The 57,671-nt window shown below is 57.8% G+C and carries 49 protein-coding genes and 1 other RNA gene (2 of these 50 only partly in view); 27 read left to right on the top strand and 23 right to left on the bottom strand.

The genetic code is table 11. The features are described 5' to 3' along the window. The 8 genes from ccoG to ORL50_RS14875 all read left to right on the top strand — a co-directional run. A protein-coding gene (gene ccoG / locus ORL50_RS14910) for a cytochrome c oxidase accessory protein CcoG (protein ID WP_266016179.1) crosses the window boundary here: on the top strand, positions 1-890 show its 3' portion. 526 nt of this gene lie to the left of the window's left edge; only the last 890 of its 1,416 coding nucleotides appear in the window; its start codon lies beyond the left edge, outside the window; the stop codon is at positions 888-890. 11 nt (positions 891-901) lie between these two features. Next, positions 902-1,441, top strand: a complete 540-nt coding sequence (locus ORL50_RS14905; RefSeq protein ID WP_247293905.1) for a FixH family protein — start codon at positions 902-904, stop codon at positions 1,439-1,441. A gap of 200 nt (positions 1,442-1,641) precedes the next feature. Then, positions 1,642-4,092, top strand: a complete 2,451-nt coding sequence (locus ORL50_RS14900; protein ID WP_266016178.1) for a heavy metal translocating P-type ATPase — start codon at positions 1,642-1,644, stop codon at positions 4,090-4,092. A 25-nt stretch (positions 4,093-4,117) separates the two neighbouring features. After that, a complete protein-coding gene (gene ccoS, locus ORL50_RS14895; protein ID WP_266016177.1) occupies positions 4,118-4,336 on the top strand; it encodes a cbb3-type cytochrome oxidase assembly protein CcoS in 219 nt (72 codons plus the stop codon). Beyond that, positions 4,329-5,012, top strand: coding sequence for a sulfite exporter TauE/SafE family protein (locus ORL50_RS14890; protein ID WP_266016176.1), 684 nt, complete (start codon positions 4,329-4,331; stop codon positions 5,010-5,012). Before ccoS ends, ORL50_RS14890 begins: the two co-directional genes overlap by 8 nt. 191 nt (positions 5,013-5,203) lie before the next feature. Further along, positions 5,204-6,586, top strand: coding sequence for an oxygen-independent coproporphyrinogen III oxidase (gene hemN / locus ORL50_RS14885; RefSeq protein ID WP_266016228.1), 1,383 nt, complete (start codon positions 5,204-5,206; stop codon positions 6,584-6,586). Between the two features lie 93 nt (positions 6,587-6,679). Continuing rightward, the gene (gene fnr / locus ORL50_RS14880) at positions 6,680-7,414 is read left to right on the top strand and encodes a fumarate/nitrate reduction transcriptional regulator Fnr (protein WP_266016175.1); all 735 of its coding nucleotides are present in this window, start codon (positions 6,680-6,682) and stop codon (positions 7,412-7,414) included. An 84-nt stretch (positions 7,415-7,498) separates the two neighbouring features. Next, entirely contained in the window at positions 7,499-8,047 is a 549-nt protein-coding gene (locus ORL50_RS14875; protein ID WP_266016174.1) for an adenine phosphoribosyltransferase, read from the top strand. A 138-nt stretch (positions 8,048-8,185) separates the two neighbouring features. Here ORL50_RS14875 and ORL50_RS14870 read toward each other — a convergent pair whose 3' ends face one another. The 5 genes from ORL50_RS14870 to dnaX all read right to left on the bottom strand — a co-directional run bounded on the left by ORL50_RS14870 (position 8,186) and on the right by dnaX (position 13,892). Continuing rightward, positions 8,186-9,334 (bottom strand): acyl-CoA dehydrogenase family protein, encoded by a 1,149-nt coding sequence (locus tag ORL50_RS14870; RefSeq protein WP_266016173.1) that lies wholly within the window; start codon positions 9,332-9,334, stop codon positions 8,186-8,188. Between the two features lie 178 nt (positions 9,335-9,512). Next, a complete protein-coding gene (gene recR / locus ORL50_RS14865; RefSeq protein WP_045060282.1) occupies positions 9,513-10,115 on the bottom strand; it encodes a recombination mediator RecR in 603 nt (200 codons plus the stop codon). Positions 10,116-10,180: 65 nt separating this feature from the next. Further along, a complete protein-coding gene (locus ORL50_RS14860) occupies positions 10,181-11,215 on the bottom strand; it encodes an NADPH-dependent curcumin/dihydrocurcumin reductase (RefSeq protein ID WP_266016172.1) in 1,035 nt (344 codons plus the stop codon). 196 nt (positions 11,216-11,411) lie between these two features. Beyond that, on the bottom strand, positions 11,412-11,750 hold the full coding sequence (locus tag ORL50_RS14855; RefSeq protein WP_028621409.1) for a YbaB/EbfC family nucleoid-associated protein: 339 nt from the start codon (positions 11,748-11,750) through the stop codon (positions 11,412-11,414). A gap of 66 nt (positions 11,751-11,816) precedes the next feature. Next, positions 11,817-13,892 carry a DNA polymerase III subunit gamma/tau gene (gene dnaX / locus ORL50_RS14850; RefSeq protein ID WP_266016170.1) on the bottom strand — a complete coding sequence of 692 codons (2,076 nt, stop codon included), beginning with the start codon at positions 13,890-13,892 and terminating at the stop codon, positions 11,817-11,819. Positions 13,893-14,034: 142 nt separating this feature from the next. Between dnaX and ORL50_RS14845 the strand changes: the two genes are divergently transcribed. Then, on the top strand, positions 14,035-14,772 hold the full coding sequence (locus ORL50_RS14845) for a substrate-binding periplasmic protein (RefSeq protein ID WP_266016169.1): 738 nt from the start codon (positions 14,035-14,037) through the stop codon (positions 14,770-14,772). Positions 14,773-14,783: 11 nt separating this feature from the next. Here the strand turns inward: ORL50_RS14845 and ORL50_RS14840 are convergent, their stop codons facing one another. Then, the gene (locus tag ORL50_RS14840) at positions 14,784-15,653 is read right to left on the bottom strand and encodes a LysR family transcriptional regulator (RefSeq protein ID WP_266016167.1); all 870 of its coding nucleotides are present in this window, start codon (positions 15,651-15,653) and stop codon (positions 14,784-14,786) included. 193 nt (positions 15,654-15,846) lie between these two features. Between ORL50_RS14840 and ORL50_RS14835 the strand changes: the two genes are divergently transcribed. From ORL50_RS14835 to ORL50_RS14820, 4 genes are all read left to right on the top strand, one after another. Beyond that, a complete protein-coding gene (locus ORL50_RS14835; protein ID WP_266016165.1) occupies positions 15,847-16,614 on the top strand; it encodes a sulfite exporter TauE/SafE family protein in 768 nt (255 codons plus the stop codon). A gap of 441 nt (positions 16,615-17,055) precedes the next feature. Then, complete coding sequence (locus ORL50_RS14830; protein ID WP_266016163.1) at positions 17,056-18,351, top strand: site-specific integrase; 1,296 nt, start codon at positions 17,056-17,058, stop codon at positions 18,349-18,351. A 211-nt stretch (positions 18,352-18,562) separates the two neighbouring features. Continuing rightward, positions 18,563-19,549 carry a phage antirepressor KilAC domain-containing protein gene (locus ORL50_RS14825; RefSeq protein WP_266016161.1) on the top strand — a complete coding sequence of 329 codons (987 nt, stop codon included), beginning with the start codon at positions 18,563-18,565 and terminating at the stop codon, positions 19,547-19,549. A 582-nt stretch (positions 19,550-20,131) separates the two neighbouring features. Then, a complete protein-coding gene (locus tag ORL50_RS14820; RefSeq protein WP_266016159.1) occupies positions 20,132-20,965 on the top strand; it encodes a hypothetical protein in 834 nt (277 codons plus the stop codon). Between the two features lie 863 nt (positions 20,966-21,828). Here ORL50_RS14820 and ORL50_RS14815 read toward each other — a convergent pair. After that, entirely contained in the window at positions 21,829-22,185 is a 357-nt protein-coding gene (locus ORL50_RS14815; RefSeq protein WP_266016157.1) for a helix-turn-helix domain-containing protein, read from the bottom strand. Between the two features lie 195 nt (positions 22,186-22,380). Between ORL50_RS14815 and ORL50_RS14810 the strand changes: the two genes are divergently transcribed. Further along, positions 22,381-22,611 carry a helix-turn-helix domain-containing protein gene (locus ORL50_RS14810; protein WP_266016155.1) on the top strand — a complete coding sequence of 77 codons (231 nt, stop codon included), beginning with the start codon at positions 22,381-22,383 and terminating at the stop codon, positions 22,609-22,611. Positions 22,612-23,208: 597 nt separating this feature from the next. Next, positions 23,209-23,829: a recombinase family protein gene (locus ORL50_RS14805; RefSeq protein ID WP_266016153.1), complete on the top strand. Its 621-nt coding sequence runs from the start codon at positions 23,209-23,211 to the stop codon at positions 23,827-23,829. Positions 23,830-24,219: 390 nt separating this feature from the next. Here ORL50_RS14805 and ORL50_RS14800 read toward each other — a convergent pair whose 3' ends face one another. Genes ORL50_RS14800 through ORL50_RS14790 form a run of 3 tightly spaced genes read right to left on the bottom strand, consistent with a single transcriptional unit; the run spans position 24,220 to position 25,374 of the window. Next, entirely contained in the window at positions 24,220-24,498 is a 279-nt protein-coding gene (locus ORL50_RS14800) for a hypothetical protein (RefSeq protein WP_266016151.1), read from the bottom strand. A gap of 45 nt (positions 24,499-24,543) precedes the next feature. Next, entirely contained in the window at positions 24,544-24,975 is a 432-nt protein-coding gene (locus ORL50_RS14795) for a response regulator (protein ID WP_266016149.1), read from the bottom strand. 60 nt (positions 24,976-25,035) lie between these two features. Continuing rightward, positions 25,036-25,374: a hypothetical protein gene (locus tag ORL50_RS14790; protein WP_266016146.1), complete on the bottom strand. Its 339-nt coding sequence runs from the start codon at positions 25,372-25,374 to the stop codon at positions 25,036-25,038. Between the two features lie 162 nt (positions 25,375-25,536). Here ORL50_RS14790 and ORL50_RS14785 point away from each other — a divergent pair, with 162 nt between their 5' ends. The 6 genes from ORL50_RS14785 (at position 25,537) to ORL50_RS14760 (ending at position 31,430) form a co-directional block, all read left to right on the top strand. Beyond that, positions 25,537-25,791, top strand: coding sequence for a helix-turn-helix domain-containing protein (locus ORL50_RS14785; RefSeq protein WP_323055236.1), 255 nt, complete (start codon positions 25,537-25,539; stop codon positions 25,789-25,791). A gap of 405 nt (positions 25,792-26,196) precedes the next feature. After that, a complete protein-coding gene (locus tag ORL50_RS14780) occupies positions 26,197-27,456 on the top strand; it encodes a hypothetical protein (RefSeq protein WP_266016144.1) in 1,260 nt (419 codons plus the stop codon). Continuing rightward, positions 27,456-28,604, top strand: a complete 1,149-nt coding sequence (locus tag ORL50_RS14775) for a hypothetical protein (RefSeq protein ID WP_266016143.1) — start codon at positions 27,456-27,458, stop codon at positions 28,602-28,604. Before ORL50_RS14780 ends, ORL50_RS14775 begins: the two co-directional genes overlap by 1 nt. A 303-nt stretch (positions 28,605-28,907) precedes the next feature. Beyond that, positions 28,908-29,675: a DUF3800 domain-containing protein gene (locus tag ORL50_RS14770; RefSeq protein ID WP_266016141.1), complete on the top strand. Its 768-nt coding sequence runs from the start codon at positions 28,908-28,910 to the stop codon at positions 29,673-29,675. A gap of 257 nt (positions 29,676-29,932) precedes the next feature. Then, positions 29,933-30,151, top strand: coding sequence for a hypothetical protein (locus tag ORL50_RS14765; RefSeq protein ID WP_266016140.1), 219 nt, complete (start codon positions 29,933-29,935; stop codon positions 30,149-30,151). A gap of 229 nt (positions 30,152-30,380) precedes the next feature. Further along, positions 30,381-31,430, top strand: a complete 1,050-nt coding sequence (locus ORL50_RS14760) for a ParA family protein (RefSeq protein WP_266016138.1) — start codon at positions 30,381-30,383, stop codon at positions 31,428-31,430. A 129-nt stretch (positions 31,431-31,559) separates the two neighbouring features. On the opposite strand, the gene ORL50_RS14755 is transcribed toward ORL50_RS14760, so the two are convergent. From ORL50_RS14755 to ORL50_RS14710, 10 genes are all read right to left on the bottom strand, one after another. Continuing rightward, entirely contained in the window at positions 31,560-33,521 is a 1,962-nt protein-coding gene (locus ORL50_RS14755) for a P-loop NTPase family protein (RefSeq protein WP_266016136.1), read from the bottom strand. Positions 33,522-33,556: 35 nt separating this feature from the next. Continuing rightward, the gene (locus tag ORL50_RS14750) at positions 33,557-33,907 is read right to left on the bottom strand and encodes a hypothetical protein (protein ID WP_266016134.1); all 351 of its coding nucleotides are present in this window, start codon (positions 33,905-33,907) and stop codon (positions 33,557-33,559) included. A gap of 102 nt (positions 33,908-34,009) precedes the next feature. Beyond that, positions 34,010-34,444 carry a hypothetical protein gene (locus ORL50_RS14745; protein ID WP_266016133.1) on the bottom strand — a complete coding sequence of 145 codons (435 nt, stop codon included), beginning with the start codon at positions 34,442-34,444 and terminating at the stop codon, positions 34,010-34,012. A 151-nt stretch (positions 34,445-34,595) separates the two neighbouring features. Further along, positions 34,596-35,678 (bottom strand): type I restriction endonuclease, encoded by a 1,083-nt coding sequence (locus ORL50_RS14740; RefSeq protein WP_266016131.1) that lies wholly within the window; start codon positions 35,676-35,678, stop codon positions 34,596-34,598. 272 nt (positions 35,679-35,950) lie between these two features. Beyond that, positions 35,951-36,047: signal recognition particle sRNA small type (ffs, locus tag ORL50_RS14735), an RNA gene on the bottom strand. A gap of 373 nt (positions 36,048-36,420) precedes the next feature. Then, complete coding sequence (locus tag ORL50_RS14730; protein ID WP_266016129.1) at positions 36,421-37,587, bottom strand: zinc-binding metallopeptidase family protein; 1,167 nt, start codon at positions 37,585-37,587, stop codon at positions 36,421-36,423. Between the two features lie 166 nt (positions 37,588-37,753). Next, on the bottom strand, positions 37,754-40,111 hold the full coding sequence (gene ligA / locus ORL50_RS14725; RefSeq protein WP_266016127.1) for an NAD-dependent DNA ligase LigA: 2,358 nt from the start codon (positions 40,109-40,111) through the stop codon (positions 37,754-37,756). Positions 40,112-40,175: 64 nt separating this feature from the next. After that, positions 40,176-41,030 carry a cell division protein ZipA gene (gene zipA, locus ORL50_RS14720; protein ID WP_266016125.1) on the bottom strand — a complete coding sequence of 285 codons (855 nt, stop codon included), beginning with the start codon at positions 41,028-41,030 and terminating at the stop codon, positions 40,176-40,178. Positions 41,031-41,287: 257 nt separating this feature from the next. Continuing rightward, the gene (gene smc, locus ORL50_RS14715; protein ID WP_266016123.1) at positions 41,288-44,776 is read right to left on the bottom strand and encodes a chromosome segregation protein SMC; all 3,489 of its coding nucleotides are present in this window, start codon (positions 44,774-44,776) and stop codon (positions 41,288-41,290) included. A gap of 2 nt (positions 44,777-44,778) precedes the next feature. Beyond that, complete coding sequence (locus ORL50_RS14710) at positions 44,779-45,438, bottom strand: GntR family transcriptional regulator (RefSeq protein WP_266016121.1); 660 nt, start codon at positions 45,436-45,438, stop codon at positions 44,779-44,781. A gap of 303 nt (positions 45,439-45,741) precedes the next feature. Here ORL50_RS14710 and xdhA point away from each other — a divergent pair, with 303 nt between their 5' ends. The 4 genes from xdhA to guaD all read left to right on the top strand — a co-directional run bounded on the left by xdhA (position 45,742) and on the right by guaD (position 51,864). Then, positions 45,742-47,196 carry a xanthine dehydrogenase small subunit gene (gene xdhA, locus ORL50_RS14705; RefSeq protein ID WP_266016119.1) on the top strand — a complete coding sequence of 485 codons (1,455 nt, stop codon included), beginning with the start codon at positions 45,742-45,744 and terminating at the stop codon, positions 47,194-47,196. Continuing rightward, positions 47,189-49,588 carry a xanthine dehydrogenase molybdopterin binding subunit gene (gene xdhB, locus ORL50_RS14700; protein WP_266016117.1) on the top strand — a complete coding sequence of 800 codons (2,400 nt, stop codon included), beginning with the start codon at positions 47,189-47,191 and terminating at the stop codon, positions 49,586-49,588. Before xdhA ends, xdhB begins: the two co-directional genes overlap by 8 nt. A gap of 117 nt (positions 49,589-49,705) precedes the next feature. Next, the gene (gene xdhC, locus ORL50_RS14695) at positions 49,706-50,551 is read left to right on the top strand and encodes a xanthine dehydrogenase accessory protein XdhC (protein WP_266016114.1); all 846 of its coding nucleotides are present in this window, start codon (positions 49,706-49,708) and stop codon (positions 50,549-50,551) included. Positions 50,552-50,559: 8 nt separating this feature from the next. Next, a complete protein-coding gene (gene guaD / locus ORL50_RS14690; RefSeq protein ID WP_266016112.1) occupies positions 50,560-51,864 on the top strand; it encodes a guanine deaminase in 1,305 nt (434 codons plus the stop codon). 154 nt (positions 51,865-52,018) lie between these two features. On the opposite strand, the gene ORL50_RS14685 is transcribed toward guaD, so the two are convergent. Continuing rightward, positions 52,019-52,783: a GntR family transcriptional regulator gene (locus ORL50_RS14685; protein WP_266016110.1), complete on the bottom strand. Its 765-nt coding sequence runs from the start codon at positions 52,781-52,783 to the stop codon at positions 52,019-52,021. 366 nt (positions 52,784-53,149) lie between these two features. On the opposite strand from ORL50_RS14685, the gene ORL50_RS14680 reads away from it, so the two are divergent. After that, positions 53,150-54,340 carry a benzoate/H(+) symporter BenE family transporter gene (locus ORL50_RS14680; protein WP_266016108.1) on the top strand — a complete coding sequence of 397 codons (1,191 nt, stop codon included), beginning with the start codon at positions 53,150-53,152 and terminating at the stop codon, positions 54,338-54,340. Positions 54,341-54,387: 47 nt separating this feature from the next. Here ORL50_RS14680 and ORL50_RS14675 read toward each other — a convergent pair whose 3' ends face one another. Further along, on the bottom strand, positions 54,388-54,732 hold the full coding sequence (locus ORL50_RS14675; protein WP_007896965.1) for a YggL family protein: 345 nt from the start codon (positions 54,730-54,732) through the stop codon (positions 54,388-54,390). A gap of 233 nt (positions 54,733-54,965) precedes the next feature. On the opposite strand from ORL50_RS14675, the gene dacB reads away from it, so the two are divergent. Then, positions 54,966-56,426 (top strand): D-alanyl-D-alanine carboxypeptidase/D-alanyl-D-alanine endopeptidase, encoded by a 1,461-nt coding sequence (gene dacB, locus ORL50_RS14670; RefSeq protein WP_266016093.1) that lies wholly within the window; start codon positions 54,966-54,968, stop codon positions 56,424-56,426. A gap of 158 nt (positions 56,427-56,584) precedes the next feature. Here the strand turns inward: dacB and ORL50_RS14665 are convergent, their stop codons facing one another. Continuing rightward, positions 56,585-57,671, bottom strand: partial view of a sensor domain-containing diguanylate cyclase gene (locus ORL50_RS14665; protein WP_266016091.1) — the final stretch only. It continues 1,304 nt past the right edge of the window; the window shows 1,087 of its 2,391 coding nt (coding positions 1,305-2,391); the start codon falls outside the window, past its right edge — the gene reads right to left on this strand; the stop codon is at positions 56,585-56,587.

Raw genomic sequence — 57,671 nt, 5'->3', positions numbered from 1 at the left:
TTGTCGGGTACTTCTCACCGATCCGCGAGCTGACCATCGACTTCTTCACCGGCCAGGCCGATGGCTGGTCGTATTTCTGGGTTGGTTTTTTCACCCTGGCTACCTACGGCAATGCTGGCTGGTTGCGCGAGCAGGTGTGCATCTACATGTGCCCCTATGCGCGCTTCCAGAGCGTGATGTTCGACAAGGACACCTTGATCGTCTCCTACGACCCGCGCCGGGGTGAGAGCCGTGGCCCGCGCAAGAAAGGCATCGACTACAAGGCCCAGGGCCTGGGCGATTGCATTGACTGCACCATGTGCGTCCAGGTGTGCCCTACCGGTATCGACATCCGCGACGGCCTGCAGATCGAATGCATCGGCTGCGCGGCCTGCATCGATGCCTGCGACAGCATCATGGACAAGATGGACTACCCGCGCGGCCTGATCAGCTACACCACCGAGCACAACCTGTCCGGCCAGAAAACCCACAAGCTGCGCCCGCGCCTGATCGGCTATGCCGTGGTGCTGCTGGCGATGATCGGCCTGCTGATGACGGCCTTTTTCATGCGCTCGCTGGTGGGTTTCGACGTCAGCAAGGACCGCGTGCTGTACCGCGAAAACGCCGAAGGCCGGATCGAGAACGTCTACAGCCTGAAGATCATGAACAAGGACCAGCGCGACCACACCTACGTGCTCGAAGCCACCGGCCTGCCGGACCTCAGGCTGCAAGGCAAGCGCGAGATCAAGGTCGCCGCCGGGGAAATATTCAGCCAGCCGGTGGAGCTGTCCAGCGCGCCGGAGCAACTGCCATCGAGCACCAACGAGGTGAAATTCATCCTCAAGGATGCCGATGACGACAGCGTCCACGTTGAAGCCAAGAGCCGATTCATCGGCCCACAAATTCGTTGAGAGAAGTGAATATGCCTGCAGCAAACACGACGAGCCCCTGGTACAAGCACCTCTGGCCGTGGATCATCATCGCCATCCTGGCCTGCTCGGTCACCCTGACCCTGTCGATGGTGACCATTGCGGTCAACAACCCGGACAACCTGGTCAACGACAACTATTACGAGGCCGGCAAGGGCATCAACCGTTCGCTCGACCGTGAACTGCTGGCGCAGACCCTGAAATTGCGCGCCAGTGTGCACCTGGACGGCATGACCGGCGAAGTCGACTTGCACCTGACCGGGGACAGCCAGCCGAAAACCCTGGAACTGAACCTGATCTCGCCGACCCAGCCGGAAAAGGATCGCAAGATTGTCCTGACCCATAGCGACACCGAAGCCGGCCGCTACATTGGCCAGGTCAACGACAAGGTTGAAGGGCGCCGGTTTGTCGAGCTGTTGGGCGTGGAGAACGACAAGACCTGGCGCATGTTCGAAGAAGAACAGGTGAGCCATGACAAGGACCTGCTGCTGGGCGATGAGCCGTTGCAGGGCGCGGAAGACCTGAAGAAGTAAAACCCTGCGCAGGCGCCTTGTAGGAGCTGCCGAGTGAAACGAGGCTGCGATCTTTTGATGTTGTTTTTTCGAGCAAGATCAAAGGATCGCAGCCTCGTTTCACTCGGCAGCTCCTACAGGCTCAGCAGGTTCAGCAAATTCAACAGCTTCACCGCATTTTCACCGGCATCTGTTCGGCCCAGACGATTTAGACTTTCCTCATGACCACACCAACCCCCTGCTACCACTGCGCCCTGCCCGTCCCGGCCGGCAGCCGCTTCACCGCCGCCGTGCTCGGGCAACCCCGCGAGTTCTGCTGCCCGGGGTGTCAGGCTGTGGCCGAAGCCATTGTGGCTGGGGGTCTGGAAAGCTATTACCAGCATCGCAGCGAAGCATCGGCCAACCCTGAAGCCTTGCCGGTGCAACTGGTGGACGAACTGGCGCTCTACGACCGCGCCGACGTGCAGGCCCCGTTCGTTCGTCACGAGGGCGAGCTGGCCGAAACTACCCTGCTGATGGAAGGCATCAGTTGCGCCGCCTGTGGCTGGCTGATCGAAAAACACCTGCGCACCCTGCCGGGTGTCGCCGAGGCCCGCCTCAATCTGTCAAACCACCGCCTGCATGTGCGCTGGGCCGACGCGCAGTTGCCGCTGAGCCAGGTACTGAGCGAACTGCGCCATATCGGTTACGCCGCCCACCCCTATCAGGCCGACCGCGCCAGCGAACAACTGGCCAGCGAGAATCGCCTGGCACTGCGCCAGCTCGGCGTCGCGGGCCTGCTGTGGTTCCAGGCCATGATGGCGACCATGGCCACCTGGCCGGAATTCAACATCGACCTCAGCCCCGAATTGCACACCATCCTGCGCTGGGTCGCGCTGTTTCTCACCACGCCGATCGTGTTCTACAGCTGTGCGCCGTTCTTCAAGGGCGCCATGCGCGACCTGCGCACTCGCCACCTGACCATGGACGTATCGGTCTCGCTGGCCATCGGCAGCGCCTACATCGCCGGGATCTGGACTTCGATCACCGGGGTCGGCGAACTGTATTTCGATGCGGTGGGCATGTTTGCCCTGTTCCTGCTGGCCGGACGCTACCTGGAGCGTCGCGCCCGGGAACGCACGGCCGCTGCCACCGCGCAACTGGTCAACCTGTTGCCCGCCTCGTGCCTGCGCCTGGGGGCCGACGGCCAGAGCGAGCGCATCCTGCTCAGTGAGTTGCGGGTCGGCGATCAGGTGCTGGTGCATCCCGGCGCGATCCTGCCGGCCGATGGCAGGATTCTCGATGGCCAGTCCAGCGTCGACGAGTCCCTGCTCACCGGTGAATATCTGCCGCAACCGCGCACGCTGGGGGATGCGGTGACGGCGGGGACGCTGAACGTCGAGGGCGCGCTGACTGTTGAAGTGCTGGCGCTGGGCCAGGACACGCGCCTGTCGGCGATCGTCCGTCTGCTGGATCGTGCCCAGGCGGAAAAACCGCGCCTGGCGGAAATCGCCGATCGCGCCGCCCAATGGTTTTTACTGCTGTCGCTGATCGCCGCCGCCGTTATCGGCCTGGTGTGGTGGCAGCTGGACTCGTCGCGGGCGTTCTGGATCGTGCTGGCGATGCTGGTGGCGACTTGCCCGTGCGCCTTGTCCCTGGCAACGCCGACCGCACTCACTGCGGCGACCGGCACCTTGCACAAGCTCGGCCTGCTGCTGACTCGCGGCCATGTGCTGGAAGGCCTGAACCAGATCGACACGGTGATTTTCGACAAAACCGGCACGCTTACCGAGGGGCGCCTGGCCTTGCGGTCGATTCGCCCCTTGGGCTTGCTCGACAGTGACCAGTGCCTGGGCCTGGCTGCCGCACTGGAAAACCGCTCCGAACATCCGATTGCCCGGGCATTTGGCCGGGCACCACTGGCCGCCGAAGAAGTGCACAGTACGCCGGGCCTGGGGCTGGAAGGCCGGGTGGGCGAGCAGCGGCTGCGCATTGGCCAGCCGGGTTTTGTCTGTGAGTTGAGTGGCGCCGCCGTGCCGCTCATGCCCGATGAAGCCGGCCAATGGCTGCTACTTGGCGACAGTCACGGCCCGCTGGCGTGGTTTGTCCTCGACGATCGCTTGCGTGCCGATGCGCCAGCGCTGCTGGCGGCCTGCAAAGCCCGTGGCTGGCGCACGTTGCTGCTGTCCGGCGACAGTTCGCCGATGGTTGCCAGCGTTGCCGCCGAGTTGGGCATCGACGAAGCCCGGGGCGGCCTGCGCCCGGATGACAAACTGCAGGTGCTTCAACAGCTGCACCGGGAAGGTCGCAAGGTGTTGATGCTCGGCGACGGGGTCAACGATGTGCCCGTGCTGGCCGCCGCCGACATCAGCGTCGCCATGGGCTCGGCCACTGACCTGGCGAAGACCAGTGCCGATGCCGTGCTGCTGTCGAACCGCCTGGACGCGTTGGTACAGGCTTTCAGCCTGGCACGCCGAACCCGTCGGGTGATCATTGAGAATCTATTGTGGGCCGGGCTGTACAATGGCCTCATGTTGCCGTTCGCTGCCCTCGGCTGGATAACCCCGGTGTGGGCGGCGGTTGGCATGTCCATCAGTTCGTTGACCGTGGTGCTGAACGCCCTGCGCCTGACTCGCCTGCCGAGCACGCCCGCCATCAGCGCCACGCCAGAAACCCGCCCGCTGCCGGCCTGAGCCGCGCGGGCATGGAGTTAACCCCATGCCAGCCTTATACGTGATGATCCCGGCCGCGCTGCTGATCGTCGGCATCGCGATCTACATTTTCTTCTGGGCGGTCGACAGCGGCCAGTACGACGACCTCGACGGCCCGGCCCATAGCATCCTGTTCGACGACCAGGACCCCAAGCATACGGCGGCAGTGGACGAAGCCAGCGGTCACCCGGACAAACCCGACGACAAGGCCCCGCCCCATGCTTGAATTGGCACCCCTGCTGGTGTCTGCGGTGATCCTCGGCCTGCTCGGCGGTGGCCATTGCCTGGGCATGTGCGGCGGCCTGATGGGCGCCCTGACCCTGGCGATCCCCAAGGAGCAACGCAGCCGGCGTTTTCGGTTGCTGCTGGCGTACAACCTGGGGCGAATTCTCAGCTATGCAACCGCAGGCCTGTTGATCGGCCTGGCGGGCTGGGCGGTGGCCAGCAGTCCGGCGGCGATGTTCCTGCGGGTGCTGGCCGGGTTGTTGCTGATTGCCATGGGCCTGTACCTGGCCGGCTGGTGGAGCGGCCTGACCCGCATCGAAAGCCTCGGTCGCGGCCTGTGGCGGCATATCCAGCCGGTTGCCAACAAACTCCTGCCCGTATCAAGCCTGCCCCGCGCCTTGCTGCTGGGCGCGCTGTGGGGCTGGTTGCCCTGTGGCCTGGTTTACAGCACGTTGCTGTGGGCGGCGAGCCAGGGCAATGCGCTGGACAGTGCCTTGTTGATGCTCGCGTTCGGCCTGGGTACCTGGCCAGTGCTGCTCGCCACCGGGCTGGCGGCGGAGCGTGTGACGGCGTTGCTGCGCAAGCGCAGCGTGCGCATGGCTGGAGGGTTGCTGGTGATGCTGTTCGGCCTGTGGACCCTGCCGGGGCCGCATCAGCATTGGTTGATGGGCCATTAAATGAATCCCTGTAGCAGCTGCCGAAGGCTGCGTCCGAGGACGAAGTCCTCGCCATCGCGGTGAATACGGTGTGCGCGCTGAATGGTTTACGACGGCTGCTCCCTTGAACTTTGATGCAAATCAAGATACCCCATTGCCCCACCCCCTAGACTCGCCAACACTGCCAGCCTATCCGGGGGAATGCCCGCATGATGCTCGACGACATTCGTTGGGACACCGATCTGATCCGCCGTTATGACCTGGCGGGACCGCGCTACACCTCCTATCCGACCGCTGTGCAATTTGACGGACATGTCGGCAGCTTCGACCTGTTCCACGCCCTGCGCGAAAGTCGCAAGGCGCTGCGACCGTTGTCGCTGTATGTGCATGTGCCGTTCTGCGCGAACATTTGTTACTACTGCGCCTGCAACAAGGTCATCACCAAGGATCGCGGGCGCGCTCAGCCTTATCTGCAACGCCTGGAGCAGGAGATCCAGTTGATCGCCTGCCATCTCGACCCGGCACAAAAGGTCGAGCAGCTGCACTTTGGAGGCGGCACCCCGACTTTTCTCAGCCACGACGAACTGCGCCAACTCATGGCGCAATTGCGCAAGCACTTCAATTTGCTCGACGATGACTCCGGCGACTACGGCATCGAGATCGACCCTCGCGAAGCCGACTGGTCGACCATGGGCCTATTGCGTGAACTGGGATTCAATCGGGTCAGCATCGGCCTGCAGGACCTGGACCCCGCGGTGCAGCGAGCAGTCAATCGCCTGCAGAGCCTGGAAGAAACCCGCGCCGTGATCGACGCCGCACGCACCCTGCAATTTCGCTCGATCAATATCGACCTGATCTACGGCCTGCCCAAACAGACACCGGACAACTTTGCCCGCACTGTCGAGGAAGTCATCGCGCTGCAACCGGATCGGCTGTCGGTATTCAACTATGCGCACTTGCCAGAACGCTTCATGCCGCAGCGGCGGATCAACAGCAACGAGCTGCCGACTCCGGCGCAGAAGCTCGAAATGCTGCAGCGCACCATCGAACAACTGACCGCCGCCGGTTACCGCTACATCGGCATGGATCACTTTGCCCTTCCCGATGATGAGCTGGCGATTGCCCAGGAAGAGTCGACCCTGCAGCGTAATTTCCAGGGCTACACCACTCACGGTCACTGCGATCTGATCGGCCTGGGCGTGTCTGCCATCAGCCAGATCGGCGACCTGTACTGCCAGAACAGCAGCGACCTGAATCTGTACCAGAACGCCCTCGCCACCTCGCAACTGGCGACCAATCGCGGTTTGTTGTGCAACGCCGATGACCGGGTGCGCCGCGCAGTAATTCAGCAGCTCATCTGCAGCTTCAACCTGGAGTTCGAACAGATAGAACAGGCATTCAACATCGATTTTCGCGGCTATTTCGCCGAACTTTGGCCGCAATTGCAAACCATGGCCAAGGACGGCCTGATCGAGCTCGATAGCGAGCGCATCACCGTACTGCCCGCCGGGCGCTTGCTGGTGCGCTCGGTGTGTATGGTGTTCGACCGCTACCTCGAACAACAAAATCGCGAGCGGTATTCCAAGGTGATCTAGCGCTTGGGACAAATCGCCGCGTGCTGGCCGGATAGTCCTCTGGTAGGTTACCCTTACGTCTTATGTGTGTTTTTTCCCACAAGGATTGAAGAAATGTCCGAGCCAGTAAAACTGCGCGCTCATAACCAGGCCCATTGCAAGGATTGCAGCCTGGCCCCGCTGTGCCTTCCACTTTCGCTGAATTTGGAAGACATGGATGCGCTGGACGAGATCGTCAAACGTGGCCGCCCGCTGAAAAAAGGCGAGTTCCTGTTCCGCCAGGGCGACACCTTTGATTCCGTTTATGCAGTACGCTCCGGCGCCCTGAAGACTTTCAGCCTCAGCGATGGTGGCGAAGAGCAGCTCACCGGCTTCCACCTGCCGAGCGAACTGGTCGGCCTGTCGGGCATGGACACGGAAAAACACCCGGTTTCCGCGCAAGCCATGGAAACCACCTCGGTGTGCGAGATTCCCTTCGAGCGCCTCGACGAACTGGCGCTGCAATTGCCGCAACTGCGCCGCCAGCTGATGCGCGTGATGAGCCGCGAGATTCGCGACGACCAGCAGATGATGTTGCTGTTGTCGAAGAAAACCGCCGACGAGCGCATCGCCACGTTCCTCGTCAACCTCTCGGCCCGCTTCCGCGCCCGCGGGTTCTCGGCCAACCAGTTCCGCCTGAGCATGTCGCGCAACGAAATCGGCAACTACCTGGGCCTGGCGGTGGAAACCGTGTCCCGGGTGTTCACGCGTTTCCAGCAGAACGAACTGATTGCCGCTGAAGGCAAGGAAATCCATATCCTTGACCCGATTCAGCTGTGCGCCCTGGCCGGCGGCTCGCTCGACGGCTGATCGCTGACAGGCGACGGCGGTTGAGCGAAACGGTTCAGCCGCCGTTATACTGTGACGTTTGCAGCCTGCCAGGACACCTCGACGATGGTCTTCGACTCCTTCGACATCAAATCCCTGATCCGCCCCGTGATCGACTTTCCAAAGCCGGGCGTGATCTTTCGCGACATCACGCCTCTGTTCCAGTCGCCGACGGCCCTGCGCCTGGTGATGGACAGCTTTGCCCACCGTTATGTCGAGGCCGACTTCACGCACATTGGTGCGATGGACGCTCGTGGCTTCCTGATTGGTTCGGTGTTGGCCTATCAATTGAACAAGCCGTTGGTGCTGTTCCGCAAGCAGGGCAAATTGCCGGCGGATGTGCTGGCCGAGGGTTATGCGACCGAGTACGGCGAAGCGTTCCTCGAAGTGCACGCCGACAGCCTGTGTGAGGGTGACTCGGTGGTGATGTTTGATGATTTGATTGCGACTGGCGGGACCTTGATTGCGGCGGCGAACCTGATCCGGCGCATGGCCGCGCGGGTGCATGAGGCGGCGGCGATTATTGATTTGCCGGAGCTGGGTGGGTCGCAGAAGTTGGAAGATATGGGCATACCGACTTTCTGCCTTACGCAGTTTGCCCTTACCGATAAGTAATTTATTGCCTGTTCCGACGCCATCGCGAGCAGGCTCACTCCTACAGGGTTCTATAGTGGACAGGCGTTTTATGTCCGACGCCGAGTTACTGTAGGAGTGAGCCTGCTCGCGATGGCGTCAGCCCTTACACCCAAAATCTCAAAGCCCCATCTGCTTGCTGATAATCTCATTCATCACCTCCCGAGTCCCCCCGCCGATCGAGAGGATTCGGTTATCCCGGTACAACCGCTCCACCAGGCTCTCACGCATATACCCCAGCCCACCGAGAATCTGCACCGCATCGCTGGTAATGCGATCCGCCGTGTCAGTGGCGAAATTCTTCGCCATGGAAATCTCCTTGATCACGCTCTGCCCCGCCGCCATTTTCGCCGCTTGGCGGTAGGTGAATTCCCTAGACACTTCCAGCGCAGTGGCCATCTCGGCCAGACGGTGCTTGAGTACCTGGAACTTGCCGATGGGCTTGCCGAATGCCTCACGCTGACGTGCCCACTTCAAGGCTTCTTCCAATGCCAGCTGGGCGGTCATGTTGGCCATCAGCGCCAGCGCCAGGCGCTCGCTCTGGAAATTACCCATGATGCAGGCGAAGCCCATGTTCTCGGCGCCGATCAGATTTCCTACGGGTACACGGCAATCGTCGAAGAACAATTCGGCGGTGTCTGACGCCCACCAGCCCATTTTCTTCAATTGGCGGCCGACAGTGAAACCGGGAGTGCCCTTCTCGATCAGCAACAGGCTGATGCCACCGAAGCCGGGCTCACCGGTGCGCACTGCGACAGTGTAGAAGTCTGCCCGAACGCCGCTGGTGATGAAGGTTTTGCTGCCGTTGACCCGATAAACATCGCCCTCGCGTATGGCGCGGGTTTGCAGGTTGGCCACATCGGAACCGCCGCTCGGTTCGGTGATGGCTAGGGCGCTGATTTTTTCCCCGCTGAGGACCTGGGGTACGACGCGCTCGCGTACTTCGGGTGTGGCCCATTTGAGAATCGGCGGCAGGCCGATGTCCAGGGAGCCGAGACCGGCGACCAGGCCACCGGAGCCGCAGCGCATCAGCTCTTCGCTGGCGGCGACTTTGGCGAACAGATCACCTTCGTGAGAACCACCGAACGCCTCGGGGTAACCGATGCCGAGGATGCCGGCCTGGCCCGCCTTCCGATAGAGCTCGCGGGGGAAGCTCTCGGCTTCTTCCCACAGGTCGATGTCCGGAAGGATCTCGCGTTCGACGAAACGCCTGACGCTGTCTCGGACCAATTGGTGGCTGGGATCGAAGTATTCCTGAAAGGCAGGCATCGGCGAACTCCACTGAAGGTTCAGCGAAGTTAACCGAGCGCTTGCTTGGTTTTCAACAGAAATGTGCTGGATCGGGTAGACCGAGGTGCCTGCATCGCGGGCAAGCCTTGCTCCCACAGGAGTCTAGACCTGTGGGAGCAAAGCTTGCTCGCGATCGGCTCTGCAGGATCGATGCAAATTACAAAGCGATCGGCTTACGTCCCGCGAACGAATGCGCCAGCGTCCCGCCATCCACCAACTCCAGCTCGCCACCCAGCGGCACGCCATGGGCAATGCGCGAGGCGATCAGGCCTTTGTTGTTCAGGAGCTGGGCAATGTAATGCGCCGTCGCCTCGCCTTCCACCGTCGGGTTGGTGGCCAGGATCACTTCGGTAAAGGTGCCGGCCTCTTCGATCCGCGCCAGCAGTTGCGGGATGCCGATGGCCTCGGGGCCAAGGCCGTCCAGGGGCGACAGGTGGCCCTTGAGTACGAAGTAGCGCCCGCGGAACCCGGTCTGCTCCACCGCGTAGACATCCATCGGCCCCTCCACCACGCACAGCAAGGTGTCATCGCGGCGGGTGTCGGCGCATTGTGGGCACAGGTCGTCTTCGGTCAGCGTGCGGCACAACCGGCAGTGACCGACGCCTTCCATGGCTTGGCTCAGCGCCGATGCCAGGCGCGAACCGCCGCTGCGATCACGTTCGAGCAACTGCAACGCCATGCGCTGGGCGGTTTTCTGGCCAACACCCGGCAGGGTTCGCAGGGCATCGATCAGTTGGCGAATCAAAGGGCTGAAGCTCATGGGGAAACGTCCGACAAATCAACGAGACGCGGTTTATACCCGCGCCTCTCTTTAGCGTCAATTGCTCAGTCCTGAGCGACCCGCACCACCAGTTTGCCGAAGTTGCGCCCTTCCAGCAGACCGATGAACGCCTCGGGGGCATTCTCCAGGCCATCGACCACGTCTTCGCGAAACTTCACCTTGCCATCGCGCACCCACGGCGCCATGGCGCTGATAAATTCCGGCTGGCGATCACCGTAGTCATCGAACACGATAAAGCCCTGGATACGCACACGCTTGGTCAGTAGGGTGCGCTGCAGTTGCGGCAGGCGGTCCGGACCGGTTGGCGCTTCATGGGCGTTGTAGCCGGCGATCAGGCCGCACAGGGGGATGCGTGCCTTAGCGTTGAGCAGCGGCAGCACTGCATCGAAGACTTTGCCGCCGACGTTTTCATAATAGATGTCCACGCCTTTGGGGCAAGCCAGGGCCAGGTCCTCGGCGAAGCTCGGGCTCTTGTGGTCGATGCAGGCGTCAAACCCCAATTCCTCGACTACATAGCGGCACTTGTCTGCGCCGCCCGCCACACCAACCACCCGCAGCCCCTTGATCTTGGCCACTTGGCCGACCACCGAGCCTACCGCGCCAGAAGCTGCGGCGACCACCAGAGTTTCGCCGGACTGCGGCTGGCCGATGTCCATCAAGCCCATGTACGCGGTCATGCCCGGCATACCGAGCACCCCCAGGGCCATCGACGGGCTTGCCAGACCGGAGGGCACCGGGATGACGTTGCGGCCGTCGCTGATGCTGTGGCTCTGCCAGCCTGTAGCGCCAACCACCAGGTCGCCTTCCTGGAATTTTGGATTACGCGAACGCTCGACTCGACTGACAGCGCCACCGGTCATGACCTCGTCGATTTCTACCGGAGCGGCGTAGGAAGGAGCGTCACTCATGCGCCCGCGCATGTAGGGGTCCAACGACAGGTAGAGGGTCTGCAGCAGGATCTGACCGTCGGCGAGATCAGGCAATGCCTCCCGCTCCAGACGAAAATTCTCCGGGGTCGGCGCGCCTACAGGGCGCGAGGCCAGGACGATACGTTGGTTGAGGGTCAATGCATCTGGCATTTGAGCTTCTCCTTGATCGTTAAATGGGGGGTATAGGGAGCAGACCTTTTTGGCGGTGGGGCGTTCGATGTTTCTGTTTGGGACCGAGTCGTCTGCATCGCGGGCAAGCCTTGCTCCCACAGGCCTTAGGCAGAAACAAAAATGCCAGGCGCGATGCCTGGCATTTTTTGTAGCTCATCCAACACGCTTTGGCGAATCAGAATGGCAGTTTCATACCCGGCGGCAGTTGCATGCCAGCGGTCATGCCGGACATCTTGTCCTGGCTGTTGGCTTCGATCTTGCGCACGGCGTCGTTGACCGCGGCGGCGAATACCGCTTCGAGCATCTCGCGATCGTCTTCGCTCAGGCCTTCAACCATGCTTGGGTCGATGCTCACGCGCTTGACGTCGTGACGACCGGTCATTACCACGGTGACCATATCGCCGCCGGCTTTACCGGTGACTTCGGCGTTGGCCAGTTCTTCCTGCATCTTGGCCATTTTTTCCTGCATCTGCTGTGCCTGCTTCATCAGGCCGGCCATGCCACCTTTCATCATGGGAATCACCTCAAAGTACTTGGATTAAAACGGCGCCCGGCACTTGTGGCCGCACGCCTTCAGTTATTAGCCCTGACTGGCCAGGGCTTCGACAGGTTCAATAGTATCGTTACGGATCACTGCACCGAACTGCTGCATCATTTGCTGGATGAACGGATCACCGTGGATCGACTCCTCCGCCTCGCGCTGACGATTGACCCGGCGCCGGGACGCGGCCTGGGCCGGGGTCTCCTGCTCGGGCTTGATCAGCTCCATGCTCAGGGTCAACGTGCGACCGTGGTACTGGTTCAACGCGTCGTTGAGGCGGCGCTGCTGGGTGGCGTTGAACAAGGCGCTGTGAGCCGGGTCCAGGTGCATCAACCAGTGGTCGCCTTCAACGGAAATCAGCGTGCAGTTGGCGGCGATGCTCCCGGTCATGCCGGAAATCGGCAGTTTCGGGAACAGCTCCAGCCATTGCAAGGCCAGGCCCGTAGCAGGCATGGCAGCCGGCTCGGGCTCGGGTTCCGGCGCAGGCTCGGCCGCGTGTTCGCTGGCCAGCTCATCGAGGTAGCTGTAGGCCGAGTCGATGTCCGGCTCGATGTAATCCTCGTCCAGTGGCGGCTCGTCGTCGAGGTCGGTGCCCGGGGTGGCGGCATCGACTTCTGCCACGGACGGCTCTGGAATCGGCGCAGCGGCCCACTCCGGCGCATCCGGCACCACGCTGTCAGGCGTGGGCAGCGGCATTGGCGATAATTCGGGCTGCTCGCCGGCGGTTTCCAGCATCGGTTCGACGGCAGGCTGCAGTACGGCATCGGGCTCGGGCTCGGGTTCGACCGGGTCGTTCCATGGCAGGTCGACCACTTCCTCGATAGCGACCGCCTCGACGACCGGCTCGGGCACCACAACCGGCGCAACTGGCTCAGGTGCAGGCGCGACAACGGGTGCCGCAACCACGGGTGCAACTGCCGTAGCGACTACCGGCGCAACAACCGGCGCGGCAGCCACTGAATTTGCGGAATCAACTGTGGCCTGGCTGATCCCCACTGGCTTTAGCGGCTGCCTCGGGGCGTCCGCCGTATCGGCCGGCCTGAACGCGAGCATGCGCAACAGGACCATTTCGAAACCGCCTCGCGGGTCCGGTGCCAGCGGCAGGTCACGACGGCCGATCAGGCCCATCTGGTAATAAAACTGCACGTCTTCGGCCGGCAGGGCCTGGGCCAGTGCCAGTACCCGATCCCGGTCGCCATGACCATTGTCGACGCCTTCAGGCAAGGCCTGGGCGATGGCAACGCGGTGCAATACGTTGAGAATTTCCGAGAGCACACCATTCCAATCCGGGCCCTGCTCCGCCAGGTGACGAACACCTTCGAGCAACGCCTTGGCATCGCCCTCGATCAAGGCATGCAGCACGTCGTAGACCTGGCCATGATCAAGCGTGCCGAGCATCGCCCGCACGTCGGCGGCCATGACCTTGCCTTCACCGAAGGCAATAGCCTGGTCGGTGAGGCTCATGGCATCGCGCATCGAACCGTCGGCGGCGCGGCCCAGCAACCACAAGGCATCGTCTTCGAACGGCACGTTCTCGACACCCAACACGTGCGTCAAATGCTCGACCACACGCTCCGGTGTCATGTTCTTCAGAGAGAACTGCAGGCACCGCGAGAGAATGGTTGCAGGAAGTTTCTGCGGGTCGGTGGTGGCCAGGATGAACTTGACGTAGGGCGGCGGTTCTTCGAGGGTTTTGAGCAGCGCATTGAAGGAATGGCTGGAGAGCATGTGCACTTCGTCGATCAGGTAGACCTTGAAGCGCCCACGGCTCGGGGCGTACTGCACGTTGTCGAGCAGCTCACGGGTGTCCTCGACTTTGGTGCGGCTCGCGGCGTCGATCTCGATCAGGTCGACGAAGCGCCCTTCATCGATCTCGCGGCACACCGAACACTCGCCACAGGGCGTGGAGGTAATGCCCGTTTCACAGTTCAGGCACTTGGCAATGATCCGCGCGATGGTGGTCTTGCCGACCCCGCGAGTACCGGTAAACAGGTAGGCGTGGTGCAGCCGCTGGCTGTCCAAGGCATTGATCAGAGCCTTGAGCACATGGGTCTGGCCGACCATTTCGCGGAACGAGCGCGGACGCCATTTACGTGCAAGAACCTGATAACTCATCGAAAACCGTCGCCACGAAGGAACACAAGCGGCTAATGCTAGCGGAGCAAGGCCAAAATTGCATCCGATGCCTCGTCTAATCTGGCTAAGATGCATAGAGGGGGCTGTGATCGGCTCAGGTTTCAGACGTACCGGAGCTTTTATGCGGTGGGTCGTGGGGGCATTGTTGTTCGTGAGCTTGAGCGGCGCGGCTGCAGACGCGCCGTTGCGCTTCGTGGTGCCCGACAGCTGGACCATGCCGATGGTGCAGCTGGAACGCGGTCGCCCGACCCAGGGTATTTTGTATGACGTGATGTTAAGCCTGGCGACCCAGGTCGGCGTGCCGGCGGAGTTTCACGTAATGCCCCGGGCGCGGGTGCAGAGCGCGATGGAACATGGCGAGGTCGATGTGCGCTGTTATGCCGCGCAGTCGTGGCTGCCGAACCAATCCGGCGACTACATCTGGAGCATTCCGCTGTGGGCTCAGCCCGATGTGCTGCTGAGCCGGCCCGACCCGATCACGGCAGTGGAACCGCCGAACCTGCCGCGCCAGTCGATCGGCACAGTACGCGGATATATCTATCCGACCTTGCAACCACTGTTCGACTCCGACCACCTGCAACGCGAGGACGCGCGCAATCAGGAACAGGTGCTGGAAAAACTGCTGGCGGGGCGCTATCGCTACGCGGTGAGCAATCGGTGGACGATGGACTGGTTCAACCAGCGCCTGCTGCCCGAGCAACAATTGCAGAGTGTTGCGGTGCTGCAGGAACAGCGGGTGGGGTGTTATGTGCGTAATGATCCGAAGGTGCCGGTGCAACGTATTTTGCGCACGTTGTTGCGGATGAAAATGTCTGGGGAGGTTGATGACATTATTCGGCTATATATTGGTCAGCCGTAGGGTGCGATGTTTCAAATCTGCTTGAATTCATCCATGAGCAAATCTGCAAATGCGTCACGCGCACGATGAGGCCCAGCATGGCTGTTCCATACGAAATAATTCTGTATCGGCTTCAAGTCATCAAAGGTGCGCCCTTCAATGTCTCCGATGTTCCTGAACTGCTCAAAAACTCCTTTTGGTACAACAGAAATTCCGGCTCCAGAACTCACACACCCGAGGATAGTGCCGTAGCTTGCAATATCGTTAATCGCAGAAGATATTCGATGCACATCTAGCCAACTCGCCAGCGATGCTCGGTAAGGGCAGCCTTCAGGCCACATGAAAATAGGCTTGCCCTGCAAATCCTGCGCAGTGTTGATTTTCCCGATTAAGGGCGACGAAATTAATACAAGCTCCTCTTTATAGAGCTCTTGGAATTCTAAGTCCGGGTGCTGATTTTTCACCGCAATCACCGCACCGTCCAATTTATAAGCCAGAACATCTTTCACCAACTGTGACCAGTTCCCTGTACTGAAGTGCATTTGCACACCAGGGTGATTTTGACGGAATTTCGATAACAGATTAGGCAACCTGCCGGTAGCAGAAGATTCTATTGCGCCAATGTTTAATATCCCTGACGGTTCAGCCCCAGGCGCAAGCGCTCCGCGTGCCTCTTTACACAACGACAGGATTTTATTCGCGTAGCTGAGAAACACCCTCCCGGAAGGACTTATAACCAGCCCCCTGCCCTGCCTGATAAAAAGCGCTACGCCCAGCTCTTGTTCTAAAAGCTTTATCCTGTTCGTTATGTTTGATGGAACACAATACAGTAATTCAGACGCACGAATTATACTGCCTTGCTCAGCGACCACCTTGAACATGTTCAGCTGTGACAGTTCCATCAATCCTTCGCTCACTTCAAGTGAATATTCTAATCACTATAAGTCACTTGTCCGCCGCGTCTCAAGTGAATTAGCTTACCGACCACTCGAGACCGACCCCACTGCAGGTTGGCCAGAGCTGGCGATTGGCGTAAGGCCTGAAGAGGGCCTGTAATACTTCCAAGTCATTAGCGACACCAACCCGAGAAACCTAATGGACTTCCAACAGACATTCATCGCATTAGGTTTTTTTGCCTTTTGCGGCGGCCTGATTGACGCGGCAGTTGGCGGGGGCGGACTGGTTCAGGTGCCAGCACTTATGCACGCTTTACCCGGACATAGTCTTGCCACGGTATTTGGGACCAACAAACTATCTGTTTTATCCGGCAACCTCTTGTCCATTTTCACCTATGCACAGAGAATCAAAATCGCTTGGCGGCTTATAGTTCCAACGATGATTTCTGGATTTATTTTCGCATTTCTTGGCGCTATATCAGTGTCCCTTATCCCAAGAAAGCTCATGGAATATGTCGTTTTTATCGTGTTGATTGCAATGGCAACCTATACCTTTATGAAAAAGGATTTGGGCCAATTCAGTTCCAACATGAGATATGGCAAGAAAGAAGTACTGCTCGGAGTATTTTTCGGAGGTTTGGTCGGCTTTTATGATGGAATTTTCGGACCGGGAAGTGGCAGCCTCCTCCTTTTTATATTTGTAAAATATTTCGGCTTCGATTTTTTAAATGCCTCAGCTTCTGCAAAACTTGTCAACCTGGGGACATTTGTTGCAGCGCTGATGTTTTTCATCCCAGCCGGCAACGTCTTATGGGCTATAGGCGGAATCGTTGGACTGTGTAACATTGCTGGCTCACTGACTGGAGTCTTCTTAGCCCTGCGTTATGGAAGCGGTTTTATTCGAATATTTTTTTTGATTTTACTTCTGTTCCTCATCGCAAGGATGGGAGTGTCCATATTCGCCTAAGCGTGGACTCAAATGGCCATGCGTCCGTGAGTCTTCGGCATTGGTGCGGATGTGATAGACGGAAGGTGTCGTTAGGAAGCTGTGCAACAAATCTGACAAGCACAGCATGCCGGACTCGGCTTACCCCTTAGGGGTAACAGGCGTTAAGGTTATTCAGGATTTTTTTGCTGATAAATCGTTGCAGACGCAGACGACTTGGAGAAAGGTGGCGACCCCACCAGCCACACCCCGGCACACAATGTTCCCGCTGTGGCTGCTTCCTTCCGGATCTGACCAGGTGGCATGCAAGCATGCTCGGGCATCATTGCGGACCTTACGGGGTAGGGATTTCAGGCTTTTGGGGTTGCAAGAAATCTACCGTGCGAACGTGCTGCACAGGCAGTTAGAAAACGGGGTGTGGTCAGCACTGTACAACTTTGCTGTACAACACAGGTGGACAACATGGCCTACATAACCCGTCGCGGACCCGTCTATTACCTGAACCTCCGGCTACCCGAACATCTGTTCCCGAGGTGTCACACTCTGCGTTTGAGTCTGAATATTCGACACCGGCAGAGCGCCCTATTTCTCGCTGCCTCACTCGCCCAGCAAGTACACGACCACCTGAACGAACACCCCCTAGCAGACGTTCAGACGCTACGTAAGCTGTGCTCGGAGTGGCGAGACTCTGCCCCATCGCCAACCATCCAGCCTGCTCCAAGGACAGCACAAGCGGTTACCGTAAAGCGCCACGTTCAAGGTCCTACCCTAGCCAGTTTATCCAAGCTGTATATAGAGGAAGGAAAACGTGGCGGTACTTGGCGGGAGGTCAGCACGTTCGAAGTGGAGCGTGCCTTACGTGATCTGTTCGAGCTGATGGGCGACATGCCTGTCGAGGCGTTCGACTCACAACAAGCCCGCCTGCTGAAAGAACGGCTCAGTCGATGCCCGCAGTACTTTGGCCTACGCCCAGAATATGAAGGCAAGACCCTGATGCAGGTGGTCGAGTCAGGCGCCACTTACAAGACCATCACCGCAGTTACAGTGAACAATCGCCTACGCAAGCTCTCCGCCTTCCTGAACTGGTGTAAGTCGAACGGGTACATCACGGACAATCCGCTGGTTGGACTCAAGGCAATGACGGGGTCGGCCAAGGAGGCCCGACTATCTTTTGACAGACACGACCTAACCACCCTACTCAATCTGGACTCACTCAAGGCGGAAGCCCGCAAGCATCCGTGGCGTTACTGGTTGCCACTCCTTGGGCGAGCCACCGGTGCACGCCTGGAAGAACTGTGCCAACTGCGCGTGGATGACGTCATCGAACAGCAGGGCATCCAGTGCATCCGCATCGATGACACCCGAGAAGGCCAGAACCTGAAGAACTCCAGCAGCCGGCGCATTCTCCCACTGCACCCTGCCCTAATCGACCTTGGGCTGGTGCTGCATGCTGAAACAGTCCGGAACACCGGAGCAGATCGCTTGTTCCCTGAACTCGAAGCCGTGCGAGGGAAGCTTGGACACGCACCGTCGAAGTGGTTCGGTCGGTACAAGACCAAACAGGGCATAACCGACTCTAGGAAAACCTTCCATAGTTTCCGGCACACCCTCATCGACGACCTGCGGGATGCTGGTGTCCAGGACTCGCTGATCAAGCGGATAGCCGGACACGAGGACGGTGCAGTGACCTTCAGCATCTATGGTAGCCGCAGTCCATTGAAAGCCATGGCTGAGGCACTACAACGAATAGAGCTGTAAAACATATCCCGCATATCGGGTCGCATCGGGACTACATGCCCGTGTAGTCGGCACACGTCAGCATCTACATCCGGCGGCCCAGCCCTCCTAGGAACGCTGTCGCACTGTCGGCTGCCGGTTTAAAGTCGTCGTACCAGAGGTCCAGGAGGATCCACCGGTCCAGCTAGAATTGTTGGCCACTGCGGTGACCCCACAGGGTGGAGTCCCGACGATGAGCAGCCTGGAGATCGCGGAGCTGACGGGGAAGGATCACGCCCATATCCTGCGTGACATCCGCGTAGTGTTGGATGAAATTAAAGATGATCCAAATCTGGATCATGTAAAAATTTCAACGGATTCACGTGGCTACTCGTCGGAAATCCGCTTACCCCGCGACCTGACAGAAACGTTGATCACCGGCTACAACATCGCTCTGCGTCACAAGGTTGTTGTTCTACAGTTGCTAACAGGTGTGGCCACGCAGAGCCCGCAGCAGAGCGAAAGACTGACTATGAGTAGCCAAGAGATTGCTCAGCTTACTGGGAAGCGTCACGACCACGTAGTTCGTGATATCCGGACCATGTTGGGTCTGCTGAATTTTGCTGCTCCCCAGATTTGGGGAACAGCTTTTATCCCTGGCCGGAACAACTCGCGACGTGAAGTAGAGGTTGCAAACCTACCACGCGACCTGACTGAAACACTGATCACCGGCTACAGCGCTCCATTGCGGCTAGCAGTGATCCGCCGTCTTCATGAACTGGAAGCCGAGGTTGCAAAACCTCCGGCTCTAGCACTACCGAACTTCTCCAACCCGGCTGAAGCAGCACGAGCATGGGCAAGCGAGTTCGAAGGTCGCACCTTGGCCCTGGAAGTTGTGAAGGAGCGTGACCAGAAGATTGCCCAGGACGCATCCAAGGTTGAGTACTACCAGAAAGTTCGTTCCGCAGTTAACACAGAGTCAATTGGTGACTTCGCCAAGAAACTTGAGTACGGCGAGAAGAAGTTGTTTAAGTGGATGCGTGAGTCGGAAATACTGATGACTGACAACAAGCCATACCAGAAGCACTTGGACGCTGGGCACTTCCGCGTACTCGATAAAGCCACAACTAAGGCGGATGGTAAGAAGATTACTTACACTCAGACCGTTCTTACTGGAAAAGGCAAGCAGTACATTCAGAAGCATCTGAAGAAAGCGGGTAGTCCAGACCTATCGGAGTAACGATATGTACCGCGATGCCGTTGAATACCGCCCTGGGCACTACCTTGCTCCAGGTAGTAACGCTTTAGAGCTATACAAAGCCAAGAAGTGGAAAGAGTTGGAAGCACTTCTGAAGGAAACTGATGCCGCGTGGCGGAAGTTGGATGGTCGCCCGACAAACCAATTAAACTGATGTAATTACGATAGGCAAGCCCCCCAGAGCCCTTGCAAGGCCGATATAGACCTCCAGCACGCAAACCAACCCACATGTAAGCACTTGCGGCAATGACGCCCTAGCAGGCTATATACGACGGCCTCGTTACAACAGCCGGATTCGTAAACTTTTTACGCTGTAGTTGCCCCATTATTTCCTTCTTGACGGCCAGCTTACACGCATTACAATCAGCCCCAGCCAAATCGCTGACACCCGCAACACCTCTCCTTACTCGTAGACGCCACAGCACCTCCTGAAGCCAATAGGCCGCTGAGCAGATGCCTTTTCTCCCGTCTGCGATAAAGGCTACTCGCTCCCACCGACAATAGCCGGAACACACCGAGGGTTTGCATATCAATTAAAGAACCGTTACCTGATTGAAGATCAACATGACGAACGACACTACTTATACTGCAACCGAAACAACAACCGCTGAACAGGCCGCAATCGAACTTCGCAAGAGCGGTGCGACTTGGGACCAGATCAGAGACGCTACCGGGCTTACTGAGCGGCAAGTTAAAAAGTTGGTAAAGGGCGTTCCCAAGCCCTTAAAGACACGAAGAGCCGTATCGAGAATTGAAACACCGTTTGACAAGTCCATAGAACGAGTGTTTCCACTCGCTAGCCGCAAGCATGGCATTCGCGACTACGAACTGCGGAGCATTCTTCATCAGGAATACGGCAGTACATGGAACACCTCGACGGGCCGGTTTGAAAGCAACTACACCTCCGACCACATTAAACGGGTAAAGGCCAAGGTGCGAAAACAAGCCGCTGAGTCTGATTGTAACGCGTTGTTCTTGGCGGACTGGATCGATGAAGACAACCCACGGGCCAGCAGTGATTTCTTGTTCAATGCCGCCTCCGACCTGATGAACAGGCTTGATGAGTACGTGACTGAGTACATCGCGTTACATGGAACGATGCAGGAGGTTGACAGCCAAGAAGGCGTACTTGCCCGGACGAAACAACGCTACGCAGTGCGGCAGTATCTGCTCAAGCTAGCAGTAAAACGCTACGGTGAAGAACCGCTGGAAAAGCTGTTAGAGAGAACGGCTACCCTCGTTGGTGAGCTTGAAGGAAACCTCGACATTCAGGCCGCCAAGGACACTCACCGCCGAGGAACCGGGGAATCAACCGAGGCAATCAAGTACTACCCCGAGCCATCCACGCATGACGCGTTCCTTGACTTCGTACAGGCACAGGGATGGACACGACACTGACCAAAGGATCGCAGGCGAGAACGACTCTCATTTGTCCGAAAGTTGAAGTTCACGCCCACCATACTAAGTGTACGGCAGATGTCGGACACGCTACTGTAGAGGTTAGGTTCAACTGTAGGAGCTTATTACTTATGGCGTTTACGCCAAGAATATAAACCTGTGCCCAACAGGCACGAATTATAAACTCTATAGGTTCAAGGGAGATGGGGCGGACAGCCCTCCCCGCTTTGCTTTTGCTCTCAACCTTGCTTAGTACTTGTGGCGTGAGCCACGATAGAGCAACCCAAGAGGAATATTAAGTGCGTGCCTGCGGGCACCAGTACTTCCCGCACAATTCAAAGCAAGAGCAACAGCGGGAGGGGGTCACCCCCTATACTCCCTTCTTGAACCTCTACAGTTATTAACCAATCATATTACTTAATAGAGTATTACTGCGTGACGCAAACGTCACAACTAACTTGGCAGGGTGATAATTCTGCTAATAGGGTGGAGTAGTGCTGCACCACCCTCTTTTCTTTCTTCCCCTTGCCAGACTACCTCTTGAATACTGACACACGTGACGTAAACGTCACTGATAACCCTTCACAATAACGATCAAAAGCTTTGTGGAGCTTTCGCTCCTGCCTCACTGATTATCTTGAGGTGGAGTGATGCAGGCATGATTTCTATGGGACGTGCTGATGAGCAACTGCGTCAAAGTTCGTGTGGGCCAACTTAAGTAGCTCACCTAGATGGGCTAGGGTTAGCCCACCCCACGCACGTTAACGTCCAAGGGTGAGCATTGCAAAGATGGGCTTCGGACAGTTCGGTGCCAATCCCGTCTCACATTACCGCTACGAAGCCATGGAGCCGGGGGAGTTGGTTTACATCCGCTCTTCGGGCTTTTCCGCCCTAACCAGATCGGGGTTAACAAAGCACACTAGCGGACCACCAGGTTCGGTACTGGCATCCACCGAGTAGATCCAGCCAGCATCCGCAAGGTCGGCGATCGCCTTTTCGACCTGCTGTAGCGTGCTGTTGCACCCCTTCGCTATGGTCGCCTGAGTAACCCTCACCGACCCATTGCCAGCCATATTCGACATCAAGATAAGCATGACTGACGTAGCGTGGGGATGTGTCCGATTCATCCCACTCAATTTCCCCAAGAATAATTGGTTGGCGTATAGGGCTTCATCTTCGCCATCAGCGGCATATGGGGTTGAAACATTCTGTTCGTTCATCACGCAGCTCCAAGAGGGGTCTGTAGTCAATTTAACTAGCTCACACGATGGCTCTAGGCTGGCCCTCAGGCTGACCAGCGATGCCAGCAACGCAATGGAGAATGGTGCCATGTAGGCGCGAATATTCACAGTATATTGTGAAGACGTGGCAAGCCATGGGAACGACAGTTCACCCCTCACTCAGGGGGTTACGGCTTGGACGCAGGGTTGGCATTCGGTAGGGTTCTTCGCGAGCGACGGAAACTTGCAGGGCTGACCCAAGAACAGCTGGCGCTGGAGGCCGATGTTCAGCGGAATTACGTAAGTCTCATCGAGCGAGGTGTGAACCAGCCCACCATCAATGTGATCTTCAAACTGGCCACTGCATTGAAATGCCAACCGTCTGCACTCATCGCCGATGTGGAAGCTCTTGTTATCGGCACATGACCGCTGGCGGCCTCGCTACAGACTCCCTTCGGTTAGCTGATAAAAACTAATCAGTATCTATTGCCTCGCAGGCGTCGGTCACACCCCCTTCATAACCTTAAAAGCATCGAAACTTCGGTTTCCGTGGGATACAAGCGTGGGGTGTCAAGCAAATCGCACTCTTCTTTTATATCCATGAACTTTCCATGGCTATTGGCTTTTTGCGGTGATCTCCGTGGCAGGGAAAAATCAACACTGGGGTTCGTACTCTGAGCTGGAGTACGACCTGGATACCCGTGCTTGGCTCTTGTACTCCCCCATAGAGTACAAAGCGAACGTCGCTGGTACCGAGTTTGTACTTTGAATAGAAGTACATGGCGTACTTCATCGAATAGACATAGACACCGCTCAATCATTGGCGACAACACTTGCAGCTCATCGGCAACGCGACCAACAAACGAGATCGGCCAGACGGAAGCTATCAAAGGAGTAGACATGTCTGGTAGTGCGATAACCGTCTGTCTGAGGGCTGATTCTGCTATCAAATACCTATATGTGTCTGGGTATTTGATAGATTATGCTTGGTCTATCTAATCGATAGCCTAAAGGATAGCAAGCATGAACGCCCACCTTTACCTACGTGCATCCACCAAGGATCAAGACGCCAACCGTGCCAAGACCGCTCTTGAAACCTTCGCCACCTCTCAGGGCCTGTCCGTTGTAGGCATCTACAGCGAGAACATCAGCGGCACCAAGCTTGAGCGCCCTGAGCTGATGCGCCTGCTGGACACTGCCAATCCCGGCGAAATCCTACTGTGTGAATCTGTGGACAGACTGTCGCGTCTCTCACAGGCTGACTGGGAAATCCTCAAGGCAACGATCAAGGCCAAGGGCCTACGTCTTGTAGTGGCTGACCTTCCAACAAGCTGGCAAATGGCAGCAGAGGGCATTGCTGGTGAGGTGCTGAGGGTGATCAACGACATGTTGATTGAGCTGATGCAGACAATGGCCCGTCTTGATCAGGCCAAGCGCGTGGAGCGCATCAACGAGGGGTTGAAGAACAAACGCGCCGCTGACCCAGATTGGAAGCCAGCCGGGAAGGGCAAGAACGCCGAACTCTGGAAGAGTGTGCAAGACTCAATGACCAAACATCCAACCATGAACGCTGATGAGCTCTCCAAGCTGGTGGGGTGTGGAGTTGCCACGATCTACCGCATCAAGCGTGAGCTTAAAACCTGACCCTCAGTTGATATACCCAGATGCCCGCCTTGAGGGGGCTTTGTATTGCCAATTGACATATGCCCACATCAGATGACAGGTGTAATGCCTTCTATAAGCTCTTGTGGTGCTGCTATAGGCGTTCTGTCTATGGGTAGCCACAAGCCATCATGGAGGTGTATAGAGGCTCTTAAGAGTGATCATATCAAATGAGAACCATTGTTATTTTATAATCACGTGTAACTACCTATCTGCCATAGCTGGTGCGTTCAATGCTTCGGGCAAGACTGGCAAAATCTCGCCAGTATTATTTTCTAGCCAAGAATTCCAATCGCCACAAGAGTTGCACCTTGTCCGGCGAAAAAATTGGGAATCTGGAAACATCGCCCCTACGTTTATCCCTCGGTGAATTCACAGCTCAGTTGGGCAAACGCTTAGGGCGAAGTCAAAAGTAGCTTTGACCTTGGGCTGAGACTCATGGGTGACTTGACTCGCCATCTTCAATGCTGCCCTGTAAGCATTTAGGTTGGCTGCTGGTCTGCTCGACTTGAGAATCCTGAAATGTTCGCAGTGTTTTGCCACAGCCGACTTCACCTCCCCAGTTACCTCTGCTCCTGAATGGGCTTTGACACCAAGGGCGCTGATTGCATCCGTGTATTGCCTTACCAATCCGACTTCATATTCACTCATGGTGCATCTCCTTGATGGTGTGCCTGATCCTGTCGTGCTGCGTCGTCACGCTTCATCATTTGGGGGCGGAGTTTTCTCGCTCACGGGCACACCCGGTTGAAGCAGTTCCGCAGCAGCTTTCACGAGCCCGTCCACCGGCCAGGGCTTCGGCAAAAAACAGGTATTGGGGGGTAGCCCTATGAAATGATCAGTCCATCCAGAGGTGACAATCGCCGGGATTTCCGGCCATCGGCTATGCACCATGGATACGAATTCTGCACCCTGTAGCTGTCCGGGTAGCCCGTGGTCAGCTACTACCAGTGAACACTTGGTGCCTGAACCGAGCATGTAAACCAACGCTTCATCAGCGGTGCCGAACGCAACACACTGAGCGCCAACATCCGCCAAAATTTCTCTCATGATTTCCCGTAGAAGAGTGTCATCCTCCACCACAATGATTTCGCCATTGATAGGCTGTAGCTGAAAATTCACTTCCATGGCGATGTTGTGCGCCTTCCAGTTTGGGTCTCTGAGTCTTTCACCTTAGGGGTGCTGGGTCTACGGTTTCGTCTTGCCGTGATCGCCATACGCATACCCCATCTTCGCCGTCTCAAGCTCCCTTTCACGCTGGTACATGTCGCTCAACGTCCACCTCAACCGCTCGTGCTCCAGCTTCAACGCTGACAACTCTTTGTTGCTGTCTCGCCACATGCAAATCATCCCGGCAAGGTTCTTGTGCGATTGGCGAAGGTCACGCCGCACCACCTCAAGCTCGGAGTGCAGCAAATCACATTCGTGACGCAGCATGTCTGTGAGGCTGGGCATTCCAAGCTCAAATCCGCTGTCGTCGATTAGGTCGTCTGTCATGTTCGGTAGCGCCGTTAACTGGATATACATACAGTATCGTTTCCAGTGCATGGCCTTCAAGGCTGGCGTGACAAAGGGTGATGCTTATGCATCGATGATCTTAAGATGTTGCCTGTAATGCTCTGGCGGCATAAACCAGTTGCTGTATAGAGGAAGGCTCCACAATCATCCCCACATTGCCGATCTAGCGGCATGCTGGTTGACATGATGGCGACAATGGCTTGCCTCGATCAAGAGAAGCGGGTAGCACGCATTCGGGAAGGTTTGGAAGACAAGCGTGTGGCAGAGCCAGAGTGGAAGCCAGCGGGCAAGGGACGTAATCAAGCAAAGTGGGACAAGGTAGCTGGGTTGCTTAAGCGGAACGGCAACACCGTGGAAGAAATTGCCAAGATTGCAGACGTGGGTATTGCGACCGTGTACCGCATCAAGAGGGAGCTGACACTGTAAGCCCCGTCAGCGTGACATCAGCCGCCTACGGGCGGCTATTTCATGCCAGTGATATTTTGAATTTATAGCCGCTGACAGCGAGATGGCACGGGAATGGCGTTAAGGCCCGACCCACATTTTGCAAGATGTCCGCCGATTCGCCACATCCGCACTGATATTTCCGCCACAGATTCACGGGCAGATTCCGTCGGAGTAGGTGCCGAATTGGAAAAAGTTTCGATGCCTGTGGCTCTTGAAAGGCGGCTAACTTTCTGTTCCCACCAGATCCTCTCAGCCGCTCCTCCTGGTATCACGGCGCCATCGCGTCTTGATATCGACTGCCGGAGATGATGAATCTGTTATAAAGGCCCTTTGCCATATTCGCTGGATGATTTCTTACCCCAATGCTCTCGTAAGGATTTTGAGATGAATAATAAGGAAACCAAAGGCGCCTGGATCATTCACCACGGGCGGAAATTGGTACTGGACGCAAATGGTAGTGCCGAATTTCCGGCTCTAGACGAGGCAGCGAAGGCCGCCACACTTCTCACGAAGCTTGGCCAAACTGGGGAAGACTGCATCACCAAAACGGAAGTGAGGGCCATAGCAGTGGCCTCAGGCCTTAACCCTAGACTTGAGTTGACTGGCCTCCTTCAACTGCTTGAGAAACGACGTCTTATATCTCAGAGCGAGAATGAAGTCGCAATTCTAGGTGTGACTACGCGAGCGGCATTGTCACAGGCGTCTGACATTTTCCAAGATGCCGAACCCAACGATTACGAGCAAGCATCGCTTACACTTGCAGAGCTTGCCTCCGCAGAGCCGGTCCGACGGAAGAGTGTTGCCGAAGAGATTGGGGACGAGCATCTACTTTCAAGCTCTCAAGTCGACGACTTTTTGAATCGCGCTGAAGAAATTGGTTTCATTGACCGCGAGGGAGAAGGTGACGATAAACTCTTGTTTAATGGTAACCTTTTTCGAAGGGACTCCATCAGCAAGACTCAAAAGGTTTTATCATCCCTCGGAGAAACAGAACGTAGGTTGCTTCAAGAGGTAAACGAGGAGCTTGCTCGGGTGGGTTGCCTTTCACACCAAATAATAGAGCACAAGTTGTCGATTCCAGTGTTTGAAAAACTTATCGCAGCAGGGATGTTTGATCTCAACCATGTAACTAACGAACAAGGAGGCCACATTTACGTAACATCTCCTTCAGCTTTCCATAAGTTTGTGGACCCTATGATTGACGATTGTTTCGATATGGCGAAATCTTTAGTCGCCGCACTGAGCTATGGAATGACAGCAAGATCTAGTGGTAGCGGTCGAATTGACCAACTGCCCGCCCTACTAAGTAAGCTTATCTCAGGTGCAGAGATCGGGCCAGCTACCGCCATTGGTGAGGACTATCGGGTCCTAGAGATCAACCGAGTGGTAAAAATTCGTGCACACCCCACACTCACCAAGCGTTTTTTCATGCGTCTTCTTAAAAAAGAGGTAGGAGAACTTGCATTGCAAGTACTTACCAAGGGCAACGCCTACTCCCAACCTTTTACAGTGCTTGGAAGTAGACCTATGTCAGGTTATCTAGGACCTGAAGCAAAACGGATCTCAACCCGAAAAAATCAATCCGCAATGAGCAAGCGTACTACCCGAGATATATTAGAGGCAGTTCGTGGAGGAAACTTCTAATGAGCGACAAGACACTCGGAAAGGGCGCTGTGCTAGAAGAGTTGTTAAGGGCATATTTTTTACGGGCCGGCTTTTTCGTCATGAGAGGAGTGCCATTCCGTTTCGCGGAGGAAGATCTAACAGATGTGGACCTGTGGCTATATGAGCGCCCGACAGGTTCGGCCAGACGAGTTCAAATTTGCGATATCAAATACAAGCAACGCCCAAAGGCCGTTGAAAGGATATTCTGGACGAGTGGATTAGCAACTGCATTGAAGGTCGATGGAGCTTATGTCGCCACCACTGACAAAAGAACAAACCTTAGAGCTATAGCAGAAAATTTAGATCTACAACTCATCGATGGGAATGACATTCAGCGGATACTGGCCAGCCATAGTGTCTTGTATCCGCAGCGAATTACGGACGAACAGCTCACCGCTAGCCTTAGATCAGTAGACGACGATCTTCGCGGAAAATATTTCCAAAATTCACGCGACCAGATATTGTCCTCGCTTTCAGACGGTTTTGGTGCACGATCGGCGGTTAAGGCGTTAGAAAGTTTTTCCCGACTTGCGACTTCAGCCATAAGCTATCGACCAAACTCTCCCGCAGCAATCGCATCTGGGCGATTAGCATATCTTGCTGGAGCTATCGTGTGCGAGAGTTTGGACTTCGTGAGCGTAGATGCCGCGTTTCGCCCGCTTGATGAACGGCGCGATTTGATGTTACAGGCAGTCAGATATGGCGCTCTCGCAAGCGATCAGGGCCAGCGTAGCTTGCGACTTGCATTGGCACTTATAGAAAAATATTCCCCCGCTGGCAAGGCTAGTGCACTTGCTGTCGAACAAGGCCTGAAGCAGGACCTTGAGTCTATTCCGGCGGAGATTATTGCCGACCAAGCGATGAAACTTCTCAAGACTGATCAGCTTTTTCTTGTTGGTAAAGATTTAGAGATGGAAAGCTACAGCCTGGACGTAGCTTCTTTCGATTATCTTAGTAACGCATCAAAGGCAATGTTAGGTGCGCTTTTGGATTACTCCGGGATAGATAGAAAGAGATTCGCGACAGCGTGGATATCAAGCCCACCCCCGAGCGACGCCGAACCGCATGATCGGAGCGTTCCTGAAAAGAAACAAACCGAGCTTTTCCGTAACGATCAATCTAAGTAGAAAATCTCAGCCTACCTGGCGGAAAGCTAGGTAGGCTAATTTGTAGTGGTCTAATTGCGGGCCCTAGTGACAGGCAGAAATCGGCCAAAAGCGGACTCATTTGTCCTGAGCCCTGTTGCCCTGGTATCAAGCCTTAGTGGGCTACGCCATTAGGAGAATTTCTGGTGGTCCCAAGGAGCACTCGCTAGATGGACACTCGCCGCGGAAAGGCGTTTGCCTATCGATACGGGATAATATAAGCACTCCTGTTTGCTGAGAACCGCTATGCACATAGTAATCGATGATACCTATAGTTCAGGGGGAATGTCCCTTTCAAAATATGTGACTGGAGATCGGCGGACACATATAGCAGTTGCTATTCCAGATAGCCAGGTTCCTCATTTGCGAGTGGAAATGCAGAACTGCTTGGAATACGTGCGACGTGAGCTTAAGGTCCAAGCAAATGAATTCCATTTTGTAGATATATACAACCGGAATGGCCCTTGGAGCCACCTAGTTGATATGGAAAATTTACATATTTTTGAATTTTTTTCGCAGATTTATAGCCACTATAAATGGAAGGTGCACATACAGACTATTGATGATCGAACCTTTGAGGATCACCCTTTTATCCAATTCCCAGCCGCGGGCATGGTGGATGGGCTGGATCTATCTAAGCGTTCTGATTTGTCGCTTTTTTGCCTGCTTGTGAAGCTTAAGGATATCTATACTATTAGAAATCATGGTCAGCTAACGCTAATTGTGGATAATAGAACTGATGGAGAGCAAGGAACACCTGTTGGGCATAGTGTTTTTTCTGAACGTGCTCCATTTTTTAAAGGCTCTTTCGAGTCTTCATCAGAAGAGCCACTTCTACAGATTGCAGACTTTATTGCCTTCTGTATTAACAGAACTACAAATCTTGGTGTTAAATCTAGCAGGACGGATACGGATTATGCCTTTTTGGATTTGGTCGCAACCATGGAAATCAACAGTGACGAACTCCAAAAAGTTCAATTAGAAAGGGGGTTCTCGGTATCAAATTTCGATGAGGGACACCGGCTAGACAGAGTCGCGAAAGGGCTAGAGTAAGTTCGGTGAGCTTGGAGAATCGGCGGCCGCCCCTTGCCGATCATGACGGGCGGGAGTCGGCCAACTTCAGCCAATTTTGACCGGCAGCTAAGGGTCGTTCACAGCAAATCACGACTGCCGAGTCTGCTGGTCGAGTCCGATGAAAATGGCGGGGCAAATCTGTTCATTTACCGTGGTGTCAGCGGACCCGCAAAAGTGGCCTCAAACTAGCGGCGAGATGATTAGACTTCCCGCACCATCACTCAAGGACGATAGCCATGCCAGATAGCTCTGAAAGCAACGTAGCCACAGCGGACGCACTGACACTACTCCTGCACAACCAGCATGCCCTAGGTGCTGCTATCGAAGAAATCACCAAGTGGCTTTCAGAGAATGGAGTTGGGAATGTGGCCGCTAACGCAACGACGGCCATGGAAACGTTGGACGTGAATGCTAGAGGCATCACCGACGCCATCATGCGACTACGCCAGTCGTAGGTGTTACCAAACCCCCGTCTACTCTTGCATGAGCGAGTGCAGAATTAGCTACGATGCAAACAGTGCGGGTGCCATTCTCAGCATTCTCAATGCTCAGAGCATTTTTCTAATCTGAAGATTATATTTTTGTACTTTAAGTGTTGGCATTGTGCTATTAGTGAGCGTGGCACTAATTAACGCTGAGTGCGGGAAAACTCGCTCATAAATCTAAAAAGTGAAAGGGAACGGTATGACGAACAAAAGCTATGTGATGTGGAATAACAAAGGTGGCGTAGGTAAAAGCACTATTACGTTTCATGTCGCCTCTGTTTACGCAGAAGAAAACCCTGATCGCGATGTGATAGTTATTGACATGTGCCCACAAGCAAACGTCTCAATGATGCTGATGGGGGGAGGAAAAGAAGCGGAAGTAAAGCTTCAAGAATTCATTACGTTGGGAACACCTAAAACGGTCGTTGGGTATATTACGGACAGCATCACAAGATCTGGAACTTCTGATCTTGATAAGTATATTACCAAACTGGCAGACGTAAATCAGCACGTACCTGACAATCTTTACCTTCTGTCTGGCGATGGCAATTTGGAGTTAATTGCTCCGTTGCTGTCGGAGCGTGCAGATGCAACTCCACTTTCAGAAACAGATAAGCCTTGGATCGATATCCACACAATTATAAAGGAACTGACTAAGCGCCAGTTAACTGATCGGCCCTGCACGTACTTCATAGATACCAATCCAAGTTTTTCTGTGTATACGCAAATTGCAATATTGTCAGGCGATTATCTTCTCGTTCCAATTAATGCAGATGACTCATCAATCTTTGCGATCACTGGGTTGTTTAATCTTATTTGGGGTACTGAGAAAACGCACCCCGTTTACGGCAAATACACGTTTTCGTCCAAGGTAGATGCTTTCGGCATTGATCGACCTAAAATAGCTTTATTGTTAGGGAACAGGTTCACTCAGCAAAAAGGGGCGGCGCACGCGTTTAAAGCACTGTCTAATGAAGCAACAAAAAAAATGTATGAAGAGTATAGTAAAAATCCCGATAGGTTTATTAAGACAGATGTTATACCAAAAACTCAATCTGAGTTTGAGGATGCGTATAGCGTCGAGTTGAGAGACTTCAATAGTGCGGGCGTAGTGGCAGCCAATCAAGGCATTCCAATGAGTCGAATGGACAGGAACAAGTACGAGGTTTATGGCGAGCAAATACAAGTAGCTAAAGAGCAGCGCGATCTGTGTAAGCAAACTATCGAGGAGCTTGTAAGCAAGCTTTAGCAGTCGAACGAATCAAATTTAGAATAGTCGAAATGAAACGCTAAGCGAGCTATTCAGGTTGCAAAAAAACCCACTCTCGTGGGTTTTCCTGGGTAGAATTAATGCACCACAGTCTTGTGATTACATCATCTAGTAGCCGTACAGCTCGCGGTATTTCTGGTAGTTGTGGTACTCGACCCATTCGATCACATCGTAGGGAAGGTAAAGCTGTTGCCTGGCGCGCGAGATCGCGATGTACACGAGACAGATCCGCTGATCGAACTCATAGGCATCCTTGAACTTCACATTTGTGAGCAGCTCGGGCGTCAGCAGGACGCGGTCGAACTCCATCCCCCCCGCATCTTCTGCCATCATCAGCACGCAGCTCTTGCCGGGGCTACCAATCATCCTGTTCAACCGGGTCAAATCGGCAATCTTGAAGCCTTTTTCCAACTCGGACTCTACCCAGAGAAACGACTCATCAAATTGATTCGCATCACGCACCTGTTGCCAATCGGCCATCTCGCTGAAATACCTATGTGGCCCCTCCGCGCTGCACTCAACACTGTAGTATTGCGGCTTGAACAACTCGATGGCAGTGGTCATGAAAAGCTCAAGGTCCTGCTTCGCCGCTTTGTCCGGAAAACTGAACGGACAGCTGGAATCGTGCATTTGGATCAACCACTTCATCGTGTCCCAGCGAGAGGCAGTTAGCACAACGCAGCCCTCTGGCGGTACGAAGCCCTGCGGATAGTGCTCGATACCGACGTCTGCATCACGAGCACCTTCGAAGGGGACCTTGCTCTTCTCCGAGTGTAGGGAGATCAGCGGGTTGACTAGACGCTCGACATTGCGGCCAGAGCGAACGGAGTAGCTCACATCGCTTTGCCGTACCTCGCGCTTTCTTTTGAAGATCTCGCCACTGGCCTGCTGATACTCATCTCCGAGGGTAATCAAAACCTGGCGCCCCCTCTCGATGATCTGTAGCAACGACGCGGGAACATCCTGGCTTTCGTCAATGAGGACGTGGGTAAAACGAGCAGGCACTACGCACCCCGCCAGGGTTGCCCGCTTGATCAGCAATAACACTTCGAACTCGGTCCGACTGCCCCATGCCGGGTTTGCCTCAAGGTAAGACCACAGCCGGCTCGAATACTCAAGAAGCACCCTGGCATCCAGGTTGGATAAGGCTTGCTTGAAATGAGGTAGATGCTTGGCCGATAAGCTGTTATCCCTGGAGTGGCAATAGCGCTGTAGCACCCTGAGACAGGCGTCGAGTGTCGTCTGCGCATCCTGGCCACGAAAACCAAGGATATTGAGCTCCTGCGATAACGCCTTCTTGTTCAGCGTCCTGACAGGCTTACTCTCGGGTTGAGGCCTGGGACCGTGCAATAAGGTCTTCGCAAAGGCTTCGAAGGTCGTGCCTGTGTTCCTGTCGCTAGCGACCCCCATGCGCTTGCGGAGAGTCGCCAGTTTTTCAGGCGTGTATGCCAGCACCAGCGTCCCTCCGGGTCGCAGGCACTCCATCAAGGCACCTATTAAGTGACTTTTGCCTATCCCTGCATAACCTTGAACATGCAGATCTTCGTCCAGATTGGCGCGAAAGGTTCTGACCAGCTTGTCTTGTGCTGCGGTCAACCAGTGCTCCCGGTGCTTGGGCGTCACCATCTGCTGGCTGAACGGGTTGTTGCTCAAATGGTGGCGGATCTTGTACCCGGCATCCCAATTGCCATCGGGTAGCAGGTAATCCCGCGCTGAAACTTCATCGGCTAGAAGAAAACGCAGATTTAAGCTCTTGATGACGTTTCGGCCGAAGTACAACTTCCGTGGATCGAACAGCCGCTGAGCCTCAGGCAACAACCCTACAGCCGCTGACGCTCGGGAATCGACGGCCCACGCAATGAGTTTGGCCAGAACGATCTCTGCCGCACCTGCATTAAGGTCTTTTTCTGCCGCTTGAGCCAGATTCTGGATAACCAACACCGCCGCCAGCTCTGGATCCGTCAGGACGCCAAGCGCTTTTGCACCATCGGCAAGCAACAAGCCCGCACAGGTTTCATCTGTAATGGGCAAGAACACAGGGTTAGATAAATCAAAATGTTCCGGATGCATATGAACTCGCAACTAGGGGGCGACACGCCACGGGGTCAATCCTGGCCATACTCTTCATCAGTTTCGGGATCATCCGCCTCCCATGCTGCCAGCTTATCAATGACGCGCGCGACGCCATCTCGGACCGGCAGGATACTGCGAACATCGTTGAACCAACCCAAATCGACCAACCTAGAACGGACCAGTGGGATAGGCACACCGAGACTGGCACTCAAGTCAGCAAGGACCCTGTGGGAAGTGATGATGTTGTATTGCTCATGGTCAACATAGATGACCCCATGCCCACGCCACTTGACGTCATAATGCACAAGCAGCGGCACCAGATGCTCCGCCAGCGTTTCCTTTACCATCCAGTGAGAAATCTCTTTACCGTTTGAGTCACTCATGGCTGTCCTCGTCGTTAACGCGAATCTGGATGCTCGCCATCACGATAGTTGCTACGACGTCCGCTACCCCTGCTTTTCATTTCCGCCGGCTCGCTTTGCGAGTCAATAGCAGTCGGTGCTGACTGTCTGGCCGTAGGCCGTGGAAGTGCAATGTGTTTGCTTAGGCGCGTAGGGTTGGGGAACTGGCTGCTGGTACTTGTGGTTTTGTAAGTTCAGCATCTGCACAAGACGTTGGCGCTTTTCCCTCTCGGCATGTGCTTGCAGATCTGTATTGGTGTTGTCCAATTGCACACGACAGTTCACGTAAGCGTCAGAACCCGGTGCAGCACCGTAGGACTGGCATTGAGCATCATCTCTGGATGATTGCAGCTCTTTAGCCGCCGCGAGGCTTCTAAGGGCCTCTTGTCTGTTCGCATAGCCATTGGTACCGGGAAGGCAGTCGTCTCTTGCAACTCCCATCGAGCAATCCAGTGGATGGTTCACACATCCAGATAGGACCACGATCAAGCCCACCGTTACCGCTTTCCATGCGTGCATGGCGAATTCCTTATCAGTGCTGGGCACATGCTACCGCGTGCAATACGCTTGCTGCCATCACGCCTCTAAAGACGTGCTTATGAACACTCGTCTTTGGAAAAAGGAACACAATGGACAACTTTCTAGAAGTGCGTGTAAGCGAGCACAGTAACTACTCGTACAGAGAGATGGTTCCTTTCAACTGATCTGCAAATCCATAGATATCATCCACAGATGATATCGGATGCCGCGTCTCGTTCTTTTCAGCATCGAAGATACCTATATACTTCTGACTCCGATTGAAGTGAAGCCGGCAAATAGGTTTGCGATTGTTATCATCGAGCAATACGCCGAAATAGCTTTGGGTGTCCCGGTGAACAATTCGCTTGGCATCAACCACCGCCCGGACGATAGCCTTCACAACATGAAAGCCTTCCAGTTCATCGAGCGTGGTTTGAACGCGATCCTCGCCTGACTCTTCTGCCGACTCAGCTGCAATACTGGTCTCAACGACAGATAGTGCGTAAGAAGGCTGAATAGCACCGCTCATGGCCGACTTGAGACGATCATTAATTTGATCACCAAGGAATTGAACAAGAGCCTTCCGAGTCAAGGCAGCGAACTGATCCCGGACCTTCTGCGTAATGATTCCATCGTAGACGCGATTGGCGAAGAACTTCACAAAGTCATCGTTAGGCTGGCTGAACTGGGAAGCTATTTCTTTCTTGATCTGACTGACGTACTTCAGCTCACCAGCAGCACTGATAATCGAATCCACATCAAACGCGGACTTGGTCAGCTTCTGGAGCTCAGGGAGCACGTGCTCATCAAGGTCTAGCAGATCTAGCTCCAGAAACGGCTTCTCGTCCATCTTGTTAGGAGCATCTAGATCAGTGAAAAACCGGTAGACCTGACCATTGGTGAGGATCGAGATACGGGCGCTGGTGACATGGAAATAGCGGAAAAGCTGGCTAGCGTGATTGATGTGCAGCGGCTCACCGATCTTCTTGCACTCAATCAGAATCTGGATCTCGCCATTCTTCATGATGGCGTAGTCAATCTTCTCGCCCTTCTTTGTACCCACGTCACAGACGTACTCAGGGGTGACCTCAGAAGGGTCGAAGACATCGTAGCCCAGGACGGAGTTTATGAAGGGCATGACAAAGGCGATCTTAGTCGCCTCTTCCGTTTGAATTGCCGGACCCTGTTGGCGGATTTTGGCGGATAACGCGTTCAGTCGCTCTACGAATTCCATGTCTCGCTCCTTGCTCAGATGCATCATCCTAGTGGCAGCCCACGATACTGGCAATTGCAAATCACGCTTTGCCTGACAAAGTAGATCCACGGACGGCAGGACGAGCCGATTGCTGGGAGCACACCGATAAGAGCGAAGCTTTGAGATATTACTGGAGCTAGCTAGAATGCGACGCACAGTGCACCAATTAGGTGTACCTAAACGCTGTCACACTTCGAGATTCTCTGACTGATAACGCGTTGATTTTCAACGGTTTTTTAGATAGGTGGTAACCCCACCAGCCACACCCCGGCACACAATGTTCCCGCTGTGGCTGCTTCCTTCCGGATCTGACCAGGTTCACGGGTAATCGTTGCGGGGGGACCGATGGGGTCACCATAACGACACTCACCTGTCGGCGAGCCGCGCCATTGTACCTATCTGAGACGAAGTTACAACCGTTCGGGCGGATTAAAAAAAATGAATTGGTTCAAGGACATGCGTCAGGGCGGATTAGCCGCGACACGTGCACGTACAGGGGACGGCGTAGCAGCTGTCGAGCGTGCGAGGCTGCGTTCGGCTGCGTAGCAGTCGCCAATCCGGAATCTGCGTAGTTCCAGATACACCGCGTGTGCCGGTTTTACGACTGCTGCGCAGCCGAACGCAGCCTCGCAGGCTCGACAGCTGCTACGTAGGATCGGTGCGTTGTTCGGTAGTCGGTGTGGTGTTCGGTGCTTAGTGGTTCGGATTTGGGATCAGGCCGCTACAGATCCTGCAGCACCTCATCCGCCTTGCCGCCCTCCTCCTGGATCACCAGGTGGATGAAATGCAGCTTGGCGATCACGGCAGGGGGTAGGACGAATGGGTAGAAGTCCGGCTGGCCCATGCTACGTGACAATTCGTTGAGCATGCCGGCCAGTTCGATCCAGGCGTTGACGAAGGACAGGAACGCCGCACCGCCAGGATGCTGCGGGTCGTAGAGGGTGTCGTGGGGAAATGGCTGGTAGTCCAGATCCATCTCCCGAGCGCTCATGCCGAAGCCGAGGGCGGTGTCCACGGCGTCCATCATGTGCAGGTAGTGCGCCCAGGTTTCGGCCCAGTCTTCCCAGGGGTGCATGGTGGCGTAGGCGCTGACGCACTGTTGCTGCCAGTCCAGCGGCGCGCCTTGCTGGTAATGGCGATCGAGGGCCTCGGCATAGCTGGCGCGTTCGTCGCCGAACAGGCTGCGGAACGGCTCCAGCCAGTGACTGTTGGCGATCAGGCGGTCCCAGTAGTAGTGGCCGACCTCATGACGGAAATGCCCGAGCAGCGTGCGATACGGTTCGTGCATCTGCACCCGGACTTTTTCCCGGTGGGCGTCGTCGGCTTCCTTGATGTCTAGGGTGATCAGGCCGTTGGCGTGGCCGGTGGTGGGTGCCTGGCCGTCGAGATCGACTCCAATGAAGTCGAACGCCAGGCCGGTTTCTTCATTCACGGTCTTGGGAATTACCTGCAGGCCCAGGCTGACCAGTTGCGCCACCAGCCGGCGCTTGGCGGTCTCGACCTTGCGCCAGCGTTCGTGGTTTTCCGGGATGCTCAGGTCGGGGATGGTGTGATTGAGGCTGCAGGCCATGCACAGTGCGTTGCGGTCATCGGCGGGCAGCAACCAATTGCACGCAGCCGGGGAATCGAGATTGGCGCAGCGGCGGAACAGTCCGGCGTCCGGGTCGGCGTCAAGCAGCCAGGTATCGGCTTGCGGGCCGGGTTGCAGGGAGGACAGGCGGCTTTTTTCCGGCTGGTAACCCAGCATCGCCGAACAGGCCAGGCACTGGCTGTTGCGAAAGAACAGCGACTGTCCGCAGCGGCATTGCCAGACTTTGCTGTTGCGCGAGCTTTCGCCGACGAAGGGCGCGGCGATGCGGGAACTGAGCTGTTCGAAGAAACGGTACATGGCGATCTCTCCCTGGGACTGGCCAAGACTAGATCATTGGGGCTGTAACATCGTTCCCGCGATTTTTTGGCGAGGATGAAAAGATTGGCACAGAGCTATGGGGAGCCCGGCTTGCGGACGATGGCGCCCCGGAGATCGCTATCGCCGGCAAGCCGGGCTCCTACGGTCAGGGAGTGATGCCGTGTTTTTTCAGGAACTCGACGAACGCCTCTTCATCCAGGACCTTCAGCCCCAGCTCATTGGCCTTGGCCAGTTTTGAGCCGGCTCCCGGGCCCGCCACCACGCAGTGGGTCTTGGCCGATACCGAGCCGGCGACCTTGGCGCCCAGGCTTTCCAGCTTGTCCTTGGCCACGTCGCGGCTCATCAGCTCCAGCGAGCCGGTCAGGACCCAGGTCTGCCCAGCCAGCGGCAAGCCTTCGACGACTTTCTTCTCGCTCTGCCAGTGCATGCCGAATTCGCTCAACTGGGCCTCGGCCGCCAGTGCGCGCTGACGATTGTCTTCGAGGGCAAAAAACTCCCGAACCGCGTTCGCCTGCTTTTCTGGCAACGCCTGGCGCATGTCCAACCAGTCGGCGTTCATCACCGCTTCGAGCGAACCAAATTTGTCTGCCAGCTTCTGCGCGCCACCTGGGCCGACCGAAGGGATATGCAGCTTGTCGAGGAATCCGCCCAGGGTGGTACTGGCGGAGAACTCGGCGCCCAGCTCGCCCTGATCCTGTATCTGCAGGCCGTGCTTGAGCAGCTCGGCAATCACCTGCTGGTTATGCGCATCCTCGAAGAAGCTGTGAATCTCGTGCGCCACTTCCAGGCCCACATCCGGCAAGTACGTCAGCACTTGCGGCAAGGCTTGCTGCACCCGCTCCAGCGAGCCCAGGGAGCGCGCCAGGACCTTGGCCGTCTCCTCGCCGACATCGGGAATGCCGAGGGCGTAGATGAAGCGCGCCAGGCTCGGTTTCTTGCTGTCTTCGATGGCGCTGAGCAGCTTCTTGCTGGACAGCTCGGCAAAGCCTTCGAGGTCGACGATGTCCTCGAACTTGAGGGCATACAGATCCGCCGGCGAACTCACCAGCCCTTCATCCACCAACTGCTCGACGCTCTTGTCGCCGAGGCCTTCGATGTCCATGGCGCGACGCGAGACGAAATGAATGATCGCCTGCTTGAGCTGCGCACCGCAGGCCAGGCGACCGACGCAGCGATACACCGCGCCCTCGCTGACGGTCTCGCGGCCCTTGCTGCGCTTGACCAGCTGGGTGCGCTCGACATGCGACCCGCACACCGGGCACTGCTCGGGGATTTGCACCGCCCGGGCGTTTTCCGGGCGACGCTCGGTGACGACTTGCACCACTTGCGGAATCACGTCACCAGCGCGACGGATGATCACGGTGTCGCCGATCATCAGCCCCAGCCGGGCAACTTCGTCCATGTTGTGCAAGGTCGCGTTGGCCACGGTGACGCCCGCGACCTTGACCGGCTTCAGCCGCGCCACCGGTGTGACGGCGCCAGTGCGCCCGACTTGAAACTCGACGTCGAGCAGCTCGGTGAGTTCTTCCATCGCCGGGAATTTGTGCGCAATGGCCCAGCGCGGCTCGCGAGCGCGAAAACCCAGTTCGCGCTGGGAGGCGATGCTGTTGACCTTGAACACCACGCCATCGATTTCGTACGCCAGGCTGTTGCGGCGTTCGCCGATGTCGCGGTAGTAATCCAGGCATTCGTCGATGCCGTGCGCCAGCTTCAGCTCACGGCTGATCGGCATGCCCCACTGCTGCAGCTGCTTGAGATTGCCGATGTGAGTGTCGGCGATGTCGGCCGAGATCTGGCCGATTCCGTAGCAGCAGAATTCCAGGGGACGGTTGGCAGTGATCTTCGAGTCCAGCTGGCGCAAGCTGCCGGCGGCGGCGTTGCGCGGGTTGGCGAAGGTCTTGCCGCCGATTTCCAGCTGAGTGGCGTTGAGCCGCTCGAAACCGGCCTTGGACATGAACACTTCACCGCGCACTTCCAGGGTCGCGGGCCAGCCTTTGCCCTGCAGCTTCAGCGGGATATTACGCACGGTGCGCACGTTGACGCTGATGTCTTCGCCAGTGGTGCCATCGCCGCGAGTCGCACCGCGCACCAGCACGCCGTCCTGGTACAGCAGGCTGACCGCCAGGCCATCGAGTTTCGGCTCACAGCTGTACTCGACTGCCGCACCGCCGCCCAGCAGATCACCGACCGGCAGGTCGAGGCCTTCGGTAACCCGGCGATCGAACTCGCGCATGTCGGTTTCTTCGAAGGCGTTGCCGAGACTGAGCATCGGCACTTCATGACGCACCTGGGTAAATGCCGACAACGCGGCGCTGCCGACGCGCTGGGTCGGCGAGTCGCTGGTGACCAGTTCGGGATGCGCCGCTTCAAGGGCCTTGAGTTCGTGGAACAGGCGATCGTACTCGGCATCCGGAATGCTCGGCTCGTCCAGCACGTGGTAGCGGTAGTTGTGCTGATCCAGCTCGTTGCGCAGCTCTAGAATGCGGTTTTTGGCGGCGGTCATGGGTGTTCTCTCATAAAGCAAAAGAGCAGCCTAGGCTGCTCAATTTGTTGGTGCTTTTGCTATATCAACGTTTCTGAGTCAGCGCACGGCGTTCGAATTCAACGATGCGCTGGCGGTAATGCTCGATCGTCTGGGCGGTCAGCACGCTGCGTTGGTCGTCTTTCAATTCGCCGTTCAATTCCTGAGACAACTTGCGTGCCGCTGCCACCATCACGTCGAAGGCCTGCTTCGGATGACGCGGGCCTGGCAGGCCGAGGAAGAAGCTGACCGCCGGGGTGCTGAAGTGATCGATATCGTCCAGGTCGAACACCCCTGGCTTCACGGCGTTGGCCATGGAGAACAGGACTTCGCCGTTGCCAGCCATGCTTTCGTGGCGGTGGAAAATATCCATTTCACCAAAGCGCAGGCCGCTTTCCAGGATGTTCTGCAGCAGCGCCGGGCCCTTGAAGCCGGCAGCGTCGCGGCAGATCACGCTGATCACCAGCACTTCCTCGGCTTGCGGTTGTTCCCGCTCGCTGGTGGCGTGTGCCGGCTTGGTGTCGTCCGGGAAATCGTCGTCGCGGCTGCTGAAGCTTGGGCCGCCGTCCAGGTCGAGGTTGAGGTTCAAGTCGCCCTGGGACGGCTCGCCATGGCCGCGCTTGCCACGCTTGGAACCCGATTCACGGGCGTCACGCGCCGGCATGCTGACCGACGGCAAATCATGCTCGTCCAGCTGCGGTTCTTTATGGGTATCCAGGACGCGAGGCGGGCCCAACAGCTCGGCGCTGGTGTCCTCGTCCGGCAGATTGGATAAATTTCGGTCAAGACGGAATTTCAGTTTTCCCTTGCCGCCGCGCATGCGGCGCCAGCCGTCGAAAAGAATACCGGCAATGACAATAATGCCGATGACGATCAGCCACTCGCGCAGACCGATTTCCATGTAATCCCGTGCCTCTATAAAAAATGCTGAAAAATAAGGGGTTTACAACTCGCAAACCGCTTTAAAACGTGGCGCCAACTCTATGTTCTGACAGGCGTTTTGCCCACGTATACGAAAAATTGATATTAAACTAGCACGACCAAAGGCAACTTTACACCGTCTGTCATCCTGCCTAGTGCGAATATGTCGAATTAGCTGTAAGACGAGGCCCTCAAACACGTCGTCCGCGACTGTAGTCCTCTTCCTACAAATCCGCCTCAGGCATCCACCAGGGCCATCGCTTCTTCCACGTCCACCGCCACCAGTCGCGAACAGCCTGGCTCGTGCATCGTCACCCCCATCAGTTGATCCGCCATTTCCATAGCGATCTTGTTGTGGGTGATGTAGATGAACTGCACGGTCTGCGACATTTCCTTCACCAGTCGGGCGTAGCGTCCTACGTTAGCGTCATCCAGTGGAGCGTCAACCTCATCGAGCATGCAGAACGGCGCCGGATTCAACTTGAAGATCGCAAAAACCAGGGCCAGTGCAGTCAGGGCTTTTTCACCGCCGGAGAGCAAATGGATGGTGCTGTTTTTCTTCCCGGGCGGCTGCGCCATGATTGTCACCCCTGTATCGAGTAGATCTTCGCCCGTCAGTTCCAAATAGGCGCGTCCTCCACCGAAAACTTTTGGGAAAAGAGCCTGTAATCCGCCGTTGATCTGATCAAAGGTATCTTTGAAGCGGTTACGGGTTTCCTTGTCGATCTTGCGAATGACGTTTTCGAGGGTGTCCAGCGCTTCCACCAGATCGTCGTTCTGCGCATCCAGGTAACGCTTGCGCTCGGATTGTTGCGTGTACTCGTCGATGGCCGCGAGGTTGATCGCGCCCAGGCGTTGAATGCGTGCGGCAATGCGCTCCAGCTCTTCCTCGGCGTCCTTCTCGTTGGCTTCGGCGGTCAGGGTTGCGAGCACGCCGTGCAGGTCGTAGCCGTCTTCGAGCAGTTGATCCTGCAAGGCGGTGCGGCGCACGGTCAGGGCCTGCCATTCCATGCGCTGGGTTTCCAGCTGGCTACGAATCAGCTGCGACTGTTGCTCGGCCTGGTTGCGGCGCTTTTCCGCGTCGCGTAATTCGCGGTCGGCATCTTCCAGGGCGATCTGTGCGGTCTTCAGCTCTTCGTCGACACTCATGCGCTTGTCGAGCAACTCTTCGAGCTTGAGGCGCAACTCTTCCAGTGGCGCCTCGCCCTCCTCCAGGTTCAGGCTCAGTTGCTCGCGCTTTTCGGTCAGGCGCTCGGACTGCATTTCCAGGCGCTCCAGGGCCTGGCGCGTGGAGTCGTGCTGCGCCTTCAGCGAGCCCAGGCGCACGGCCAGTTGATGGGCGTGATCCTTGTGCTGGCGGGCTTCCTGACGCACTCGATCGAGGCGCTCGCGCAGGCTGTCCCGTTGCGCCAGCAGCAGCTCGCGCTGCTCGGTATCGACGGCCATGCTGTCGAGGGCTTCCTGCAATTGCAGGCGCGCCTCGCCGATATTTTCGTGTTCCAGGGCGCGCTGCTCGGCCAGCTCGGTGAGCTCTTCGTCGAGCCGGGTGCGGCGCAATGACAGCTGCTCGGCCTTGGCTTTGCCAGCGGACAACTGGGCTTTTAATTCGCCTTGCTGGCGCGCTTCGTCCTGCAGCAGGCGCCGCAAATGTTCGCGGCCGTTTTCCTGCTGACGTTGTTGCGCGCGCAGATTTTGCAGCTGCGTCTCCAGGGCCTCGACCGTGGCTTCGCGCTCCTCGCGCTCAAGGCCTAGGCTGTGGATTTCCTGGCCCCGCGCGAGCACGCCGCTTTCGGCTTCGCTGGCCCGACGCACCCGCAGGAAATGCCGGCCGACCCAATAACCGTCACGACTGATCAGGCTTTCGCCGGCGCTGAGCTGACCGCGCAGCGCCAGGGCCTGCTCGAGACTGTCGACCGGTTTGACCTGCCCCAGCCATGGCGCCAGGTCAATCTGTGCCTCGACCTTGTCGAGCAAACTGCCGGGCACTCGCACGCCATCGCCGGCCGGGCTCAGCAGGCGCAGATCGCCCTGGGCGAAGCCAGCCAGGTCGTAGTCACTGAAATCGTCGACCAGCACCGCTTGCAGGTCGGCACCCAGTACGGTTTCCACCGCGAGTTCCCAGCCGGCTTGCACCTTGAGGCCTTCGGCCAGGCGCGGACGGTCGGCCAGGTGCTGGTCACGCAACCACTCGGCTGTGCCGGTGCCCGGATCCAGCGCGGCTTGCTGCAAGGCTTCCAGGGACGCCAAGCGACCGTTCAGGCGCTGCAGATCACCTTGGGCCTGCTGCTGCGCCGCCAGCGCCTGCTGCAACTCCTGGCGCAACTGCTCCAGGCGCTCGACTTGGGCTTCTTCGCTGGCCTGCAAGTCTTCCAGGGTCGCTTCGCTGGCCGCCAGCTGTTCGCTGAGCTCCATGATCGCCGCGTCTTCCGGGTCAGCCGAGAGCAAGGCGCGCTCTTCGCCCAGGCGCTTTTGCCGATCGGCCAGGCGTTCCATGCTGGTTTCCAGCTGCTGGATGCGCGACTGCTGGACTTCGGCCTGGCGCCTGGGCTCGGCGGCGGTCAGGTTGAACGTGTCCCACTGCTCCTGCCAGCCATGCATAGTGGTTTCGGATTCTTCCAGGGCCGCGGCGGCTTCTTCGGCGGCAGCGCTGGTGACTTCCTGTTCCGGCGTGAGCATGTCCAGCTCTTCGCCGAGGGTCAGCAGGAGCGTGCGGTCGTGGCCCAGGTGCGATTCGGTTTCCAGGCGCGCCCGTTCGGCTTCCTTCAAGTCGTCCTGCAACTGGCGCAGGCGCTGCTGGCCGTGCTGGATGCTCTGCTCGACCCGAGCAATGTCGCCACCCACCGAATAGAAGCGGCCCTGCACCAGGTTGAAGCGTTCGGACAGGTCGTGGTGCCCGTCGCGCAAGCGTTCGATGCTCGCATCGGCATTGCGCTGCTCAGCGACCAGCGCCTCGAAGGTGATTTCCTGGGTGCCGATAATGGCTTCGCGCTGCCCGACCTGGTCATTCAGCGCCTGCCAGCGCAATGCCGACAGCTGCGCCTTGAGCTGGCGCTCTTCGCCCTTGAGCTCCTGATATTTTTTCGCCGACTCGGCCTGGCGGTGCAGGCGCTCAAGCTGACGGGTGAGCTCTTCGCGCAGGTCGGTCAGGCGCTCGAGGTTTTCGTGGGTGCGACGGATACGGTTTTCAGTCTCGCGCCGACGCTCCTTGTACTTGGAGATGCCCGCCGCTTCTTCGATGAAGTTGCGCAGGTCTTCAGGCTTGGACTCGATCAGCTTGGAGATCATCCCCTGTTCGATGATCGAGTAGCTGCGCGGGCCCAGGCCAGTTCCGAGGAAGATGTCGGTGATGTCGCGACGACGGCACTTGGTGCCGTTGAGGTAATAGGTGGTCTGGCTGTCGCGGGTCACTTTGCGGCGAATGGAAATTTCCGCATAGGCGGCGTATTCGCCGAGCAAGGTGCCGTCGGAGTTGTCGAACACCAGCTCGATGCTGGCTTGGCTGACCGGTTTGCGGCTGGTGGAGCCATTGAAGATGACGTCGGTCATCGACTCGCCGCGCAGGTTTTTCGCCGAGCTCTCGCCCATCACCCAGCGTACGGCGTCGATGATGTTCGACTTGCCGCAACCGTTGGGCCCGACCACGGCCGCCATGTTGCTGGGGAAGTTGACGGTGGTCGGGTCGACGAAGGATTTAAATCCCGCCAGCTTGATGCACTTGAGCCGCACGCTTAAGCGTCCGTCAGGGCGGAAACCACCAGATCGCTGCTGCGCTGGGCGTAGGCCGTCAGCACTTCACGGATCTGCGGGAAGTCCCGGGCCAATACGGCGGCGAGCAGGCGCTCGAACAGTTCGAGGAACTCGCTCATCGATGCCTTGCGCAGGTCCAGGGCGAGGAAGTAGGCGCGGCTCATGGCCGGCTGCAGATTCTCGACGGTTTCCTGCAGATACGGGTTGTCGGCGAATGGATAAGCCGCGCGCATCACGTTGAAGCTGTCATCGACGAAGGTGCGGATGTCCTGGCGTTCGTAACTGTCGGTCAGGCGCTGCTGGATCTGCACGAACGGCGCCATGTCCGCCTGGACCTGCCAGCCGGCCGCCACGGCATTGCCGAGCAGGATGTACAGCTCGCTCATCAGCGTGCACAGGCTCTGCACCTTGTGCACGGTCAATTCGGTGACGTGCGCGCCCCGTCGCGGCAGGATCGCGACCAGGTGCCGGCGTTCGAGGATCAGCAGGGCCTCACGGACCGAGCCGCGACTGACATTGAGGGCCAGCGTGACCTTCTGTTCCTGGATCCGCTCTCCGGGCTTCATTTCACCGCGAATGATGCGTTCGGCGAGGTGGTGAGCGATTTGCTCGGCGAGGCTGTCCGGCGCCTTGAACGTCATGATTGTCCTTCAAACTCTTTCGATCTGCACAGGCGGCGCAGTGTAGCGCACATGAGGGGTCATGGCGGAGTGCCCACGCGGCGGTTTTTGGCACGATTTACGCAAGACTCTAAAAAAAAAGCCGGAAAAAAAGCCAATAAAAAAACCTGCCCCCCGACAGGGTCAATACTGACTGGAACGCGCTGTTGATCGCCAAAATGTTATTTCCTGACCTTTAAGTCAGAAAATCATTGACCGAAAAGTCAGACCTGATAAATTCGGTGCAAAGCGGTTAACAACAATAATGAGTCTGCGAGGCCTTCCGTGATCCAGTTTTTACTAAACCAGGAACTCCGTAGTGAGCACGCCCTGGACCCGAACCTGACCGTGCTCAATTATCTGCGCGACCATGTGGGCAAACCCGGCACCAAAGAAGGCTGCGCCAGCGGTGACTGCGGCGCCTGCACCGTGGTGGTCGGCGAGTTGCAGACGGACGACGCGGGCCGCGAGCACATTCGTTATCGCAGCCTCAATTCGTGCCTGACGTTCGTCTCCTCATTGCATGGCAAACAGCTGATCAGCGTTGAAGACCTCAAGCACCAGGGCGAGCTGCACAGCGTGCAGAAAGCCATGGTCGAATGCCATGGCTCGCAGTGCGGCTTCTGTACCCCGGGCTTCGTGATGTCGCTGTTCGCCCTGCAGAAAAACAGCGATCAGCCCGACTCGCACAAGGCCCACGAAGCGCTGGCCGGCAACCTGTGCCGCTGCACGGGCTATCGGCCGATCCTGGAAGCGGCCGAGCAGTCCTGCTGCGGCAAGCAGGCGGACCAGTTCGATGCCCGTGAAGTCGAGACCATCGCCCGCCTGAAGGCCATCGCACCGACCGATATCGGCGAACTGAACAGCGGCGACAAACGCTGCCTGGTACCGCTGACCGTGGCCGACCTCGCCGACCTCTACGACGCCTACCCGCAAGCCCGCCTGCTGGCTGGCGGCACCGACCTGGCGCTGGAAGTCACGCAGTTCCACCGCACCTTGCCGGTGATGATCTACGTTGGCAACGTCGCCGAGATGAAACGCATCGAGCGCTTTGACGACCGCCTGGAAATCGGCGCCGCCACTGCCCTCTCCGACTGCTACGAAGCACTGAAAGCCGAGTACCCGGACTTTGGTGAGTTGCTGCAACGCTTCGCCTCCTTGCAGATCCGCAACCAGGGCACCCTGGGCGGCAACATCGGCAACGCCTCGCCAATCGGCGACTCGCCACCGCTGCTGATCGCATTGGGCGCGCAGATCGTTTTGTGCAAAGGCGAGACCCGGCGCACCCTGGCCCTGGAGGACTACTTCATCGATTACCGGGTCACCGCGCGCCAGGAAAGCGAGTTCATCGAAAAGATCATCGTGCCCCGCGCCAGCGCCGAACAGCTGTTCCGCGCCTACAAGGTTTCCAAACGCCTGGACGATGACATCTCCGCAGTCTGCGCCGCGTTCAACCTGCGCATTGAAAACGGCGTGATCGCCGATGCCCGCGTGGCCTTCGGTGGCATGGCGGCAATTCCCAAACGCGCAAACAACTGTGAAAGCGTATTGCTCGGCGCGCCGTTCAACCACGCCACCGTCGAACGCGCCTGCGCGGCCCTGGCGCAAGATTTCACCCCGCTCTCGGACTTCCGCGCCAGCAAGGAATACCGCCTGCTGAGCGCGCAGAACCTGCTGCGCAAATACTTCATCGAACTGCAAACACCGCACATCGAGACTCGGGTGACCGCTTATGTCTAATCATCACGCTGTAGAGAAGACCCAAGCCGAACTGGCTGAACTGTTCGCCAAGGACCTGACCACCGGTGTCGGCCGCAGCGTCAAGCACGAAAGCGCCGCCAAACATGTGTCCGGCGAAGCGCAGTACATCGACGACCGCCTGGAATTCCCCAACCAGCTGCACGTTTACGCACGGCTGTCGGATCGCGCTCACGCGAAAATCATCAGCATCGACACCAAGCCATGCTACGCGTTTGAAGGCGTGCGCATCGCCATCACCCACGAAGACGTGCCGGGCCTGAAGGACATCGGCCCCTTGATGCCGGGCGACCCACTGCTGGCCATCGATGATGTGCAATTTGTCGGTCAACCGGTGCTCGCCGTCGCGGCGAAAGACCTGGACACCGCGCGCAAAGCGGCGATGGCAGCGATCATCGAATATGAAGACCTGGAACCGGTGCTGGACGTGGTCGAGGCCCTGCGCAAGCGGCACTTTGTGCTCGATAGCCACACCCATCAGCGCGGCGATTCGGCCGGTGCATTGGCGACTGCCGAGCATCGCATCCAGGGCACGTTGCACATCGGCGGCCAGGAACACTTCTACCTGGAAACCCAGATTTCCTCGGTGATGCCGACCGAAGACGGCGGCATGATCGTGTACTGCTCCACGCAAAACCCCACCGAGGTGCAGAAGCTGGTGGCCGAAGTGCTGGACGTGTCGATGAACAAGATTGTGGTCGACATGCGTCGCATGGGCGGCGGTTTTGGTGGCAAGGAAACCCAGGCCGCAAGCCCGGCGTGCCTGTGCGCGGTCATCGCCCACCTCACCGGCCAGCCAACCAAGATGCGCCTGCCGCGGGTCGAAGACATGCTGATGACCGGCAAGCGCCACCCGTTCTATGTCGAATACGACGTGGGCTTCGACAGCACCGGTCGCCTGCATGGCATTGCCCTGGATCTGGCCGGCAACTGCGGCTGCTCGCCGGACCTGTCGGCGTCGATCGTCGACCGCGCGATGTTCCACTCCGACAACTCGTATTACCTGGGCGATGCGACCATCAACGGGCACCGCTGCAAGACCAACACCGCGTCCAACACTGCCTACCGGGGCTTTGGCGGACCACAAGGCATGGTCGCCATCGAGGAAGTGATGGACGCGATTGCCCGGCACCTGGGCCTCGACCCGCTGGCGGTGCGCAAGGCCAACTACTACGGCAAGACCGAGCGCAACGTCACCCACTATTACCAGACCGTCGAGCACAACATGCTCGAGGAAATGACCGCCGAACTCGAAGAAAGCAGCCAGTATGCCGAGCGCCGCGAAGCGATCCGGCGCTACAACGCCAACAGCCCGATCCTGAAAAAAGGCCTGGCGCTGACCCCGGTAAAATTCGGTATCTCGTTCACCGCCAGCTTCCTCAACCAGGCCGGTGCGCTGATCCACGTCTACACCGACGGCAGCATCCACCTGAACCATGGCGGCACCGAAATGGGCCAGGGCCTGAACACCAAGGTGGCGCAGGTGGTGGCCGAAGTGTTCCAGGTGGAAATGGACCGGGTGCAGATCACCGCGACCAACACCGACAAGGTGCCGAACACTTCGCCGACTGCGGCTTCCAGCGGTGCCGACCTGAACGGTAAAGCCGCGCAGAACGCTGCGGAGATCATCAAGAAACGCCTGGTGGAATTTGCTGCGCGCCAGTACAAGGTCAGCGAAGAGGACGTGGAATTCCACAACGGCCATGTGCGGGTTCGCGATCACATCCTGACGTTTGAAGCATTGATCCAGCAGGCCTACTTTGCCCAGGTTTCGCTGTCGAGCACCGGGTTCTACAAGACCCCGAAAATCTTTTACGACCGCAGCCAGGCGCGGGGGCGGCCGTTCTACTACTTCGCCTTCGGTGCCGCCTGCTGCGAGGTGATCATCGACACCCTGACCGGCGAGTACAAGATGCTGCGCACCGACATCCTGCACGACGTCGGCGCCTCGCTGAACCCGGCTATCGACATCGGCCAGGTCGAGGGCGGTTTCATCCAGGGCATGGGCTGGCTGACCATGGAAGAGCTGGTGTGGAACAACAAGGGCAAGCTGATGACCAACGGCCCGGCCAGCTACAAGATCCCGGCGGTGGCGGACATGCCGCTGGACCTGCGGGTGAAGCTGGTGGAAAACCGCAAGAACCCGGAAGACACGGTGTTCCATTCCAAGGCGGTCGGCGAGCCGCCGTTCATGCTGGGTATCGCGGCCTGGTGCGCGATCAAGGATGCGGTGGCAAGCCTGGGCGACTACAAGCATCAACCGAAGATCGACGCACCGGCGACACCGGAGCGGGTGCTTTGGGGGTGTGAGCAGATGCGGCAGTTGACGGTGGCGAAAGCGGTTGAGGCTGAGGCTGAGTTGGCTTCGCTTTAAGACCGCGGCGCGGCCTTCGCGAGCAAGCCCGCTCCCACAGGGGGAATGCATTCCAAATGTGGGAGCGGGCTTGCTCGCGAAGAGGCCGGCACAAACAACACAGATGTTGAGGTGAATATGTACAACTGGATCGACGCCCTCGCCGACCTGCAACACCAGGGAGAACCCTGCGTGCTGGTCACCATCATCGAAGAACTCGGCTCGACTCCGCGTAACGCCGGCTCGAAAATGGTCATCAGCGTCAACCAGTCCTTCGACACCATCGGTGGCGGGCACCTGGAATACAAGGCCATGCAGATCGCCCGCGAGATGCTCGCCAGCGGCAGGCAGGACACCCACCTTGAACGCTTCAGCCTTGGCGCCAGCCTCGGCCAATGCTGCGGCGGAGTGACCGTTTTGCTGTTCGAACCGATGGGCCAGGTGCAGGCGCAAATCGCCGTATTCGGTGCCGGGCATGTCGGCCGGGCACTCGTGCCGCTGCTCGCCAGCCTGCCGTGCCGGGTGCGCTGGATCGACTCGCGGGAAGCAGAATTTCCCGAGCAGATCCCCCACGGCGTGCGCAAAATCATCAGCGAGGAGCCTGTGGATGAAATCGATAACCTGCCTGCGGGCAGCTACTGCATCGTCATGACCCACAACCACCAGCTCGACCTCGAACTCACCGCCGCACTGCTCAAGCGCAACGACTTCACTTACTTCGGCCTGATCGGCTCGAAAACCAAACGAGTGAAGTTCGAACACCGCCTGCGCGACCGCGGATTTGATAGCGCCGTGCTGCAACGCATGCGCTGCCCGATGGGCATTGGCGAAGTCAAAGGCAAGTTGCCTGTAGAAATCGCCATCTCCATCGCCGGCGAAATCATCGCCACCTATAACGCCAGTTTCGGCCAGCAGACTGCCAGCGCCGGATCATCGATTGCCAAACTGCTGCCGGCTTCACGTCGCAGCCAAGCCACCCGTTGAGAAATACCATGCCTCTGACTCGCAAAGCTTACCGCGCCGCCATTCTGCACAGCATCGCCGACCCCGCCGAAGTGGGTATCGAGGCGTCTTATGAGTATTTCGAAGACGGCCTGCTGGTGGTGGATAACGGCCAGATCAGCGCGCTCGGCCACGCCAGCGACCTGCTGCCGACCCTGCCGGCAGACATCGAGATCAACCATTATCAGGACGCCCTGATCACCCCGGGCTTCATCGACACGCATATCCACTTGCCGCAAACCGGCATGGTCGGCGCCTACGGCGAGCAGTTGCTGGACTGGCTCAACACCTACACCTTCCCTTGCGAAAGCCAGTTCGCCGACAAAGCTCACGCCGATGAAGTGGCGGGCATTTTCATCAAGGAATTGCTGCGCAACGGCACCACCACCGCCCTGGTATTCGGCAGCGTGCATCCGCAATCGGTGAATTCGTTCTTTGAAGCCGCCGAACAGCTGGACCTGCGCATGATCGCCGGCAAGGTGATGATGGACCGCAACGCCCCGGACTACCTGACCGACACTGCCGAATCCAGCTACGTGGAAAGCAAGGCGCTGATCGAACGCTGGCACGGCAAGGGTCGCCTGCACTACGCCGTGACCCCGCGCTTCGCCCCGACCAGCACCCCGGAACAACTGACCCTGGCAGGCCAGTTGCTCGGCGAGTACCCCGACCTGTACATGCAGACCCACATCAGCGAAAACCTCAAGGAAATCGAGTGGGTCAAGGAGCTGTTCCCGGAGCGCAAGGGCTACCTCGACGTCTACGATCACTACCAGCTGCTGGGCGAGCGCTCGGTGTTCGCCCACGGCGTGCACCTGTGCGACGACGAGTGTGCACGGCTGGCGGAAACCGGCTCAGCCATCGCCTTCTGCCCGACTTCGAACTTCTTCCTCGGCAGCGGCCTGTTCAACCTGCCAATGGCCGAGAAGCACAAGCTGAATGTCGGCCTGGGCACGGACGTTGGCGGCGGCACCAGCTTCTCGCTGTTGCAGACGCTGAACGAAGCTTACAAGGTCATGCAGCTGCAAGGTGCGCGGCTGAGCCCCTTCAAGTCGCTGTACCTGGCAACGTTGGGCGGCGCCCGGGCGCTGCGCCTGGAAGACAAGATCGGCACACTGAAACCGGGCACCGATGCCGACTTCCTGGTGCTGGACTACAACGCCACGCCGCTGCTGAGCTATCGCTTGAAGCAGGCCAATAACATTGCCGAGACGTTATTTGTGCTGATGACGCTGGGGGATGACCGGACGGTGTTGCAGACCTATGCGGCGGGGAATCAGGTGCACCAGCGCTAATTCTTCCATGCATAAAAAATCCCCCGGCGCAGTTCAGCCCCGGGGGATTTTTATTGCCTGAACAATAGTCATCGCGAGCAGGCTCACTCCTACATTTGAAATGCATTTCCCTGTAGGAGTGAGCCTGCTCGCGATGGCCGCAACTCGATCTGACTTAAAGCTTGGCGCTCGGCCGCCCAGGCTTCTTGGTCTGCAACAAATGCGAGAACACCGCATGCAGATCATCCGACGCACTTTCCTCGTCGAGATTGAGTTTGCTGTCGATGTGATCCATGTGATGCATCATCAAGTCCACCGCCAGCTCACCATTGCGCGCCTCGATGGCGTCGATCAACTGGGTGTGCTCGTCATACGAGCAGTGGGAGCGATTGCCGCTTTCGTACTGGGCAATGATCAGTGAGGTTTGCGACACCAGGCTGCGCTGGAAGCTGATCAGCGGAGCATTCTTCGCCGCTTCGGCCAGCTTCAGGTGGAACTCGCCAGACAGGCGGATGCCGGCGCCGCGATCACCGCGGGAGAAGCTGTCACGCTCGTCGTTGACCATCTGGCGCAACTCGGCAATCTGCTCGGCCGTAGCGTGTTGCACGGCCAGTTCGGTGATCGCGCGCTCGACCAGGCGCCGTGCCAGGAACACCTGGCGAGCTTCCTCGACACTTGGGCTGGCGACCACGGCGCCACGATTCGGCCGCAGCAGCACCACCCCTTCATGGGCCAGGCGCGACAGCGCGCGGCGAATGATGGTACGACTGACCCCGAAAATTTCCCCCAGCGCTTCTTCGCTCAACTTGGTGCCGGGCGCCAGGCGCTGTTCGAGGATGGCCTCGAAGATATGCGCGTAGACAATATCGTCCTGGGTTCCGCTGCGACCGGCTTTGCCTGCTCGCGGTTGTTTCTTTAGGGGCTGCAACTGTTCGTTCATGGGCACTCGAGTCGGGAGAACTGCGGCGAATAGACCGTGACTGTAATACGGCACAGTGGGTCGCTGGCAAGTATCGCGTAAAAAACACGGCGATTGTACACAATGGATGGTGGCAACACGACTGTATGGCTGATTGTTGGCTCTGCTGTATTGCAACGAATGGTTACCTTTGAGTTTAGGCTTGATCGCAGAATCCGCAGATTTGCAGCTCTGCACAATTCCTGTGGGTGCAAATCCTGTGGGAGCAAGGCTTGCCCGCGATGGCGACCTCGCAAACGCCATCGCGGGCAAGCCTTGCTCCCACATTTGTTCCCATAGGGTTATGCATCACTGCAGACATCTTCATAGGTATAAGGAACACCCGTCATGAACGACGCCACCCATACGCAGCTTCGCCCCTTGGCCGATACCTCGCCTTCGGCCATCGTCGCTGGCTTTATCGCCATGATGACCGGCTACACCAGCTCCCTGGTGCTGATGTTCCAGGCCGGACAAGCCGCCGGCCTGAGCAGCGGGCAGATTTCGTCGTGGATCTGGGCGATCTCGATCGGCATGGCGGTGTGCTCCATCGGCCTGTCCCTGCGCTATCGCACGCCGATCACCATCGCCTGGTCGACTCCCGGCGCTGCATTGCTGATCACCAGCCTGGGCGGCGTGAGCTACGGCGAAGCCATTGGTGCCTACATCACCTGCGCGCTGCTGGTGACCATTTGTGGTTTGACCGGCAGTTTCGAACGCCTGGTGAAAAAAATCCCGGCATCCCTGGCGGCGGCATTGCTCGCGGGCATCCTGTTCAAGATCGGCAGTGAGATCTTCGTCGCCGCGCAGCATCGCACCGCGCTGGTGTTGGGCATGTTCTTCACTTACCTGGTGATCAAGCGCCTGTCGCCCCGCTACGCCGTGTTGGCCGCGCTGGTGATTGGCACGGTCCTGTCAGGGTTCATGGGGCTGCTGGATTTCAGCGCCTTCCACCTGGAAATCGCCACGCCAGTCTGGACCACCCCGCACTTCTCGCTGGCGGCGACCATCAGCATCGGCATCCCGCTGTTCGTGGTGGCGATGACTTCGCAGAACATGCCAGGCATTGCCGTGTTGCGCGCCGATGGTTACAACGTGCCGGCCTCGCCCCTGATCACCACCACCGGCATCGCTTCGTTGCTGCTCGCGCCCTTCGGTTCCCATGGCATCAACCTGGCGGCCATCAGCGCAGCCATCTGCACCGGGCCCCATGCCCATGAAGATCGCAACAAGCGTTATACGGCGGCGGTGTGGTGCGGGATTTTCTATGGCATCGCCGGGGTGTTCGGCGCCACGCTGGCGGCGTTGTTCGCGGCACTGCCCAAGGAGCTGGTGCTGTCGATTGCGGCGCTGGCGTTGTTCGGCTCGATCATCAATGGCTTGAGCATTGCCATGACCGAGGTCAAGGAGCGTGAAGCGGCGCTGATCACCTTTATGGTCACGGCGTCGGGGCTGACGCTGTTTTCCATCGGTTCGGCATTTTGGGGGATTGTGGCGGGGGTGTTGACGCTGGTGATCCTGAACTGGCGCAAGGCCTGAAACACAAAAAAAACGGCGACCCTTGGGTCGCCGTTTTTTCTACAACATCAAGCTACCGGATTGATCGGCTTTTCCGGGTACCAGACGTCGATCAGCGGGCTGACCGTCGCTTCGGTCAGTTCGCTGCGGCCTTTGAGCCAGGCTTCAACAGCTGCACGTTGCTCTTCGGACACCGAGCCACGCTTCTGCAGGCATACCAGACCGAAGTCGTCGCCGCCAACATAGCCCAGGCCGTTGGCTTCCATGGCTTCTTTCAGGAACGCGTCGAGGAAAGCATCAATGGCTTCATCAGCCAAATCTTCTTTGAAATCCAGGTTCAGTTCGAAACCCAGCTCTTGAAATTCATCGACGCACAATTTTTTGCGCAGACGCTGGGAACGGTTAGTCGCCATTGGAACAATCCTCATAAGTAATAACGGGCGGCACTTTAGCAGTTTAAGCCGCCGATTGCCCGTCTCTGTGGGAAGTGCGACCTACCGCTGGTAAAAAATAGCGGATTAGCCGCCTCAGGCACGGCACAAGCGGATACACCTTGGGGCATAATGCCGACACTTTCATGACCACTGAGGGAATTTATCTTCATGCCCTCGCCTTTTTCCCCCTCGACTGCAGGGTTCTATTTCACATGATCAAATCTTTGCGTCCATTGTTGCTGGCCGGTCTCCTTCTCCCACTGGCCTTTCCTGTTAACGCCGCACCCATCAACACCGGCCTGACCCCCAACGTCGAAAAAGCCCTGAAGGCCAGCAAACTGCCTGGCAGCGCCCTGTCCCTGGTGCTGATCCCTCTCAATGGCCCGGGCACGCCGACCATCTACAACGCCGACGTGTCGGTCAACCCGGCCTCGACCATGAAACTGGTGACCACCTATGCGGCGCTGGAAATGCTCGGCCCGAATCACCAGTGGAAAACCGAGTTCTACACCGATGGCACCCTGAGCGGCGGCATCCTCAACGGCAACCTCTACCTCAAGGGTGGCGGTGACCCGAAGCTGAACATGGAAAAACTCTGGCTGTTGATGCGTGACCTGCGCGCCAATGGCGTTACGCAAATTACCGGCAACCTGGTGCTGGACCGCAACTTCTTCACCCAGCCGCAGCTGCCCGAATTCAACGACGACGGCAATGACGAGAACAAGCCATTCCTGGTCAAGCCCGACTCGTTGCTGGTCAACCTCAAGGCGCTGCGCTTTGTCGCGCGCAACGATAACGGCCGGGTGCTGGTGTCGGTCGAGCCGCCAATCGCGTCGATTCGCATCGAAAACCAGGTCAAGGCGATCAATTCCAAACAATGCACCGGTGGCGTGCGCTACAACCCGGTGCCCCAGGCCGATGGCAGCGTCACCGTGACGGTGGGCGGCCAGCTGGGCGAAGGCTGCAGCTCGCAGACCTATCTGTCGCTGCTTGACCACGCGACCTACACCGCAGGCGCCGTCCGCGCGATCTGGAAGGAACTGGGCGGCAGTATCCAGGGCAAGGACCTGCTGGCCCCGACGCCAAGCGGCGCCAAGTTGCTGGCCCGGGCCTACTCGCCGGACCTGGCGGAAATCATCCGCGACATCAACAAGTACAGTAACAACACCATGGCCCAGCAGCTGTTCCTGAGCCTCGGCCAGCGCTATCGCACCGACGCCGACGGCGATGACGCCAAGGCGGCCCAGCGCGTGGTGCGCCAATGGCTGGCGAAAAAAGGCATTACCGCGCCGCACCTGATCATGGAGAACGGCTCCGGCCTGTCCCGCGCCGAGCGCGTGAGTGCCCGTGAAATGGCGGCGATGCTCCAGGCCGCATGGCGCAGCCCGTACGCCGCCGAGTTCATCAGCTCCATGCCGATTGCCGGCACCGACGGCACCATGCGCAAACGCTTGAAGACCACGGCGATGCGCGGTGAAGCTCACGTCAAGACCGGCACCTTGAACACCGTACGGGCGATTTCCGGCTTCAGCCGCGACGTCAATGGTAATACCTGGGCGGTAGTGGCGATCCTCAACGACAAGGCACCGTTCGGTGCATCGTCGGTGCTGGACCAGGTGCTGCTGGACCTGTATCGCCAGCCGAAATTGCCTGAGACTGCTTCGGTTTTGTAATCCACAGCAGATCCAATGGGCACTGACATCAATGGTGAATGACACTCCACCTGTGGGAGCGGGCTTGCTCGCGAAGGCGGGGTGTCAGTCCACATCGATGTTGAATGTCAGTCAGCATTCGCGAGCAAGCCCGCTCCCACAGGGTGCGCAGACCTCCTTCAGGTCATTTCCGCCTCGACCCGATCCCGTCCCGCCTGTTTCGCCGCATACACCCCCGAATCTGCCCGCAACAACAGTGCATCCGCCCCTTCACCGGGGCGCCAGCTGGCAATCCCGAAACTTGCGGTGACTATCCCCACGCCGTCGATCGGCGCGCTGCGCAGCGCCTGCCACAGTTGCAGCGCCAGCACATGGGCGTGTTCGCCGCTGATGTCCGGGCACAGCACCATGAACTCTTCGCCGCCCAGGCGGCAGAACACATCCGTGCGTCGCAGCCGATGGCCGATGCGCTCGCACACCGCCTGCAGCACCCGGTCGCCCACAGCGTGACCATGCTGGTCATTGATGCGCTTGAAGTGGTCGACATCGAGCATGATCACCGACAACTCGCCGCCACCGCGCTCGACCCGAGCCATTTCGGTAGTCAGGCGTTCCTGGAAATAGCGGCGGTTGTGGATCCCCGTCAGCGAGTCGGTGACTGACAACGCGCGCAGCTCCTCTTCCACGCGCTTGAGGTCGGAGATATCGGAGATGTAACCGTGCCACAGCACCCCGCCACCCGGCAGCTCCTCGGGAGTCGCCTCGCCGCGCACCCAACGCAACCCGCGAATTGGCAGCTGCACGCGGTATTCCTCGCGCCATGGGCTGAGGGTGTCCGCCGAAGCCCGGATCGAGGCGCGCACCCGCGTGGTGTCCTGTGGATGAATGCGCGTGAAGATCGCTTCGGCATTGAGCAGCAGCACGTCCGGTTCGAGTTCATAGATCTCGCGGATGCCGTCACTGGCGTAGATCACGCTGAAGCGCCCGTCGAATTCCATCTTGAACTGGTAGATGCCCCCAGGCACGTGGGCGCTGAGTTTCTTCAGTAGCAGATCACGCGCCGCCAGCGCCTCGTGGACGCGCTTGCGCTCGGTGATGTCGATGCAGATTGCCAGGTGGCCGACCCACAGCCCCTGCTCGTCGAGCACCGGCGTGGCGAGCATGTTCACCGTCAGATGACTGCCGTCGCTACGCACCAGCGTCCATTCCCGCGCTTCGTGGCCGCCCTCCTCGCCGCCCTCGACCAGCATCGCCTGGCAGGTGGGA

Origin of the sequence: Pseudomonas sp. RIT-562, assembly GCF_026241895.1 — a bacterium.
GTDB lineage: Bacteria > Pseudomonadota > Gammaproteobacteria > Pseudomonadales > Pseudomonadaceae > Aquipseudomonas > Aquipseudomonas mandelii_F.
Note: the sequence above shows the minus strand (reverse complement) of the source record. Positions and strands in the feature narration are given on the sequence as shown.

Excerpts from the sequence above, each read along its gene's own strand:
- ORL50_RS14905 (WP_247293905.1), top strand. The coding sequence starts at position 902 with ATGCCTGCAGCAAACACGACGAGCCCCTGGTACAAGCACCTCTGGCCG.
- ORL50_RS14900 (WP_266016178.1), top strand. The coding sequence starts at position 1,642 with ATGACCACACCAACCCCCTGCTACCACTGCGCCCTGCCCGTCCCGGCC.
- ccoS (WP_266016177.1), top strand. The coding sequence starts at position 4,118 with ATGCCAGCCTTATACGTGATGATCCCGGCCGCGCTGCTGATCGTCGGC.
- ORL50_RS14890 (WP_266016176.1), top strand. The coding sequence starts at position 4,329 with ATGCTTGAATTGGCACCCCTGCTGGTGTCTGCGGTGATCCTCGGCCTG.
- hemN (WP_266016228.1), top strand. The coding sequence starts at position 5,204 with ATGCTCGACGACATTCGTTGGGACACCGATCTGATCCGCCGTTATGAC.
- fnr (WP_266016175.1), top strand. The coding sequence starts at position 6,680 with ATGTCCGAGCCAGTAAAACTGCGCGCTCATAACCAGGCCCATTGCAAG.
- ORL50_RS14875 (WP_266016174.1), top strand. The coding sequence starts at position 7,499 with ATGGTCTTCGACTCCTTCGACATCAAATCCCTGATCCGCCCCGTGATC.
- ORL50_RS14870 (WP_266016173.1), bottom strand. The coding sequence starts at position 9,334 with ATGCCTGCCTTTCAGGAATACTTCGATCCCAGCCACCAATTGGTCCGA.
- recR (WP_045060282.1), bottom strand. The coding sequence starts at position 10,115 with ATGAGCTTCAGCCCTTTGATTCGCCAACTGATCGATGCCCTGCGAACC.
- ORL50_RS14860 (WP_266016172.1), bottom strand. The coding sequence starts at position 11,215 with ATGCCAGATGCATTGACCCTCAACCAACGTATCGTCCTGGCCTCGCGC.
- ORL50_RS14855 (WP_028621409.1), bottom strand. The coding sequence starts at position 11,750 with ATGATGAAAGGTGGCATGGCCGGCCTGATGAAGCAGGCACAGCAGATG.
- dnaX (WP_266016170.1), bottom strand. The coding sequence starts at position 13,892 with ATGAGTTATCAGGTTCTTGCACGTAAATGGCGTCCGCGCTCGTTCCGC.
- ORL50_RS14845 (WP_266016169.1), top strand. The coding sequence starts at position 14,035 with ATGCGGTGGGTCGTGGGGGCATTGTTGTTCGTGAGCTTGAGCGGCGCG.
- ORL50_RS14840 (WP_266016167.1), bottom strand. The coding sequence starts at position 15,653 with ATGGAACTGTCACAGCTGAACATGTTCAAGGTGGTCGCTGAGCAAGGC.
- ORL50_RS14835 (WP_266016165.1), top strand. The coding sequence starts at position 15,847 with ATGGACTTCCAACAGACATTCATCGCATTAGGTTTTTTTGCCTTTTGC.
- ORL50_RS14830 (WP_266016163.1), top strand. The coding sequence starts at position 17,056 with ATGGCCTACATAACCCGTCGCGGACCCGTCTATTACCTGAACCTCCGG.
- ORL50_RS14825 (WP_266016161.1), top strand. The coding sequence starts at position 18,563 with ATGAGCAGCCTGGAGATCGCGGAGCTGACGGGGAAGGATCACGCCCAT.
- ORL50_RS14820 (WP_266016159.1), top strand. The coding sequence starts at position 20,132 with ATGACGAACGACACTACTTATACTGCAACCGAAACAACAACCGCTGAA.
- ORL50_RS14815 (WP_266016157.1), bottom strand. The coding sequence starts at position 22,185 with ATGAACGAACAGAATGTTTCAACCCCATATGCCGCTGATGGCGAAGAT.
- ORL50_RS14805 (WP_266016153.1), top strand. The coding sequence starts at position 23,209 with ATGAACGCCCACCTTTACCTACGTGCATCCACCAAGGATCAAGACGCC.
- ORL50_RS14800 (WP_266016151.1), bottom strand. The coding sequence starts at position 24,498 with ATGAGTGAATATGAAGTCGGATTGGTAAGGCAATACACGGATGCAATC.
- ORL50_RS14795 (WP_266016149.1), bottom strand. The coding sequence starts at position 24,975 with ATGGAAGTGAATTTTCAGCTACAGCCTATCAATGGCGAAATCATTGTG.
- ORL50_RS14790 (WP_266016146.1), bottom strand. The coding sequence starts at position 25,374 with ATGTATATCCAGTTAACGGCGCTACCGAACATGACAGACGACCTAATC.
- ORL50_RS14785 (WP_323055236.1), top strand. The coding sequence starts at position 25,537 with ATGCTGGTTGACATGATGGCGACAATGGCTTGCCTCGATCAAGAGAAG.
- ORL50_RS14780 (WP_266016144.1), top strand. The coding sequence starts at position 26,197 with ATGAATAATAAGGAAACCAAAGGCGCCTGGATCATTCACCACGGGCGG.
- ORL50_RS14775 (WP_266016143.1), top strand. The coding sequence starts at position 27,456 with ATGAGCGACAAGACACTCGGAAAGGGCGCTGTGCTAGAAGAGTTGTTA.
- ORL50_RS14770 (WP_266016141.1), top strand. The coding sequence starts at position 28,908 with ATGTCCCTTTCAAAATATGTGACTGGAGATCGGCGGACACATATAGCA.
- ORL50_RS14765 (WP_266016140.1), top strand. The coding sequence starts at position 29,933 with ATGCCAGATAGCTCTGAAAGCAACGTAGCCACAGCGGACGCACTGACA.
- ORL50_RS14760 (WP_266016138.1), top strand. The coding sequence starts at position 30,381 with ATGACGAACAAAAGCTATGTGATGTGGAATAACAAAGGTGGCGTAGGT.
- ORL50_RS14755 (WP_266016136.1), bottom strand. The coding sequence starts at position 33,521 with ATGCATCCGGAACATTTTGATTTATCTAACCCTGTGTTCTTGCCCATT.
- ORL50_RS14750 (WP_266016134.1), bottom strand. The coding sequence starts at position 33,907 with ATGAGTGACTCAAACGGTAAAGAGATTTCTCACTGGATGGTAAAGGAA.
- ORL50_RS14745 (WP_266016133.1), bottom strand. The coding sequence starts at position 34,444 with ATGCACGCATGGAAAGCGGTAACGGTGGGCTTGATCGTGGTCCTATCT.
- ORL50_RS14740 (WP_266016131.1), bottom strand. The coding sequence starts at position 35,678 with ATGGAATTCGTAGAGCGACTGAACGCGTTATCCGCCAAAATCCGCCAA.
- ORL50_RS14730 (WP_266016129.1), bottom strand. The coding sequence starts at position 37,587 with ATGTACCGTTTCTTCGAACAGCTCAGTTCCCGCATCGCCGCGCCCTTC.
- ligA (WP_266016127.1), bottom strand. The coding sequence starts at position 40,111 with ATGACCGCCGCCAAAAACCGCATTCTAGAGCTGCGCAACGAGCTGGAT.
- zipA (WP_266016125.1), bottom strand. The coding sequence starts at position 41,030 with ATGGAAATCGGTCTGCGCGAGTGGCTGATCGTCATCGGCATTATTGTC.
- ORL50_RS14710 (WP_266016121.1), bottom strand. The coding sequence starts at position 45,438 with ATGACGTTCAAGGCGCCGGACAGCCTCGCCGAGCAAATCGCTCACCAC.
- xdhB (WP_266016117.1), top strand. The coding sequence starts at position 47,189 with ATGTCTAATCATCACGCTGTAGAGAAGACCCAAGCCGAACTGGCTGAA.
- xdhC (WP_266016114.1), top strand. The coding sequence starts at position 49,706 with ATGTACAACTGGATCGACGCCCTCGCCGACCTGCAACACCAGGGAGAA.
- guaD (WP_266016112.1), top strand. The coding sequence starts at position 50,560 with ATGCCTCTGACTCGCAAAGCTTACCGCGCCGCCATTCTGCACAGCATC.
- ORL50_RS14685 (WP_266016110.1), bottom strand. The coding sequence starts at position 52,783 with ATGAACGAACAGTTGCAGCCCCTAAAGAAACAACCGCGAGCAGGCAAA.
- ORL50_RS14680 (WP_266016108.1), top strand. The coding sequence starts at position 53,150 with ATGAACGACGCCACCCATACGCAGCTTCGCCCCTTGGCCGATACCTCG.
- ORL50_RS14675 (WP_007896965.1), bottom strand. The coding sequence starts at position 54,732 with ATGGCGACTAACCGTTCCCAGCGTCTGCGCAAAAAATTGTGCGTCGAT.
- dacB (WP_266016093.1), top strand. The coding sequence starts at position 54,966 with ATGATCAAATCTTTGCGTCCATTGTTGCTGGCCGGTCTCCTTCTCCCA.